Below are 55,212 nucleotides of genomic sequence, written 5' to 3'. Positions count from 1 at the left end.
TCTATGCGGCGATCGGTTATTGGGGCATCGGCCTGCCGCTCGGCGTGCTGCTCGCCTTCTATTCCGGGCTCGACGGCGTCGGCATCTGGATCGGCCTGTCGCTGGGTCTGGCGGTGGTGGCGGTGCTGCTTCTGGCGCGCTGGCTGCGGCGGGACAGGATCGCGCCACCGCTCTCCTTTGCGCATTGATGAAAGCGGCTGCCGGTTCGTCCGACGGCTGTCCAACTTTGTGTGTGTCGACCCTCACGCTTTCGTCGCGAAGGACGGCGTGACGTCTATGGATATTTCGTCTGATTTGCACTTGCGGCCGTTGGATCGCTCTGCAACTCCTCTGGCAATGGCAGACTTGAGCACCGCAAGTGCACCTCGCGGGCGAACAATTTTCGTTGTTTCTGCTGGTGCTCCTTGATGGCTGCTGCGAGCCCTAATCCGTACGGGCCAAGAAAGACGCCGGTCCCCCAACCCGGCTGCTTCTTTTCGCGTGCGTCGTAGTCCACAGCCTCCAGGCGGGCTTGCTGGCATTCCGGCGACACCCATTTCTGGTCTTGCTTCGAAAGCGACGCTCCATAGTCGACCGGAGAGGTCGCGCATCCAGCCACTGTCGCCGCCAACGCGACAAACATTGCAATTCTCATCCCGAGCCTTCCCTAAAGCATTGTGGAGAGTACACAAAACTCTTCTTACCGGATCGCTCCGACGAGGCAGCCGGAAACACGGTTATCGCTATCGATCGTTTCCACAGCGCAGAACCGGCATCCTAGTTTGTAGCCGCCCGTCGTTCAAGCGAACGTGCATATTGCGTCAGCGGGAAGCACATGATGAAGAAAATCAAAGCGACCAGCCCATAGACGGTGAACGGCTCGAAGGTTGCATTGTTGATGGCGTTGGATGTCCTGACCAGTTCCTCGAAACCGATGATTGAGGTCAGCGCGGTCGACTTGACCAGCTGCACCAGGAAACCGACGGTCGGCGCGCGGGTGATCGAAAACGCCTGCGGCAGGATGATCAGCCTGAGTTCCTGCAAATAGTGAAGGCCGAGGCTGGCGCCGGCGTCCCATTGGCCGCGCGGCAGCGCATCGACGCCGCTGCGCCAGATTTCGGCGAGATAGGCACTGGCGAAGAAGGTGAGGCCAAGTGCGGCGGCGGTCCACGGTTCGATACGCAAGCCCAGCATCGGCAGGCCAAAGAACATCAGGAAGAGCTGCATGAGCAGCGGCGTTCCCTGGAAAAGCGCGATGTAGCCCGAAGCAATTCGCCGGCTCCACTTGTTCTTGGCGATCCTGAAGAACAGAACGACCATGCCGACCACGCCGCCGCCGACAAAGGCGGCCAGTGACAGAAGCACCGTCCAGCGCGCGGCGAGCAGAAGGTTGCGCACGATATCCCAAAAGGTGAATTCGATCATGACACCCCGGCTCCCAGAGCGCGGCGGCCGCCGCTGACCAATAGCCGGCGCAGCCCCATCGACAGGACGAGGTAAACCATCGTCACCACGAAATAGGTCTCGAAAGCGCGGAAGGTCCGCGCCTGCAGCATGTCGGCCTCGTAGGTCAACTCGCGCACTGCGATCTGCGACACGACGGCGGACTCCAGCATCATGATGATGATCTGGCTGGTCAGCGCCGGATAGATCACCTTGAGTGCCTGCGGCAGCACGACCTTGACGAAGACCTGACGGGGCCGCAGCCCGAGCGCCAGTGCTGCTTCCGTCTGCCCGCGCGGCACGGCGTCGAGCCCGGCGCCGACGATCTCGATCGTGTAGGCCGCCATGTTGAGCGTCATCGCCAGCATGGCGGCCAGCACCGGATCGAGCCTTATGCCGATGCTGGGCAGCCCGAAGAAGATGAAGAACAGCTGCACCAGGAACGGTGTGTTGCGCATGACCTCGACATAGACGCCGATCGCCCGCTTGAGCAGGACAGGGCCGTTTCGCCGCCCTGCCGCGCCGAGGATGCTGAGGAACGTTCCCGCCAGCGTGGTCACGGCGATCAAGAGGATCGTCGTGGCCGCCCCTCGCGCGATCGCGCCTGTCGCATCGGCAAGCCAGCCGAAGTCGAGGCTATAGCCCACCCGCTGTCAATCCTTGAGGTTGTCGGGATTGAGCGGCGTCTTGAGCCAGGCCTTCGAGCTTTCGTCCAGCTTGCCGTCGGCCAGCATCTTGGCGACCGCGTCGTTGACGGCCTGCTTCAGGCGGTCCTCGTTCTTGTTGAGGCCGATATGCGAGGGCGAGGTGAGAAGCTGGAACTTCTGCTCCGGCTTCAGCGCCTCCTGGCGCGCGAGCACCTGAGCGCCGACGTCGTTGCCGACGACCATCAACTGGGTCTGACCCGAGATGAAGGCCTGGATGACGGAATTATAATTGTCGAAACGGCGGATATCGGCCGAGGCGGGTGCCGCCTCGGTAAGCGACGTATCTTCCAGCGTGCCGCGGTTGACGGCGATCGACTTGTCGGCGAGGTCGTCCTTGCCTTCGACCTTGAGCGCAGCCGGGCCGATCACGGCGATATAGTAGGGCGCGTAGGCGGCGGCGAAATCGATCACCTGCTCACGCTCCTTGGAATAGCCGACGCTCATCAGGATATCGACGCGCTTGTCGGTAAGATACGGGATGCGGTTCTGGCCGGTCACGCTGACCAAATTGAGCTTGACCTTGAGCTGGTCGGCGATGAACTGCGCCACGTCGATGTCATAGCCTTTGATGCTCATATCGGCACTGGCCGAGGAGAAGGGCGGAAAGTCGGAGAAAATGCCGACATTGATCGCGCCGGCCTTGGTGATGTCGTCGACCGCGTCGGCATTGGCGGCCTGGGTGGCGATACCAAAACCGGCGAGCATCAGCGCGGCGGCGATGGATGATCTGAGCTTCATGTGAAATGTCATTGTCGTTCCCCTGCTGGAAGCTTGTTTTGTTTGAATGCGGCCGCCGGCTCCAGCGCGGCGGTCGCCTTGGATTTGCTGCCTCAGGCTCCCTTGCCTGTTATTGCCGGGCTGAACACCATCAGGCTGAGAATCTCGAACAGCACCTGCGCGCCGGCATGGGCGGTGTTGGTGGTCGCGTCATATTGCGGCGCCACCTCGACGACGTCGCCGCCGACGATGTTGAGGCCCTTCAGGCCGCGCAGCAGTTCGAGCACCTCCCGCGTCGTCAGCCCGCCGACCTCAGGCGTGCCGGTACCCGGCGCGAAGGCGGGATCGACGCTGTCGATGTCGAAGGACACATAGGTCGGCCCGTCGCCAACGATCTTTCGCGCCTTCTCGATGATGGCGGGGACGCCGAGGCCGGTCACCTCTTCGGCATGCACGACGGTCATGCCGGATTCGTAGGTGAACTCCCATAGATATTCGGCCGAGCCGCGGATGCCGATCTGGATGGTGCGGGTCGGGTCGAGCACGCCGTCCAGCACCGCGTTGCGGAACGGCCCGCCGTGATGGAACTTGGTCATGTCGAACAGGCCGCTGGTGTCGCAATGGGCGTCGATGTGGATCATGCCGACCGGCGCCTTTTTGCCGACCGCCTTCAGGATCGGATGGCTGATCGAGTGATCGCCGCCGACCGAAAGCGGGATGACGCCGGCGTCGACGATCTGGTTGGTGCGGCGCTCGATGTCGTCATGGCTGGTCTCCAGCCGGTAGCGGCTCTGGAACGGCACATCGCCGATGTCGGCCACCTTCAGCTCATGTGTCGGCGCGCATTCCAGCACATGGTTGTAGGGGCCGATGCGTTCGATAGCGCGCAGTGCCCTTGGCCCGAAACGGGCACCCGGCCGGTTGGTGACGCCGAGGTCCATCGGCACACCGATCATCGCCACCTGCAGATCGCCGAAATCCGGGTTGTCGGCGGCAATTTGCCGGTACGGCGCGGCGAGGAAGGTCGGGATGCCGGAATAGGGCGCCAGCCGCGTGCCGCTCTTGGAAAAGATCTTGTCGGCGACCTTTCGGAATTTCGGGTCGAACATTTCGCCGCCATGGCTTTCGCCATATTTGCGACGCAACGCTTCGAGCTTGCCGCTGTTATAACCCATGTCGGTCCTCCATGGCTGGTGCAGTGCGGCCATCAATGACGGTCGCCATCCCGCCGGCTGCCTGCGGATTTCAGGCCTTGATACTGTTCCCGGGCAAAGTGTCTTGTAGCCGCATTGAAAAATCAATTGATATTGTTAGGGTCTTCGTTGTGAGGAAATCTCACATCATCTCGAGCACGATCTTGTCCGAAAACCGGGTTCCACTTTTCGGGATCGTGCTGCTCTGAGGCTCTGATGGCCAAGCGTCTGCCACCTTTGAATCCACTGCGGGCCTTCGAGGCGACGGCGCGTCACGCCTCGCTGACCAAGGCAGCGGCTGAGCTGAACGTCACTCATGGCGCCATCAGCCACCAGATCAAGGCGCTCGAACAGTCGCTTGGCGTCAAGCTGTTCGAGCGCGCCGGCCAGCGGGTGAAGCTGACGCCGCACGGCGCCGAATTGCTGCCGGCGGTGTCGACCGCCTTCGACGGCATAGCTGCCGCCACGCAGCGCATGACCCGGCCGGCCAGCACCGGCGCACTCTCAGTGTCCTGCGTGCCGGCGCTGCTTTTGCTGTGGATGATCCCGCGGCTCGGCAGCTTCACCTCGCAATACCCCGATATCAGGCTGACGCTGATCCCGTCCAACGACGCCAAGGACATCCGGGCACCGCATATCGACATCTGCGTGCACTATGGCGACGGCAGCTGGACCGATTGCTGGATGCGCAAATGGTCGGGTCTCGAACTGTTCCCGGTGGTCAGTCCGACGCTGATCAACAACCGTCCGATCCGCACCGTGCGCGATCTCGCCGATCATGTCTTCCTGCATGGCGACGACGGTCGTGAATGGCACACCTGGCTGGCCGCCGCCGACGCGCTGGACCTGGAGCGCGGCCGCCGCCATCATCTCGGCGACGCCCGCATGGCGAGCGAGGCTGCGGTTCATGGTCATGGCGTTGCGCTTGGCGATACGGTGACGGCAAGCGGGCTGCTTGCCAGGGGGCTGCTGGTCGCGCCGTTCAGCCTGTCGGTGCCGGCAGTCGACGATTTCTACGTCGTCTGTCGCAACGAGATGAGGTCGGCGCCGATCGTGCAGCTGTTCATCGACTGGCTGTTTGCCGAAAAGGAGCAGGCCGACGGCCGCGCCGATGCGCCGGTGGCGGGCCGTATCGGCATCCGCAGGAAGCGCCCGGCGCTGCGGGTGGTCGGCACTAAGACCGCATCCTGAGGCTGCAATTGCCGAAGCCGCATACATGCCGCAGGGTTCTCTTTTTGTCGGGCCAGCCCGCAAAGCGGCAGCACTTTCCAAAATTCAATGCTAAGAGGCATTTGGAGCAATTCCAGGAAAAGTGTGCAGCGGTTTTTCCGTCCGGAATTGCGTTAAACAAAAAAGCTAGAGCGAGCAGCGAAGGCGGCATTGAGACATGACTAAGACCGATATAGCGCGGCGCGTCTACAACCACACCTGGAAGCTCGACCCGATCGTCCGCAGCCTGCTCGACACCGATTTCTACAAGCTTTTGATGCTGCAGATGATCTGGGGCATGTATCCCAAGGTCGACACCACCTTCTCGCTGATCAACCGCACCACTTCGGTCCGTCTCGCTGAAGAGATCGACGAGGCGGAACTGCGTGATCAACTCGACCATGCGCGCACTTTGCGTTTCTCCAAGAAGGAGATGATCTGGCTCGGCGGCAATACCTTCTATGGCCGCAAGCAGATTTTCGAACCTGAATTCCTCGCCTGGCTCGAAAATTTCCGACTGCCCGAATACGAGCTTTCCAAGCGCAATGGCCAATACGAGCTGACTTTCAGCGGTCCGTGGATGTACACGACGCTGTGGGAAATCCCGGCGCTCGCCATCATCAACGAGCTGCGCTCGCGCGCGGCCATGCGGGCGTTCGGACCGTTTGCGCTCGACGTGCTCTATGCCCGCGCCAAGGCCAAGATGTGGGCCAAGACCGAGCGGTTGAAAGCGCTGCCCGGTATCCGCATTTCGGATTTCGGCACGCGTCGCCGCCATTCCTTCCTGTGGCAGCGTTGGTGCGTCGAGGCGCTTAAGGAAGGCATCGGCGAGGCATTTACCGGCACCTCCAACGTGCTGCTCGCCATGGATAACGACCTCGAAGCGCTCGGCACCAATGCGCATGAATTGCCGATGGTGCTTGCCGCACTCGCCAATTCGGAAAAGGAATTGAAGCAGTCCCCCTATAAGGTGCTGCAGGATTGGCAGCGCTACTATGGCGGCAATCTGCTGATCGTGCTGCCCGATGCTTTCGGCACCGCTTCGTTCCTGCGCGACGCGCCGGATTGGATCGCCGACTGGACCGGCTTCCGTCCCGACAGCGCACCGCCGATCGAGGGCGGCGAGAAGATCCTTTCCTGGTGGCGTGAAAAGGGCAAGGACCCGAAGCAGAAGCTGCTGATCTTCTCCGACGGGCTCGAGGTCGAGACCATCGAGGAAACCTACCGCCACTTCCGCGGCAAGGTGCGCATGTCCTTCGGCTGGGGCACCAACCTGACCAATGATTTCGAAGGCTGCGCACCGACCGAAACCAGCCGTCTCGACGCCATCTCGCTGGTCTGCAAGGTCACCGAGGCCAATGGCCGCCCGGCGGTCAAGCTCTCCGACAATCCGGCCAAGGCGACCGGCGACGAGAAAGAGATCGCGCGCTACATCAGGATCTTCGGCGAAAAAGACCGCGTGGAGCAACTGGTCAAGGTGTGAGGGTGAGGGAACTCTTGCACAGTATGAGTTCCTTCGCGCCCCCCTCTGTCCTGCCGGACATCTCCCCCTCAAGGGGGGAGATTGGCCGCTCGCTCGCTCAGCGCTTTTCTTGCCGGACCGAAAGCTGGCGAAGGCAGAAATTACAGCCAATCTCCCCCCTTGAGGGGGAGATGTCCGGCAGGACAGAGGGGGGCGCCGTAGAGCGCTGCCGCTTGGCAACAGTAATGCTCTTTGCGGCTTCGTTAATCCTCTTGTCACCCAGCCCCGCCTTCGCCCACGCCTCCGATCGCGGCCATGTCCTGCTTCTGCCGACCGGCTACTACGCCGCCGGTGGCGCGCTCGCCGTGGCCGTCAGTTTCCTCGTATTGGCCTTGCTGCCGTCAGACTTTCTCGGCCGCTTTTGGCGGCGGCGTCTGCCGCTTTTCGCATTCGGCGAGGGCGCTCGGGCAATCGTCAGTCTGGTATCTTTTGCCGGCTTTGCAATTCTTGTCGCGGCCGGCCTGTTCGGCAGCCGCGATCCGCTTTCCAACCCTCTGCCGCTGACGATCTGGACGTTGCTCTGGGTTGGGCTGGTTTTGCTGCAGGGGCTGTTCGGCAATCTCTGGTCATGGCTGAACCCCTGGTACGGGCCTTGGCGGGTCATTTTGCGCCTGTTCGGCAAGTGGCAGACATGGCGTCCGCCCCCGCGGCTCGGCTGCTGGCCGGCTTTCGTGCTGTTCTTCGCCTTCGCCTGGTTCGAGTTGATGGACCCGGCGCCCGACGATCCGGCGCGGCTCGCCTGGGCCGCCGGCCTCTATTGGCTGCTGAGTTTTGCCGCCATGCTGGTGTTCGGCTATCGCGACTGGAGCCGCAGCGGCGAGTTCCTGACCGTGTTCTTCGCCATGATTGCGCGCTTCGCCCTCCTCGAGCGCAACGAAGACCGCCGGCTCAGTCTCTGTTGGCCGGGCGCCAAGCTCAGCAATGTCGCGCCGCTGTCGTCCAGCGGCATTGCTTTCCTGCTGCTTGCGCTGTCGTCGGTTTCCTTCGACGGCTTGTCGAAAACCTTCTTCTGGCTCGGCCTGTTCGGCATCAATCCGCTAGAGTTTCCGGGCCGCACGACAGTGATCGGCATCGGCACCTTCGGACTGGTGCTGACGTTCGTGTTGCTTGCTGCGGCGTTCATCCTTGCAATTGTCGTTGGTCAGCGCCTTGCCGGTAGCCCGCATCCCCTCGGTCAGGCTGCGGGGCTGCTGGTCTGGTCGATCGTGCCGATCGCGCTCGCCTATCATGTCGCGCACTATCTGACGGCGCTGCTCGTCGACGGCCAATACGCCATTGCCGCTCTGTCCGACCCGTTCGCTTTGGGCTCGAACCTGTTCGGCACCGCCGACATGCAGATCGAAGCCGGCGTTGTTGCCGGCGCCGGCTCGGCATGGTGGCTGTGGAACGTCCAGGCCGGCGTCATCATCGCCGGCCACATGCTCGCCGTGCTCGTCGCGCATGGCCTCGCCTGGCGATTGCATACGGTTCCCGCTCAGGCGGCGCTCAGCCAATTTCCACTCACCGTGCTGATGATCGCCTACACGATCTTTGGGCTCTGGTTGCTTGCTACGCCGGCGGCCGGATGACACAGAAGCCCGGCTCGATGCCGTCGATCGATCCTTGGGGAAGCTCGCTTGCCACATCAGGGCTTTGATGATTTAGTTTGTACACATGCAATTTCGGCGCTCTCACCAGGAGCAACCAGTCTCGCTACAGCCATTGGTCAAAACTCAAAAAACAAGGGGAACTGCCGTGACCGACAAGAATGGGTTTTTCGATCTTTCCAAAACCGGTCTCACCCGCCGCACGGCGCTGAAGGGGTTGGCCGCGGGGGCCGGCCTTGCCGTCGCGCCTGGGTTCGTGCGTTACAGCCAGGCGCAAAGCTCGGCGCCGATAAAGATCGGCTTCCAGTCGCACCGCACCGGCATCGGCGCCGCCTATGGCCGCTGGTATGAGAAGACCACGGCCGCGGCGGTCAAGGCGATCAACGATGCCGGCGGCATCAACGGCCGGCCGGTCGAGGTGATCATCGAGGATGACGGCACCGATCCCGGCCGCGGCGCCGAAGTGGTCGGCAAGTTCGCCACCCAGCACAAGACCGACATCGTCTTCGGCACGCTGTTCTCGCATGTCGTCATCGGCTCGGCGCCGGCCGCCGGCGAGGCCAAGATGCCCTATTTTGTCGTCAGCGAAGGCCATCACGTCGCCTCGACCAAGCTCAACCGCTACGTCTTCCAGCCCGGCATCACCGACGTGAAGAGCCAGATCCAGTCGATGGCGCCGTGGATCGCGGCCAACGCCGGCAAGAAGGTGACGCAGATCTTCCCCGATTTCGCCTTCGGCTACGACCATCGCGACTACCTGCCGCCGGCACTGAAGGCTCAAGGTGCTGAGGTCATCGCCCAGATCGCCATCCCGCCGACGGAATCGTCCTTCACCAAATATTTTCCGCAGATCCCAGCCGAGACCGAAGTGATCTACCACGTCATGGTTGGCCCGGCTGTGCTGACCTTCGTCAAGGAACTCGGCGAATTCTACGGCTCCAACCGGCCGCAGCTGTTCGGTTTTATCGATTCGCTCGAAGCCACCGACATCAACAGCCCCGGCCTCGAATTCCTCGACGGCAGCCATTTCTGGGAAGGCTCGCCGCGCTACGCGCAACCCGATGATTCCGCCGCGCAGAAGGCCTATCGCGCCGCCGTCGGCATTGACGACAATGGTGCTGCTGTCGGCGATCCCAAGGACGTCTCCACCGCCGCGCACATGTTCGGCTGCTGGGAAACGCTTTATGTCGTCAAGAAGGCGATGGAGGATGCCGGCTACAAGGGGCCGGAAGACCGCGCCAAGCTGGTCGAGGCGACCGAGGCCTTGACCGAATTCGCCGAAGGCCCCGAGCATCCGCAAGGGCCGAAGACCTTCAACGGCAAGATCCACCAGTGCTTCGGCATCCAGAACATCTCCAAGGTCGAAGGCGGCCGGCTGAATGTCGTCCATAAGACCAAGATCGAGGACGGCCTCTACGAGCCGGAAGGGGATTACACGACGCAGGCGCTCTAGACACGGCCTTGTCTGTAAGCGTGGGAGCCAAGCCACCCCCCTCTGTCCTGCCGGACATCTCCCCCTCAAGGGGGGAGATTGGCAGTTCGCGCGAAGGCGGCTGCCTACTGACCTTGGCGATTGGCGAAATCGATGATGACAGCCGATCTCCCCCCTTGAGGGGGAGATGGCCGGCAGGCCAGAGGGGGGTGCGCCTCGCACCGGCCATGGGCATATAACCGATGCACTTCGGACCTCATCTCCTCCTCGCCGCCCTCGAAGGCCTTGTCACCTCCGCCGTGCTGGCGCTGACGGCGCTCGGCCTGTCGCTGGTGTTCGGCGTCATGCGCGTCGTCAATGTCGCCCATGGCGAGTTCTTCATGCTGGGCGCGGTGCTTGCCTGGGCGATCTCTACGGCCCTATCAGGCCATCCGGCGCTCGGCTTCGCGACCGCGCTGGTGCTGGCGCCGCTGATCGTCGGCCTGATCGCACTGGTCGCCGAACGGCTGGTGCTGCGCCGGCTGAATTACAATCCGGAAGCCACCATCGTCGCCACCATCGGCATGCTCTACATCATCCAGCAACTGGCACTGACCTTCTATGGTCCGGAGGCGCGGCCGGTGGAGCCGCCCTTCAGCTACCGCATCCTTCTGCCGTGGTTCGGCTATTCCGGTTACAAGCTTTCGATCATCGCCGCATCGGCGCTTCTGTTAGTCGCGACGTGGTTCGTGCTGACGCGCACGAAAATCGGCCTCGTCATGCGCGCCACGCAATATGACAGCGAGACGGCGCAGGCCTTCGGCATTCCGGTCGACCGCGTCTATGCCGGCGTCTTCGCGCTCGGCGCCATGCTGGCGGCGGTGGCCGCGGTGCTGATCGTTCCGATCAGCCAGGCGCATTATCTGATGGGGCAGGACCCGCTGCTGCTGTCCTTCATCGTCGTCATCATCGGCGGGCTCGGCTCGCTGCGCGGCACTGTCGTCGCCGCCGTGCTCATCGGCCTGTCGGACGGCATCATCTCGGTGTTCTTCTCGCCGACCCTGGCCAAGATCATCGCCACGCTTTTGGTTGCCATGGTGCTGGTGTTCCGGCCGCAAGGCCTGTTCGGGACGGCATCGCGATGAAGGAGGCTTCACCGGCAAAAGCCTACGCGCTGAATCTGGGCGTCATCGCCCTGCTTTTTGCCCTAAGCTTCGTCCTGCCGGAGTACCACCACGGGCTGCTCGCCCGCATCATGGTGCTGGCGGTCTTCGCCATGGGCTACAACATGCTGTTCGGCTATGTCGGGCTGCTCAGCCTCGGTCACGCCATGTTCTTTTCGGCCGGGCTCTATGGCGCCGGCCTTGCCGTCATCCATCTCGGCTGGAACGTGCCGGCCGCCTTCGCCGCCGGGCTTGCCTGCGGCGCGGCTCTTGCGCTCATCATCGGTGTGCTGGCGCTGCGAACTTCCGGCGTCGCCTTCATGATCGTCACCATGATGTTCGCGCAGGTCTTCTATCTCATAATCCTCTATTTCGCGGCCTGGACCGGCGGCGACCAGGGTCTGGTGGTGCCGCAGTCGGCGCGTGTTCTCGTTTTTGGCAGCACGTCGCTCGGCCTCACCAATCCGACCGTGCGCTACATGAGCGCGCTCGTCCTGTTCTCGATCGTACTGCTGGTGACGCTCGCCGTCGTCCGCTCCAGATATGGCCGTGTGCTGGTCGCCATCCGCGAGAACGAGGAGCGGACCAAAATGCTCGGCTACGACACGTTTTCCAACAAGCTCGTCGCCGTCGTCGTCTCCGGCACCATCTGTGCGGCTTCGGGCGCCGCCTACGCGCTGCTGTTCGGTTATGTCGGCTCGACTTTCGCCTCGGTGCAATATTCCATCTTGCCGCTGCTCTGGGTGCTGCTCGGTGGTGCCGCGACCACGCTCGGTCCGTTGATTGGCACGCTGTTCATGTACTATGTCGTCGACATCACCAGCGGCTACACCTCGGCCTATCTGCTGATCGTCGGCATCGCCCTCATCCTGCTGGTGCTGTTTTTCCCCAAGGGCATTCTCGGCACCATCCGCCAACGCTGGCTAGGATGGCTGCCATGACGCCGTTGCTGACGACCAAAGGTCTGTCTCGCAATTTCGGCGGCCTGCGCGCCGTCGACGGCGTCGACTTCGCCCTCATGCCGGGCGAGATCCGCGCCGTTATCGGTCCGAACGGCGCCGGCAAGACCACCTTCGTCAGCCTGGTCAGCGGCCGCATCCAGCCATCCCAGGGCATGATCGTCTTCGACGGCGCCGATATCACCAATCTGCCAGCCTACGCCAGGGTCCGCCTTGGCATCGCCTACACCTTCCAGATCACCAGCGTCTTTGCCAATCTCACCGCCTATGACAACGTCGCGCTGCCGGTGCAGCGCACGCTGACCGATGGCCGCTCGAAAGGCGCCGTCCATACCGGCGTCATGATGGCGCTGGAGCGCACCGGCCTTGCCGACCGCGCCCACATGCCGGCCGGGCAATTGTCCTATGGCCATCAGCGCCTGCTCGAAGTTGCCATGGGGCTGGCGCTGAAGCCGCGCCTGCTGATCCTCGACGAGCCGACGCAGGGGCTGGCCGACAGCGAGATCGACAATTTCATCGGGCTGGTGCGCGCGATCGCCAAAAGCGCCACCGTGCTTCTGATCGAACACAACATGCCTGTTGTCATGCAGTTGGCCGACCGCATCACCGTCTTCAACGGCGGCAAGATCCTGGCCGAAGGCACGCCCGAGCAGGTCCGCGCCAATTCCGAGGTACAGGACGCTTATCTCGGAGCGACGCCGTGACTGAAACCCGGTCTGAAGCACTGACCATCTCCGGGCTCGACTGCTTCTATGGCGAGGTCCAGGTGCTCTACGGCCTCGATCTCGTGCTGAACAAGGGCGAGGTGCTTTGCCTGTTCGGCCGCAACGGCGCCGGCAAGACGACGACGCTGAAGGCGATCATGGGCCTCGTTCCCTCGCGCGCCGGCTCGATCAGGCTCGAAGGGCGGGAATTGACCGGCCTGCCGGCGCACGACGTGCCGAAGGCCGGCGTCGCCTATGTGCCGCAGGGCAGGCGGCTCTTCGCCGAGATGACGGTGGCGGAAAATATCGAGATCGGCCTGATGGCGCGCGGCAAGGGCAAGACGACGCGCGAGAACGTGCTCGAGCTCTTCCCACTGCTGCGCCAGCGGCTGAGACAACGCTCCGGCACGCTGTCGGGCGGCGAGCAGCAGATGCTGGCCATGGCGCGTGCACTGTGCCTCGAACCGCAGGTGCTGCTGCTCGACGAGCCGACCGAAGGGTTGATGCCGTCGATGATCGCAAAAATCCGCGATACGGTGTCGAAGCTGCGCGACCTTGGTGTCTCGACGATCCTGGTCGAGCAGCGGGTCGATGCCGTGCTGTCCGTCGCCGACCGGGTCTCGTTCATCGAGAACGGCCGCAACCGCGAGACGGTCGATGTCGAGGAATTGCGCGCCGACCCATCGGCGGTGCGCCGTTATGTCGGAGTAGGGTAATCACCCGAAGAACAAAAAGCCGGCAAGCAAAAATATCGGAATCAGCACCACGCCCGACCACGCCATGTAGCCGAAGAAGCCCGGCATCTTGACGCCGCGATGTCTGGCAATGGCGTAGACCATGAAGTTGGGTGCATTGCCGATATAGGTGTTGGCGCCCATGAACACCGCGCCGGCCGAGATCGCCGCCAGCGTCGAGGCGAAGGTGGTCGTCAGATGCTGCGGATCGCCACCGGCGAGCTCGAAGAACACCAGATAGGTCGGCGCATTGTCGAGGAAGGATGACAGCGCTCCGGTCATCCAGAAATAGGCGAGGTCGTAGGGCTCGCCCGTGGGCGAGCTGACCAGCGAGACCAGCGGCGCCAGCGCGCCGTCGGGGCCGGCCCTGAGAATGGCGATGACCGGCACGATGCAGATGAAGATCCCGGCGAACAGTTTCGCCACTTCGGCGATTGGCTCCCAGTGGAAGTTGTTCGCCTGCCTGTGGCTCTTGTGCGAGACGCCGAGCGAAAGGAAGGCAAGCGCCAGGATGATGGCGTCGCGCACGAGGTTCTGCAATTCAAGGCTCACGCCCTGGACCGAGAAAGCCACGCCCGGCTTCCAGGTCGCCGAAAGCAGGATCGCGCCGATCACCCCGGCCAGCAGCGGGACGTTGGCCAGGCCTCGGATGCGCACCTTGGTGTCCGGTGTCGGATCCTTGATCTTCGGCGTACCAGCCTCGCGGCGATGCAGGATGATGTCCAAAGCCAGGAAGACGGCCAGCACCAGGCCGCCGACGAACAGTGTCTCCTGATAAAGATTGGTGGTGGTCCAGAAGAAATCGACGCCGCGCAGGAAGCCGACAAACAGTGGTGGATCGCCGAGCGGCGTCAGCGAGCCGCCGATGTTGGACACCAGGAAAATGAAGAAGATGACGACATGGGCGTTGAATGGCCGGTTATCGTTGGCGCGCAGGATCGGCCGGATCAGGATCATCGAGGCGCCGGTCGTCCCGATGACCGAGGCGAGCATCGCCCCGACCAACAGCAGTCCGGCATTCACCAGCGGCGTGCCGTGGATGTTGCCGGCAACGAGGATGCCGCCCGAAATGGTGAACAGCGCGAACAGGAGAATGATGAACGACATGTATTCGGTAAGCAGCGCATGCAGTACCGCCTCCGTGGCCGAAGACATGCCGAACGCAACCGCCAGCGGCGCGACCGCAAGAGCCGCCCAGAAGAAGGTGATCTTGCCGTAGTGATGCTCCCATAGATGGGGGAAGAGCAATGGTCCGGTGGCGATCGACAGAAGCAGGCCGGCAAAGGGCAGCGCCCACCATAGCGACATTGTTTCGCCGGGCAGCTCGTGGGCCTCGGCTGCCAGCGCTATTCCCGGAAACAGGGTTGCGACTGCCACCACAGCGCCCGCCGTCAAAGCCGCCGCAAAGCGCATAAAGCCCCCTCTCGAATTGTGTCGGGTGCGATTGTTCAAGCCAGCGTCACGCCGGCATCGCGCATCCGGTTCAGCATCGTCTCGACGGAGCCGTTGAGATCGATGCCGCGACAGGCGTCGAGCCGCACTGTCGTCTTGAAACCTTGCTTGACCGCATCGAGCGCTGAGAAGGCGACGCAGTAATCGGTCGCCAGGCCGGCCAGGGTCAGCGTGTCGATGCCGCGCTCCTGGAGATAGCCGGCAAGACCGGTCGGCGTCGTATGATCGTTCTCGAAGAAAGCCGAATAGCTGTCGATCTCCGGGCGAAAGCCCTTGCGGATCACCAGTTCGGCCTTGGTCCAGGCGAGGCCCGAATGGAAATCAGAACCCAGGCTGCCCTGGATACAGTGGTCGGGCCACAGCGTCTGCGGGCCGTAAGGCATGTCGATCGTCTCGAACGGCTGGTTGCCGGGATGACTGGAGGCAAAGCTCGAATGGCCGGCGGGATGCCAGTCCTGCGTCAACACGACATGTTCGGTCCGCCGGATCAGGTCGTTGACCAGCGGCACGATCTCGTCGCCGCCGGCCACCGCCAGCGCGCCGCCCGGGCAGAAATCATTCTGCAGGTCGATGATAACAAGCGCTTCGTCGGCCATGGAGCCTCCCTCTTGTCTGTCCCGGAGGCATGACCCGAACCGGAAGTCTGCCGAGACGTGGTATCCGTGTTCGAACCCAGGCTTCACCGAAAAATGCCGCTGTCGCGACCGGATGCAGAAACTTGACCAGATGGCTGGCTGCGTCAACCTCTACAGCGCCGCGCGTCTTTTGGACGCGCAAAGGACGCTGTAGCATTTTGAGTTTGCGCATGATCCTTTCCGAAAATCGGTTCCGATTTTCAGGGTCATGCGCGAGCATAACAAATACGTGCCGCCGCGCCGATGCGGATAGCGGCTCGAAACTCTGGCTTTGACAATTCCTGCCGGCTTGATATCATTTGCATACGAATGAATTTTGACCGGTCCGGATGCCGGTAGGATCCGTCGGGAGCCCCTTTCAAGGAGGTCCCTTTTTGGAAGGCAAAGCGTGATCCGTTACGCGAAACCCACCACGGTCGACGAAGCGCTCGCTTTGCTGGGCGAGGCGCCCTGGCGCATCCTTGCCGGGGGCACCGATTTCTATCCGGCGCAAGGAGATAGGCCTTTCCGCGAAAATGTCCTCGACATCAACGGCCTCGCAACGCTGCGCGGTATCGCCGAAACCGAGGATCATTGGATCATCGGCGCGCGCACGACCTGGACCGATCTTGCCCGTCATCCGCTGCCGGCGGCTTTCGACGCGCTGAAGCAGGCGGGGCGGGAAGTCGGCTCCGTGCAGATCCAGAACGTCGCCTCCATCGCCGGCAATCTCTGCAACGCCTCTCCGGCCGCCGACGGCGTGCCGGCGCTGCTCGTCCTCGACGCCGAGGTCGAACTGCGCTCGGTGGCGATGGTCCGCCACCTGCCGCTAGAAAGGTTCATCGTGGGAAACCGCCGCACGGAGTTGCAGCCGGGCGAAATGGTCACCGCCATCCGCGTGCCGAAAGACGCGGCCACCGGCACGTCGGCTTTCGTAAAACTCGGCGCACGTCGCTATCTCGTCATTTCCATCGCCATGGCAGCCGCCCGCCTGACCATCAAGGATGGCATCGTCGGCAATGCTGCCGTCGCCGTCGGCTCCTGTTCGGCGGTCGCCAAACGTCTCTCGGGCATCGAAGCAGCCTTGCGCGGCCTCCCGCTCGACCATTCTCTCGCCGCCGCGATCCAGTCTGCACCGATGGACGAGCTGTCGCCGATCGGCGATGTGCGCGGCAGTGCCGAATACCGGCTGGACGCCGCGCGTGAGATCGTCGCCCGCGCCGTGCTCGGCGCCGCGGGTCACGTGTCGGATAGCGAGGTGGTGGCGGCATGAGCGAAGCTCAGCCTGGCATGAGCATGGAGCGCGCCGACATCGCCTTCGAGGTCAACGGCGCTGCCGTTGCTGTCTGCGTGCCGCCGGTTCGCCGCCTCTCTTCGGTGCTGCGCGACGAATTGCGCCTGACCGGCACCAAGATCGGCTGCGACGCCGGCGACTGCGGCGCCTGCACGGTGCTTGTAGACGGCGAACCCGTCTGCGCCTGCCTCATGTCTGTGGCGTCTGCCGCTGGCGCTGTGGTGACCACCGTCGAAGGGCTCGCCAACGGCAGGTTGTCGGCGCTGCAGGCCTCGTTTCTCGATCATGGCGCAGCGCAATGCGGCATCTGCACGCCCGGCCTGCTAATCGCGGCAACAGCACTTCTGGACAACCAGCCCAACCCAACGGAGGCCGAAACCCAGGATGCGCTGGGCGGCATCCTCTGCCGCTGCACCGGTTACCGGAAGATCGTCGCCGCAGTGATGGATGCGTCGCGCCATGCCGATGGCCTCGACCATCGCATGCCGCAGTCCGGCCACGCCGTCGGTTCGTCCCCGATCAGGCTCGACGGCCTGCCGAAAGTCACCGGCGGCGAAAAATTCGGCGGGGATTCCTTCCCGGACGACGCGCTGGCAGTGCTGGTGGTTCGCTCGCCGCATTATCACGCCCGCTTCGTCTTCGGCGATCTCGACGCGTGGGTGAAAATCCATCCCGGCATCGTCGGCGTCTTCACCGCTGCCGACATTCCGGGAAAGAACAGCTTCGGCGTCATTGCGCCTTTCGCCGACCAGCCGGCGCTGGCCGAAGGTTTTTCGCGCTTTCGCGGCGAGGCGGTGGCGCTGGTTGCCGGCGAGCGCGAGGCCATCCTCGACCTCGATCTTGCGGATTTTCCTGTTCGTTGGACCGAACTGCCGCACCTTCTGCAACCATGCGAGGCGCAAGCCGGCGGCGCGCAGCTGATCCACGAGAACCGGCCGGCAAACCTGCTCACCCAAGGCTTTGTCGAGCGCGGCGACCCCGACGCCGCCCTTGCCGGGGCTGCCTTCACCGTTTCCGGCGCCATCGACACATCCTATGTCGAGCACGCCTATATCGAGCCGGAAGCCGGCTATGCCTACATGGATGGTGGCACTCTCGTCGTCGTCGCCTGTACGCAGGCGCCCTACATGGACCGCGACGACGTGGCAAAGGTGCTTGGCCTTGCCGTCGACAAGGTGCGCATCGTGCCGACCGCCACCGGCGGCGGCTTCGGCTCCAAGCTCGACGTTTCGTTGCAGCCGCTGATCGGTCTGGTCGCGATGAAGACCGGGCGGCCGGCGGCACTCGCCTATACCCGCAATGAATCGATGATCTCGACCACCAAGCGCCATCCCGCCGAGATGAAGGCGACGATCGGCGCCGATGCCGATGGCCGCGTCACCGGCATGGTCTTCACCGGTGATTTCAACACCGGCGCTTACGCAAGCTGGGGACCGACCGTCGCCAACCGCGTGCCGGTGCACGCCTCCGGCCCCTATGCCACGCCGAATTATCGTGCCGAGGGCCGCGCCATCCATACAAATGGGCCGATCTCGGGCGCCTTCCGCGGTTTCGGCGTGCCGCAGGCGACGATCATGCAGGAAACACTCTATGACGAGCTGGCGGAAAAGCTTGGGCTGGACCGGCTCGATTTTCGGTTGAAAAACTGCCTCCGTAACGGATCCGAAACAGTTACCGGCCAGAAGCTGGAATCGGGTGTCGGCATCGCCGATTGTCTCGAAGCATTGCGGCCGCATTGGACGCGCGCGCTAGTCGATGCGGATGTCTTCAATACTGGCAATGGCAGCAGGAAACGCGGCGTCGGTGTCGCCTCCTGCTGGTATGGTTGCGGCAACACCTCGCTGCCAAATCCGTCGACCATCAGGGTCGGCATCTCCGCCTCTGGCGATGTCGTCCTGCATCAGGGTGCGGTCGATATCGGGCAAGGTTCCAACACGGTCATTGCCCAGATCTGCGCCGACGCGCTCGGCCTGCCGCTCGAAAAATTCACGCTGAAAAGCGCCGACACCGCGATCACGCCCGATGCCGGCAAGACGTCCGCTTCGCGCCAGACCTTCGTCACCGGCAAGGCCGCCGAAAAGGCCGGCCGCGCCTTGCGCGAAGCGATCCTGCGCTTTGCCAATGTGTCGGAGAAGGGAGCGATCGCTCTGGATGGCACAAGCCTGGTCATCCGCGAGGGCGAAGCGACTCGGCATATCGATCTGTCCACACTGAAGGCCGATGCCGACGGCTTCGTCTTCCGTGCCGAGGAAAGCTACGACCCGCCGACGCTGCCGCTCGACGCCAAGGGCCAGGGCAAGCCTTACGCCGTCTACGGCTATGGCGCGCAGATCGCCGAACTGGAGGTCGACCTCAAGCTCGGCACGGTGAAGCTGATCAAGATCACTGCCGCGCATGATGTCGGCAAGGCGATCAATCCGCAGCTCGCCGAAGGCCAGATCGAGGGCGGCATCGCGCAAGGCATCGGCATGGCGCTGATGGAGGAGTACATCCCCGGCCGCACCGAAAACCTGCATGACTATCTCATCCCGACCGTCGGCGACGTGCCGCCGATCGAGACCATCCTGATCGAAGTTCCGGATCCGGAAGGACCCTTTGGCGCCAAGGGCTTGGGCGAGCATGTGCTGATCCCGACGGCGCCCGCGATCCTCAATGCCATCCGTCATGCCACCGGCGTCCTGGTCACCAAAATTCCCGCGACGCCGAGCCGCATCCGCGCCGCGATACGCGACAAGGAGGCACGCCGATGAGCGAGCTTGCCGAACGCTTCGAGACGCATGATCCCGGCGAGAAGCAGGTGGCGGAAAAGATCCGCTGCGATGCCTGCCCGGTCATGTGCTACATATCAGATGGCCGCACTGGCGCCTGTGATCGCTATGGCAATGTCGGTGGCAGGATCGTGCGGATGGACCCGCTGACCATCCTCGACCATGCGGCCGAGACCGGTGCTGCGGTCGTGCCTTTTGTCGCCGAGGGCGAAGAATGGGACGGCGAACTGGTCAACACCGGCCGCCGCTTCGTCACCGCGATCGGCGCCGGTACCACCTATCCCGACTACAAGCCGGCGCCTTTCATCGTCAGCCAGCAGGTCGAGGGCGTCGATCTCGTCACCGTAGTCACCGAGGGCATCTTCTCCTATTGCGGTGTCAAGGTGAAGATCGATACCGACCGTCACATCGGCCCCGAAACGGCGACCGTCCGCGCCGCGGGCGAGGCGATCGGCCATGTCACGACAGGCGAATATGGTTCGCAGATGCTGTCGCTGGGCGGCGTGCATCATCTGACCGGCGGCTCCAAGGCCGAAGGCCGGGCGACCTGCGACGCGTTGCTTGATCTGTGCAACCGCAAGCCGGTCGAGCTCACCATCGACGGCGGTGCCACGGTGATCGTCGAAGCCGGCAAGCCGCCGGTCATCGACGGCAAGCCCGAACATCGCATGCGGGTCGGCTGCGGCTCGGCCACCATCGGCATGTTCGCCACCCAATGGCGTGGCCTAGTCGACGAGGTGGTGGTGGTCGACGACCACATCACCGGCGTCGTCTCCGAGCACCAGGCCGGCAAGGTGCTGGGCTGGCAGGACACCGGCATCAAGATCATCGGCCGCCGTTCGACGCCGGGCCGCTATTTCAAGGTGTCGGAGCCGGGCCTCGGCTGGGGCGGCACCAGCATTTCCGATCCGCTGTCGATCCTTGGCGAATGGAATGCGAAAAAGGGCGCCCGGCCGGGCCTGTCGCTGCTGATGGTCTCGACCACCGGTGAGCAGTTCGCCTATTACGAGCTCGACGACGAATTGAAGCCGGTGCAGAAACCGTTCCCGGAGCGGCTGCAGAAATCCGTCGGCCTGATCGAGGACAATTGCGAGCCGGCGCTGTGCACCGTGCTGTTCGTCGGCGGTGCCGGCGGTTCGCTGCGCGCCGGCGTCACCGAGAACCCGGTCAATCTGACCCGCTCGGTGCAGGGCCTGACGACCTATGTGACCGTTGGCGGCGCGCCGGTCTATGTCTGGCCGGGCGGCGGCATCACGCTGATGGTCGATGTTATCAGAGTGCCGGAAGGTGCCTTTGGCTATGTGCCGACGCCGGCGCTGGTGGCGCCGATCGAGTTCACCCTGCGCCGCGACGACTATGTCAGGCTGGGAGGCTACGAAGCGGAGATCCGCAGCGTTGAGGATATCCTTGCCAAGGGCGGTGAGTATCTCAACCCGCGCCGCGGCACGGGCGCGCCGGCCAGCAATCCGTGGCCGCCGCTGGCGCAGTTGCGGCGTGCAGCGAGCGACGGGGCTGGGTGATGAACGGCCCGCAGGCACATTGGCTTGAGGGTGGCATACGGCTGCATCTCAATCATGGCCCGATCGACCTGATCATCGAGGCATTCGGCGATGCGAACGAGTGCCGCGCCGCCTACAGCCAGGCGGTGGCGCGGTTCCAAACGATCCTGCCGGAACTCGTCGACGAACTGCCGGAACTGCGCCGGCCGGCCTCCTCGCGGCCACGTGCTTTCGCTGGCCTGACGGCGCGACGCATGGAAGTGGCGGTTGTTCCGCTGGCGAAACAATTCGTCACACCGATGGCTGCCGTCGCCGGTTCGGTAGCCGACGAAATGCTTGGTGCGCTGCTGGCCGGGCGTCGGCTCGATCGCGCCTATGTCAACAATGGCGGCGACAGTGCGATCCATCTCGGCAGCGGCCAGTTTATGACCCTCGCCATTGCCGGGACAGGTCACGGACTGGCGGACCGCATCACGATCCGCGCCGAAGACGGGATTCGCGGTGTTGCGACCAGCGGCTGGCGCGGCCGGTCCTTTTCGCTAGGCATTGCCGACGCCGTCACGGTGCTGGCGCGGACGGGTGCTGAAGCCGATGCCGCCGCGACCATGATCGCCAACGCCGTCGACCTGCCCCGTCATCCTGCCATCGAGCGCGTGCCGGCGCGCGCTTTGGCACCCGATAGCGATCTAGGCGATCGTCTGGTCACAATTGCTGTTGGCCCGCTTTCACCCGCTGAAATCGCCACTGCACTGGACAGCGGGCTTGCTGTCGCCGATGGTTTTCGCCGAAATGGCCTGATTGCCGCCGCCGCGCTTTTCCTGGCCGGGCAAAGCCGCGTCAGTGGTTCCATGGCGCTCGTCGCGCCCAATAAAATCCTAGGGAAGGAAGTTGGCTATGCCTGAGTTTTCCGTCGGCGCAGAAGGCGTCAAGGCTTGGGACGGGCTGCTGTGAGCGAGGAAAACCTGCTCAAGCTGGTCGAGGCCGAGGAGCCTGAGGAAAACGACTACCATTTGCAGGAGCAGGTCGGCTTCATCCTGCGCAAGGCGCACCAGCGCCATGTCTCGATCTTCGCCGCGCACATCGCCGACCTGACGCCGCCGCAATTCGCCGCCCTGGCCAAATTGCACGACGTCGGCGAGACCTCGCAGAACCAGCTTGGCAGCCTGATCGCCATGGATGCGGCAACGGTAAAAGGCGTCATCGACCGGCTCAAGGCGCGCGGCCTGGTCGAGCTTTCCAAGCATGAAGTCGACAAGAGGCGCCTGCTGGTCAATCTGACCGCCGAGGGCCGCGATGCGATCGAACGCCTGATCCCGATCGCTCGCGACATCACGCAGGAGACGCTGGCGCCGCTTTCCGCCAAGGAAGCCGCCATTTTCATGAGGCTTTTGGCCAAGCTGGCCTGAGCGGTGCCGCCTGGCTGGCAAAACGTGAATTTTCCCTGCCGGGCGATGCCCGCCCGGCAGGGAGTTTTTAGCTCAGAGCCCGTTGTCCTTCAGGATCTGGGCCGCATTCTCCTTGGTGATCTTCTCCGTCGGCAAGGTAATGGTCTTTTCGACCTTCTCGCCGTTCAGGAACTTGATCGCCTGCCGCAGCCCTTCTGCACCCGGCGTCACATAGGTGAAGGTCGCCGTCAGTTCGCCATTGTTGACCAGCGTCACGCCTTCATTGGGCAGGCCGTCGATGCCGATGAACTTGATGTCCTTCTCGCGCCCGACATCCTTGGCGGCAAGATAGGCGCCGTAGGCCATCGGGTCGTTGTGACCATAGACGAGGTCGATCTTCTCGTTGTTGCGCAGTGCGGTGGCCATGATGTTGTAGGCCTGGTCCTGTTTCCAGTCGCCCGACTGCTGGTCGAGCAGGTACTTGATGCCCGGCTCCTTGTCGGTGAATTCATGGAAGCCGTCATGGCGGTCATGCGCCGGCTGGGTGCCCATGCCGCCCCAGATCTCGACGACATTGCCTGATGCCTTGCCCTTGCCGCCCAGAAGCTCGACGGCATATTCACCGGCAGCCCGGCCGATCAGCTTGTTGTCGCCGCCGACGAACTGTGTGTAGTCCTGGGTCTCGACATTGCGATCGAGCACGAAGACCGGGATCTTGGCGTCGACCGCCTGCTGCACGACGCCGGTCAAGCCGGCTGATTCCTTCGGTGACACCAGCAGCGCATCGACCTCCTGACGGATCAAGTTCTCGACATCGGCGACCTGCTTTTCGGTCTTGTCCTCGCCGTCGGTGACGATGAGCTCGACTTCCGGATGCTTGGCGGCCTCAGCCAGAATGTCCTTGTTGAACTGGGCGCGCCAGGGCTCGATCGTCGTCACCTGCGAGAAACCGATCTTCCACTTCTTGTCCTGCGCGTAGGCGTTGCCGCTGGTCAAAAGAGCGGTCGTGGTCAGCAGCGCCGCAGTGACGGCGGCAAGCTTCAACATGTCACGTCGTTTCATTTCTTGTTTCCTCCAAGATTTAGAGACGGGGTCTCTTGTGACGGCCGCTTTGCTGCGGTCGTTTCCTTGTGCGCCGCTTTTCCACTGGGCAGGCGCAGATAGAAGAGAAGATCAAAGGCATTGCGCTCCTGCACGAGCACGGTGCCGATGATGATCATCCCCTTCAGCACGAGCTGAAGGTTCGAATTGATGTTGTGCAATTGCAGGATGTTCGAGAGCAGTCCGAAGATCAGCACGCCGCAGAATGTGCCGATAAGGCTGCCGCGTCCGCCCATCAGGCTGGTGCCGCCGATGACCACTGCGGCGATGGCATCGAGCTCAAGTCCGGCGCCGGCATCCGGCTTGCCTTGCCTGTATTGCGCAACGTAAAGCACTGCCGCCACGCCGGCCAGCAGCCCTGACACCGCGTAGGTGGCGATCTTGACGCGGCCGGCGGCGATGCCGGACAGGCGTGCCGCCTCTTCATTCCCGCCGATGGCGTAGACATAACGGCCGAACGGCGTGAAGCGCAGCACGGCGCCGTAGATCAGGATCGCTCCGAGAAAGAACAGGCCCGGCATCGGGATCACGCCGAACACCAGCGAGCGCAGGATCTCGAAATCGGCGGTGGCGTTCGAGCCTGTGTAGACCGGCAGCACCGCATTGTTCTGACCGGCCGTCAGCCGGGCTATGCCGAGCGCCGTCACCATCATCGCTAGCGTGACGATGAAGGGCTGGAGCCGCCCGGCAACGATGATGAAGCCGTTGAGTGCGCCGAACAGCAAGCCGACGCAAGGCGCCACCAGCAACACGCCGAGTACGCCGAATTTCGAGCCTACCTGCGGCAGCAGGAACCACAGCACGAGACTGCAGAGGATCACCCCGACAATGCCTGGCGTGACCAACCCACGAAGGCTATCCAGCCTGATATCGTGCGTGGCCTGCGCGCCGGCGCGGGACTTCTCGATGTTCAGGAAGATGAAACGGGTGACCAGGATGCCGAGGCAAAGGGCGACCACGGCAACGGTCGGCACCCCCAGCACCACCGCCGGCGTGACGCCCGGAACCGTCAGCAGCATGGCGCAGACCACGGTGCAGATCGCCATCAGCGAGCCGACGGAAAGGTCGATGCCGCCGGTGATGATTACAGCCGTCATGCCGGTGGCGATCAGGCCGGTGGTCGACACCTGGCGCAGCACATCGAGCAGATTGCCGTAGGACAGGAAGATGTTGTTGCCCTTGGAGCTGATCGGCGAGCCCAGCACGCCGATCAGAAAGATGGCGATCAGGCCCCAATAGAGTTTCGTCCGGGACAGGATGTTCAAGATGCTCATGCTGCGGGTCTCGTTGTGGTCCGGCGCGGCGCCGCAAGCCGCATGATGGCCTCCTCGCTGGCTTGCGCGCGCGAGAGGATCCCCGTCTGGCGACCATCCGCCATGACCAGGATGCGGTCGGAAAGATGCAGCAGCTCCGGCAATTCCGAGCTGATGACGGCGATGGCGAGCCCATCGCGCGCCAGCTTGAAGATGAGATCGTATATCTCGCGCTTGGCGCCGACATCGATGCCGCGCGTTGGCTCGTCCAGCAACAGCACCCGCGGTCGCGTCGCCAGCCACTTGCCGATGACGACCTTCTGCTGGTTGCCGCCGGACAGCGTGCCGGCCGGCTGCTCGATGGTGCCGCAGCGAATGCCCAGCGCCTTGACGGCGTGCCGCGCCAGGCCTTGCTCGCCGGCCAGCGAGCGAAGGCCGAACCGCGCCAGCGCGCCGACCAGCGGCAGCGCGACATTGTCTGATATCGACGCCTGAAGATGCAGGCCTTGCGTCTTGCGGTCCTCTGTCACCAGCGCGATGCCGAGCCGGCGGGCGTCGCGCGGCGAACGGATTTCAACCGGCTCGCCGTCGAGCCGGATTTAGCCGCCGGCACGCCCGCCGCCGGAGCCGAAGATGGTCTCCAGGATTTCAGTGCGTCCCGAGCCCAGCAGCCCGCCTATCCCGAGAATTTCGCCTTCGGCAAGATCGAAGCCGACGCCGTCGAGTGCGGTGCGCCAGCCGTGGCGGTCGGGTTTGGACAGCGACAAGCCGCTTACGGAGAGGACGACCTTGCCGCTGGAGCCGCGCTCCTCCTGGGAAGAGGCGAGCAGGTTTCGCCCGACCATCGCCGAAATGATGGTGTCTTCGTCGAGCTTTGCCATCGCCTCGGTCAGCACGTGGCGTCCATCGCGAAACACGGTGACCCGGCTGGCCAAATGCATGACCTCGTCGATGCGGTGCGAGATGTAGACGATCGCCACGCCGCTGTCGGCGAGCTGGCGGATGATCCGGAACAGCCTTTGGCATTCGGCCGGCGAAAGCGCTGATGTCGGCTCGTCCATGATCAGGATGCGCGCCGACATCGACAGCGCCTTGGCGATCTCGACCAGCTGCTGCTCGCCGACGCGCAAGCTGCCGACCCGCGCTTCCGGATTGAGCTCGATGCCGAGCCTCTGCAGCAGCGCACTGGCGGCCTGGCTGCTTGCCTTGCGATCGACGACAAGCCCGGCGATCAGCTTTTCGCGCCCGAGGAAGATGTTATCGGCAACGCTGAGCTCAGGTACGAGGTTGAGTTCCTGGTGGATGATGGCGATGCCGGCGCGCTCGGCGTCGCGGACGCCGGCGAAACGGACCGGATTGGCATCGACGTTCACCGTTCCATCGTAATCCGTATAGACGCCGGAAAGAATTTTCATCAGCGTCGATTTGCCGGCGCCGTTTTCCCCCATCAGCGCATGGACCTCGCCGCGCCGCAGATCGAAGCCGACATCGACAAGGGCGGCGATGCCACCAAACGTCTTGGAGATGTGCTCGGCGCTCAGAACCACAGCCGAGCGGTCGGCCGTAGCCGCGTCATCTCCGGACGTGATGGAATTGCCATGCTCCATGACAGAACGGCCTCCCTTCCGTCGTTGTCTAACGTCTCAAACGCTAATCTAAACGTTTCGATCATGTCAAGCTGATATCTGGTGAGGTCGGTGAACGAATTTCAATTCTTGCGCAGAACCGCAAGATTCCGTAGGTATTGCAGCCAGAAGGCGGTGAAACGTTTCGAAAATGATGGCGTCAGGGCGAAAAAAGCAGCGGAAGTCCACGGCCCCGACCATGCTGCACGTGGCTCAAGTGGCGCGTGTTTCGGTCGCCACCGTCTCAGCGCTGATCAATGGCACCGCGACTGTCAGTCCTGAACTCAGCCAGCGCATCGAACAGGCGATCCGCGACATCGGCTACAAGCGCAACGCGATCGCCCGCAGCCTGAAAATGGGCACGACCCGTACCATCGGGCTTACCGTTCCCCACATTACCAATCCGTTCTTCACCGATGTCGTGTCGGTCATCCAGCAGGCATTCGATCGCGCCGGCTACGCGGTCATGCTGTGCTGCACGGACGAGGATCTGAACACGCAGGACGACCAGATCAGGCTGCTGCTCGACCGGATGGTCGACGGGCTGATCGTCGCGCGCGTCGGCGACGGCGCGATCCTCAAGGGAATTGTCGATGCCGCCAACGTGCCGGTGGTGCTGCTCGACCGGGTCTGCGAAGGCGTCGACACCGACACCGTCGTTCTCGACAACCAGCGAGCGGTGTTCGACGCCATCACCTATCTGATCGATCTCGGCCACCGACGGATCGGCTACATCTCCGGATCGTTCGACATCTCGCCAATGCATGACCGCATGGAAGGGTATCGCGAGGCGCTGAAGGCCGCCGGCCTGCCGGTCGAGAACGAGCTCGTTCGCTACGGCAACTTCCACGAAGTCGATGGCTACAACGCGACGATGCAACTGCTTTCGCTGCACGACCGTCCGAGCGCCATCTTCTCGGCCAACAACCCGATGGTGATCGGCACAATGAAGGCGATCCGCGATATCGGGCTGTCCTGCCCCGAGGATATTTCGATTGCCTGCTTCGATGATTTTCCGTGGTCGGACGTGTTCCAGCCGCAACTGACCACGGTCGCCCAGCCGGTGCAGGCGATCGGCGAGCAGGCCGCCAATCTCCTGCTCGACCGGCTCGCCGGAAACAGGGACGCGCCGCCACGCAAGCTGGCGCTCAAGGGTCGCCTGATGATCCGCAATTCATGCCGGCCACTAGGGGCGCCCTTGGGGGCGATCGCACAAAGCGTCAGTGCGTAACGCGCCTTCGCAGCCTCATGAAAGACTTCAGGCTGCTTCCGACAGGGATTTATGGACGTCGGCCAGGATCTCGAAGGATCGCACCCGCGCTGCGTGATCGTAGATCTGTGCCGTGACCATCAGCTCGTCGGCGCCGGTGCGTTGCACAAACGCATCGATGCCTCGCCGGACCGTTTCCGGGGCGCCGACGACGGCGCAGGACAGAGCCTGGCTAAGCATGGTTTTGGCCATCGGGTCGAGATCGCGCTCATATCCCTCGACCGGCGGCGGCAATCGGCCGGCCCGGCCGGTTCGCAGATTGACGAAGGCCTGCTGCAGCGAAGTGAACAACAGCCGGGCCTCGGCGTCGGAGGGTGCCGCAAAGACATTGAGACCGAGCATGACATAAGGTTTGTCGAGCTGTTCCGACGGCTGGAAGCGCGAGCGGTAGATCTCCAGCGCGTGATCGAGTTCGGCCGGTGCGAAATGCGAAGCGAAGGCGTAGGGCAGGCCAAGCATGGCTGCGAGTTGCGCGCCGTAGAGGCTTGAGCCGAGAATCCAGATAGGCACCTTTTCGCCCTCGCCGGGCACGGCGCGGATGCGCTGACCATCTTCGGCCGGTTGGAAATAGCCCATCAGCTCGACGACATCCTGCGGGAAACTGTCGGCGCCGGCCTCGAGGTTGCGGCGCAGCGCGCGCGCCGTGCCCATGTCCGTGCCCGGCGCCCGGCCGAGGCCGAGGTCGATGCGGCCTGGATGTAACGCGTTAAGCGTGCCGAACTGCTCGGCGATGACCAGCGGCGAATGGTTGGGCAGCATGATGCCGCCGGCGCCGACGCGTATCGTCCTGGTGCCGCCGGCGACATGGGCGATGACGACCGAGGTGGCGGCGCTGGCGATGCCCGGCATGTTGTGATGCTCGGCGAGCCAGTAACGCTTGTAGCCCAACCGCTCGGCATGACGGGCGAGATCGAGCGAATTGGCGAGTGATTGCGAAGCGTTGCTGCCTTCGACGATCGGCGACAGGTCGAGAACGGAAAGAGCGGTCATGGGCGGGATCCTGTGGACGGGAGGGATGTAGGAAGCGACCGTCACCGCCGCAAATTCAAAAAATTGAACAGACGAGCGTCCAAGAGGACACCATAGGACGCTGTCGCATTTGGGTCCGCGGTCCCTTCAGGACCTATTCCGGTTCCCGGATCACGCACCCGCCGCTTTCTCGGCATCGGAAATCTCTTCGTCCTCAACCGCTGTATGCTGCGCCGCAAGGAAATTGCCGACATGGCTGAGGCCATCGAAATGATCGCAGAACACCTTGATGACGACCAGCAGCGGCACCGCCAGCAGGGCGCCGACGAAACCCCACAGCCAAGACCAGAAGGCGATGGCGATGAGGATCGCCACCGCGTTGATCTCGAGGCGGCGGCCGACCACCGTTGGCGTCACGAACTGACCTTCGATGACGTCGCACAAAATGACGAAGGCTGGCGCCAGCAGCGCGTAGGAGATCGTCTCGAAGCTGATCAGCGCGATGATCGTAACCAACGTGATCGTGATCAGCGCCCCGATATAGGGCAGGAAGTTGAGCAGAGCCGCTGCCGCGCCCCAGACCTGCGGGTTGGGCACGCCGAGTGCCCAGAGGCCGAGCCCGATGACCAATCCTAGGCATGTATTGATGACGGCGACGGTAAGCAAATAGTGCGAGATTTCACGTTCGACGTCATAGACGACGCGCAGTGCCCGCTTCTTTTCGCTGAGGCTGGGAAAGGACTGGACGATCTTCTCATAGAACATCGTGCCGGAGGCGAGCAGGAACAAAGATAGGACGAAGACGATGGCAATGCTGGTGCCCGCCGACAGAAGATTGCCGGCGGCTTGCGATAGAATGCCGGATCGCGCCATGGCAACCCTCTGAACGCCCGGCTCCTGGGATGTCTCCGCCAGCCCCTCTATCCGACGCGAAATCTCCAGGATCCTCTCGAAAGGACGCCGCAGTTGCGCGAGTCGTTCGGTAAGTTGCTGGCCAATCGAAGAGGTGTTGTTGATGAGGTCTATGACCGGGCCGCTGAGCAGATACCCTGCGATGGCGACGACGCAGAACGACAGCAGCACCAGCAATGTCGCCGACATGACGTCGGGCATGCCATGTTTGCGCAGGAAGCGGACGATCGGCGTCAGCGTCAGCGCCAGCAGGAAAGCCAGAATGACCGGCATAAAAAAGGCACGGGCGAAGTAGAGCGCGTAGATCGCCATAAGGATGAAGATGCCGATGAGCAGCGAACGCATCAGATGGGTATCGGCGCGCGCCGCGGCGCGCGGATCCGGGCTTTCGGCAACGCCCAAAGCGGCGGGTTCGGCTTTCATTCTGACCCTCGGGGGCACACCGCAATGGTGTAGGCCATTGGGCAAAACGCCTTTGCCGCCTCAAAGTTCCGTTAGCCGGCGTGGGCGCATTGACGGCAGGCGGTTACGGCCATGCCAGTGAATCAGGTGACTGGAATCAGGCAATTGGGAAATCAGGCGATTGGGAATCAGGCGGCAGGCGCGGCCACGGCGGGAATGGCCTTCGCCGTTTCCTTGCGCACGATCGGCGCCACCTTGGTGCCGTAGAGTTCGATCGCCTTCATGATCTTGGCGTGCGGCATGGTGCCGATCGCCATTTGCAGCAGGAAGCGATCGTTGCCGAATATCCTGTGCTGGGTAACGATCTTCTCGGCCACCTGTTCGGGATTGCCGACGAACAGCGCACCGTTCGGGCCGCGTGATTGGTCGAAATGCGCCCTCGACGTCGGACCCCAGCCGCGCTCGCGGCCTATGCGGTTCATCACCTCGGCCTGCGGTCCATAAAAATCGTCGGCCGCCTGGTCGGTGGTCTCGGCGATGAAGCCGTGGACATTGAGGCTGGTGGCGAGATCAGCCGAATCGTTGCCGGCCCGCTTGGCCGCCTCCCTGTAAATATCGAACAGCGGCGCGAACCGCGCCGGCTCGCCGCCGATGATGGCCAACGCCAGCGGCAAGCCGAGTGCGCCGGCCCGCGCGGCGGATTGCGGCGTACCGCCGATCGCGATCCAGATCGGCAATCTGTCCTGGAAGGGGCGAGGATAGACCCCACGATCGTTGATCGGAGCGCGCAGCCTGCCCGACCAGGTCACCTTGACATGATCGCGAATGGCAAGCAGCAGGTCGAGCTTTTCGGCAAAGAGCTCGTCATAGTCTTCGAGATCATAGCCGAACAGCGGAAACGATTCGATGAACGAGCCGCGCCCGGCCATGATCTCGGCCCGGCCGCCGGACAAAAGATCGAGTGTCGCAAACTGCTGGAAAACGCGAACCGGATCGTCGGAGGAAAGCACGGTGACCGCGCTGGTCAGCTTTATGCGCCTGGTGCGTTCGGCCGCCGCGGCCAGGGCTACGACCGGCGCTGAAGCGGCGTAGTCGGGGCGGTGACGCTCGCCCAGCCCAAACACGTCGAGGCCGACCTGGTCGGCCAGCTCGATCTCTTCGATCAAATTGCGCAGCCGCTCATGCGCACCGATGGCGCCGGGACCCCGGTTCCGGGCTGACGTCGGCGAAGGTGTAGAGACCGAGTTCCATCATGTGTCATCCCCGTGTTTTGTTTTTCGCGCTACAGGTAGCGACCAGTCCGCCGCGCCGCCAGAGGGCCGGATGGTGAACAGTGCATGTCCGTTTCAGCCGAATTCAGCCGAAAAGGCGTCTCCCGACTGCAACAGCTCAGAATTTCATGGCTGGCATACCGTTTTGGCGCTTGAACTCTCGGCTTTCACGCGTATGTAAGCCTCGCAAATTGACTTCAGGGAAGTGGACTTGGCTATCTACAGGGAAAAAGACGTTTTCGAGCGGCGCAATGCCGCAAACGAGGCAAAGAAGGCGCTTCTCGAGCGCTTCAAAGCAAAACCGGCAGCAGACGATCCAGCGGTGCTGGCCCGACAGGCCGAACGCAAGGCGATCCTCGAAGCTCGTGCGATACGCGAGGCCGAAAAGGCCAGGCTGAAGCAGGAAAAGCTGGCGCGCGAAGCGGCCGAAAAGGCCGAGCGCGAAGCCGCTGCCGAAGCAGCGCGTATCGCTGCCGAAGAAGCTGCACAGGCGGAAGCGAAGATCCGGGAAGCCGAAGAGAACGAGCGCATCGCTCGTTTGCTCGCCGACGAGGCCGAGCGCAAGGCCAAGCGCGACGCACGCTATGCGGCGCGCAAGCAGCGCACCGGCAGGACGCCTCCGGGCTTTTCCGCGCGCTAGCGTACCTAGAGCGCGATTTACGAATCAAATTCAGGGCCGCCTTGCAGCGGCCCTGAAGGCGTTTGTGCTGCGGCCTTGCAGCAAAACTAGGCCGCTAGCTTCAGCCCAATGATGCCGCAGACGATGAGCGCGATGCAGCCCAGCCTGATCGCGGTCGCCGGCTCGCCGAGCAGCCAGATGCCAAGCAGCGCTGTGCCAACGGTGCCGATACCGGTCCACACCGCATAGGCGGTGCCGACTGGCAGCGTCTTCAGCGCCAGTCCGAGCAGGGCGAGACTGATGATCATCGAGATAACCGTCAGGACCGTCGGCAACGGCTTCGAAAAGCCGTCAGTGTATTTGAGGCCGATTGCCCAGCCGATCTCGAACAGGCCGGCGAAGAAGAGAAGAATCCACGACATCGGAACGCTCCAATGGATTGCGGGTCGTCCCGGCGGATTTCGGAGAAAGCGCGAAGTCGTCTTCGCTGCATTGATATAGAAATTTTCGGGCGCCCTATCAACAGCGACACCAGCAACATTTCAGCACCAATCGCTGATGGCGATCAGGCCTGAAATGCTGCGGGTCTCACCTTGAACCGAACGCTGAGGCTCACCTGTCCTTGAGTTTGGTCGCCTTGACGGGCGGCGCTTTCAGGGCCGGGGCAGCGGCGGGTTTTTTCGCGTCCTTCTTCGGTTTGCGGGCCTCTTTGCCCGCCTTCATCGCACCTTTAGCCATGATTCGTTTTCCTCCGGTTGTGGCAAGCGAAATGAACCAAGAGAAACGCCGAACCGCAAGAGGCATAATCTGGCGCCGGTGCCGGCCGGCGGCCATCAACCGGCTTCTAATTCGCTCGTAAACAGCGTTGGTCCGTGCAATTATCTTTTTGCACTGCAGCAACAGCCCGCGCCTTCGCCGGGCGATGATCCGGCAGGCCGGTCAGGACGACAATGCGAATCCACATCGGCTGCGAGATGAGCTTCGACTTTCCGCAGGAAACGCCGCTGATCGCGATGCTTAACGTCCACTATTCCCGCGCTTCCGATCTCGAGCGGCCGGATTTCCTGACCTCGAACCCACCAGTGCCGATCGAGAGCTACCGCGACAGTTTCGGCAATTGGTGCAACCGTCTTGTTGCCCCGCCGGGTCGCTTCACCTTCGGCACGGACGCGGTGATCCGCGATCCGGGAACTTTCGAAATGGGCGAGCTGGTTGCGTGGCAGCACGAGGTGCGCGACCTGCCGTCCGAAACATTGCTGTTCCTGCTGCCGAGCCGCTATTGCGAGAGCGACGTCCTGGCGAACGAGGCATGGCGGCTGTTCGGCCACACATCGCTCGGCATTCCACGCGTGCAGGCGGTCTGCGACTTCGTCCACAACCACATCATCTTCAATTACGGCAATGCGCGGCCGACGCGCACGGCGGCCGAAGCCTATCGTGAGCAAAGCGGCGTCTGCCGCGATTTTGCCCACCTCGCCGTCGCCTTCTGCCGCGCGCTGAACATCCCGACCCGCTACTGCACCGGCTACATCAGCGACATCGGCCTGCCGAAACCATGGTCGGACATGGATTTCGCTGCCTGGATGGAGGTCTATCTAGGCGGTCGCTGGCATGCTTTCGATCCGCGCAACAATGAGCCGCGCATAGGTCGCATCCTGATCGCCTCCGGCCGCGATGCAGCCGATGTGCCGCTGACCCATATTTTCGGGCCGGGCACGCTGGCCGGTTTCAAGGTCTGGACGGAAGAGATCATCGAATAGCGTCGGCGCATCCTTTGAACGACCGGATGGTTCGCGCGTTGTGAATGCTTATGGAGCTTCGGCGGGTGCGCCGTTAAGCTGCGAACATCGAACAGGGCAGCACACCATGGCGGCGCATGGCGGGTCGAAAAGGGTCATCTACGCGGCGCTCGCCGGCAATCTCGCGATCGCGCTGACCAAGTTCACGGCCGCCTTCTTCACCGGCAGTTCGGCGATGCTGTCGGAGGGCGTGCACTCGCTGGTCGACACCGGCAATGGCGGCCTGCTGCTCTTCGGCCTGCACCGCGCCGCCCGCCCGCCCGATCGCACACATCCGCTCGGCCACGGACGCGAGCTCTATTTCTGGAGCTTCATTGTCGCTCTTCTCGTCTTTGCACTCGGCGCCGGCGTGTCGTTCTACGAGGGCGTGATGCACATCATGGCGCCGGAGCCGGTCGTCAATGCCAAGGTGAACTACATCGTCCTCGGCCTGTCCTTCCTTTTCGAAGGCAGTTCCTGGTGGGTGGCGCTGAGGGAGTTCCGCCGAGAGAAAGGCAGGCTCGGCTGGATCGAGGCGGTGCAGCTCAGCAAGGATCCCAGCGTTTACACTGTACTGTTTGAGGACAGCGCTGCCCTTCTCGGCCTGATCGTCGCTTTCGCCGGTATATTGGCGGCGGAGGTGCTGGAGATGCCGCAACTCGACGGAGCGGCGTCGATCGGCATTGCCCTGATTCTGGCAGGGACGGCGATCTTCCTGGCGCGCGAAAGCAAGAGCCTGCTGATGGGCGAACCGGCCTCGCCCGAGACGCAGAAGCAAGTGCTGACGATCGCCCAGGAGGATCCGGCGGTGCAGCGGGCCAACGGCGTGCTGACCATCCATATGGGTCCCCGGGAGATCGTCGCCGGCTTGAGCATCGAGTTCGAGGACCATTTGTCGGCGCCCGCGATCGAGGCTTGCGTGGAACGCATTGAGGCGCGGCTGAAAGCAGAGGTGCCGGAGATCAAGCGGCTGTTCGTCAAGCCGCAGACGACCGGGATGTGGGAGCAGCGGCGCAAGGTGATCGAAGCAGCGTCTAAAGATGCGCCGGACTAGCCGGCTTGCCGTTCGCCTGGCGCACTTGCCATGCCACCGCATCGGCCCGAGAAATCGAAATTTTCGGAAGCTCGATGCGTGGATTCTAAGTATTGGCGTGTATTATGTGCGTCCAAATGCAGGGCGATCTGAGATGCTGAACGGATTTCGGGAGGAACGAAGATGAAAATCGACGGCGGGTGCCATTGCGGCGCCATCACTTACGAGGCCGAGGTCGATCCGGAAAAGACCAGTATCTGTCACTGCACCGATTGCCAGAAACTGACCGGAACGGCATTTCGAGTGACCGTGCCGGCGCCGGAGGATCACTACCGGATCATCAGGGGCACGCCGAAGATCTACATCAAGACCGCGCCGAGCGGCGCCAGGCGCGCCCAGGCCTTTTGCGGCGAGTGCGGTTCGCATCTCTACGCCACGTCGGTCGGCGACGGGCCGAAAGTCTACGGCATCAGGGTCGGCACGGCGCGGCAGCGCGATGAACTGACCCCGAGACGACAGATCTGGCATCGCTCGGCGCTGCACTGGCTGCCGGAATTCGAAGGCATGACGATCGTCGAGGAGCAGTAGCCTCTCAGTCGTCGCCTTCGACGACCCTTAATCTCAGCTGGCCGGTCTTGGAGTCGGCGATGCGTGCGCCTGCTTCGGCCCTCGCGCCGGCCCCATAGGTCGTAGCGGCCGATCCGGCATCCCCCTCCGGAGGCTGCGCGCCGAACTCCAGCGCCTCGATTTTCTGGCCGCGCTTGGTCACCTTCGACGTCGAGACGAGGATCTCGTCGATGTCCTTGGCAGACTGGCCGAAATGGCTCTGCAGCTTGCGCACCCGCTCGTCGAGACGCGAGACATCCTCCATCAGCCGGATGACTTCGCCCTGGATCAAATGCGCCTGCTCGCGCATGCGGGCGTCCTTGAGGATCGCCTGGATGACCTGGATCGACAGCATCAGCAGCGACGGCGAGACGATGACAATGCGGGCGCGGTGCGCCTTGTGGACAATCCCCTCGAAATTCTCGTGGATCTCGGCGAACACCGATTCCGACGGAACGAACATGAAGGCGGTGTCCTGCGTCTCGCCCTGGATCAGGTATTTTTCTGATATGTCGCGGACATGCACCTCGATATCCCGCCGAAACGCTTGTGCGGCGACTTTCTGCAAATCGACACCTTCGGCGGCACGGATGGCGTTCCAGGCTTCCAGCGGAAACTTTGCGTCTATGGCAAGTGCGGGCGCACCGTTCGGCATCTTCACCAGGCAGTCGGGCCGGCTGCCGTTCGACAAGGTCGCCTGGAACTCGTAAGCACCGTGCGGCAGGCCGTCGGCGACGATCGCCTCCATGCGCGACTGGCCGAAAGCACCGCGCGTCTGCTTGTTGGAGAGGATCGCCTGAAGCTGAACGACCTGGCCGGCCAGCGACTGGATGTTGCCTTGCGCGGTATCGATGACCGCCAGCCGTTCCTGCAATTTGGCCAGGCTCTCATGAGTCGATTTCGTCTGCTCGGTCATGGTCTGGCCGAGACGGCCGGTCATCGCGTCGAGGCGTTGGCCGATCGACTGTGTGAGCTCCGCCTGCCGAGCCCCGAACACTTCGGCGATGGCGCCCATGCGGCCCTGCATTTCGGCCTGACTTTGCAGGATGCCTGCCATCCGCGCCTCGGCGTCGCGGGCGTGATCGGCGGCTTCCGCGGCAGCCACCGCACGCGCCTTGGCCGACCGCCACAGCGCGATGACCAGCGCCACGAACAGGCCCAGGAGCAGGATCGCGCCGAATGCCAGTGCGTGGCCGAGCGTGATCGTGGTGGCGCCGAGCCGAGCGATCGGTTCGGATAGGATGGTGGTCAACTCGTTCATATGGACAGCATAGATGATTCGGCCTGATGGCACAGATCAAAACGTGAACGGCACTTCAAAGGCCCGGTTGACGCTTTTCGTGCGACGTCTTAGGTGAGACGCCATGTCGATCAAGCCTCTCATCATTCTTCCCGATCCCGTCCTGCGCCAGGTTTCGAAACCGGTCGAGCGCGTCGACGGCGCCTTGCGCAAACTCGCCGACGACATGCTGGAGACCATGTATGATGCGCCTGGCATCGGTCTGGCCGCGATACAGGTCGGCGAACCGTTGCGCATGCTGGTGATCGACCTCGCCAAGGAGGACGAGACGCCGGCGCCGCATGTCTTCATCAATCCCGAGGTCCTCGACAGCGCCGATCAGCGATCGGTCTATGAGGAGGGTTGCCTGTCGATCCCGGATTACTATGCCGAGGTGGAGCGGCCCGCCGCCGTGCGCGTGAAATATCTCGACCGCGACGGTAAGCTGCAAGAGATCGAGGCCGAAGGCCTGATGGCGACCTGCCTGCAGCATGAGATCGACCATCTCAACGGCGTTCTATTCATCGACCACATTTCGAAGTTGAAGCGCGACATGGTGGTGAAGAAGTTCAAGAAGCTCGCCAGGGAGAAGCCGCCGGGCAACAAGGCGCCAGGCAAGCTGGTGGGATAGGCATCATTAGGGCAATTCGCGGAAGCCCCCTCCAAGCCAAACGACGGCAAGACATACGTGCGAGAAGGATTGCCAGCCTTTGCTCTTATGGCGATATCATTCTTATGGCGATATCATAATGTCAGATGGAGACGCCGATGGCCGATATGCTGATCAGGGACATTCCCGAACCTTTGAAGCGCGAAATCGAACTGGCGGCGCGCAAATGCGGCCAGAGCTTGTCGGGCAAGGCGATCGATCTTTTGCATAAAGGCATGATCGCGGAACGAGAAGCCAAGCCAGAACCGGGTCTTTCAGCATGGGACGCGATTCGCTCGGCATTCGCCGCAGAAAATGCGATTGACGATGAGTTCGCAAAGATAACGGACGAGATCGAGGCGGAACGGAAACGCGACTTCGACGGGCTTAACCTAAAGCTCGTAAATCCGTTTGAAGCAGGTGCCTGAGCCGACTTAACGGCCAGACCAAGACCGGAACAAAAATGCCCCTGCGCGTCATCTTCATGGGTACGCCCGAATTCTCGGTGCCGACGCTGCGGGCGATCGCAGAAGCCGGGCATGAAATAGAAGCCGTCTACACCCAGCCGCCGCGCGCCGCCGGTCGCCGCGGGCTGGAGCTGACGCCGTCGCCGGTGCAGCGCGAGGCGGAGCGGTTGGGCATCGAGGTGCGGACGCCGGTGTCGCTGAAAAGCGAGGCCGAGCAGCAGGCGTTCCGAGCCTTGCGGGCCGACGTCGCCGTCGTCGTCGCCTATGGATTGCTGTTGCCCAAACCCATTCTCGAGGCGCCGCGGCTCGGCTGCCTCAATGGCCACGCATCGCTGTTGCCGCGCTGGCGCGGCGCTGCCCCCATCCAGCGCGCCGTCATGGCTGGCGATGCGGAAACCGGCATGATGGTGATGCGTATGGAAGAAGGCCTCGACACCGGCCCGGTGGCCATGGTTGAAAAATGCGCCATCGGCCCCGATATGACGGCCGGCGATCTGCACGATCGATTGATGTTCATTGCTGCTGCGCTGATGACGGAAGCGCTGGCACGGCTGGAAAGGGATGCCCTGACATTTACCACGCAAGCGACGGTGGGGGTGACCTATGCCAAAAAGATCGATAAAGCGGAGACGCGCGTGGACTGGACGCGGCCTGCTGGCGAAGTCCACGATCATGTTCGCGGCCTGTCGCCCTTTCCTGGCGCATGGTGCGAGATCGAAATCGGCGGCTGCCTGGAACGGCTGAAACTCATTCGCTCGACGCTTTCGCAAGGCGCCGGCGAGCCGGGAGGAATTCTCGACGACCGGCTGACGGTCGCCTGCGGGTCAGGCGCGATCAGGCTGGTCGAAGTTCAACGTGCGGGCGGCAGGCCCATTGCCGCGCAGGAGTTTTTGCGCGGGGCCAAGCTCAAAAAAGGAATGAAATTCTCATGAGCATGATGTCGATACGCGCGGCGACGCCGCGGGACCGTGAGGCGATCCGCCTCGTCGAGGAACATGCATTCGGCCAGCAGGCGGAGGCCGGATTGGTAGACGCGCTGGTCACCGGCGGCGATGCCGTCGTCGAACTGGTGGCGGACGAAGATGGACAGGTGGTCGGCCACATCCTGTTTTCCAGGCTTTTCGTCCAGAACGGCGGCAAGAGCTTTCCGGCGGTGGCGCTGGCGCCTTTGGCGGTCGAGCCGTCATTCCATGGCACCGGCATTGGCGGCGCGCTGGTCCGCGAGGCACATATCCGTCTGAAGGACGCTGGCGAACTGCTGGCGGTGGTGCTTGGCGACCCCGCCTATTACAGCCGTTTCGGCTACAGCCACGCACGCGCTGAAAAATTCGAAAGCGAATACCAGGGCGACGCATTGCAGGCGCTTGCCTGGGGCGAGGCGCCTGAGACCGGCAAGCTGGTCTACGCTTCGGCCTTCGGCTCTGCGCTCGCCGCCTAACCTTATCCTGCTTTAGGAATGCCGCGTTTTCGCCTCGACATCGAATATGACGGCAGCCTCTATGCAGGTTGGCAGCGTCAGGCCGACCAGCCTTCGGTGCAGCAGGCGATCGAGCAGGCGATCGAGAAATTCTGCGGCGAAGAGGTCTCGCTGCGCGGCGCCGGTCGCACCGATGCCGGCGTCCATGCCTCCGGCCAGGTGGCGCATGTCGATCTCGTCAAGGCGTGGCCGAACGACAAGGTGCGCGACGCCGTCAACGCCCATCTGCAAGTGGCCAAGGCGCGCATCGCCATCCTCCAGGCCGCCCTCGTGCCCGATAGCTTCGATGCGCGTTTCTCGGCGATCGGCCGCCACTATCTCTATCGCATCGTCAACCGTCGCGCGCCGGCCGCGCTCGACAAGGGCAAAATCTGGTGGGTGCCGAAGCGGCTCGACGCCGAGGCCATGCACGAGGCGGCAAAGGTCCTACTGGGGCGGCATGATTTCACCACTTTCCGCTCGACCCAATGCCAGGCCGACAGCCCGATCCGAACGCTCGACCGGCTGGATGTCAGCCGGCTGGGTGACGTGATCGAAGTGCGAGCCTCGGCGCGCTCGTTCCTGCACAATCAGGTGCGCTCGATGGTCGGCTCGCTGAAGCGCGTCGGTGAAGGCGGCTGGACAATTGTCGACCTGAAGGCGGCGCTCGATGCGCGCGACCGTGCCGCCTGTGGCCAGGTCGCGCCGCCCGACGGTCTTTTTCTTATCGGCGTCGACTATCCGCAGGCATCCGGATGACGAAGCTAGATGTGCCGGTCAGCCAGCGTCACCTAGGCCAGATCGTCCTGCCAATCGGCCCCGCCGTAGAACACGCGCAAAATCACCACGCGCTCGGACTCTACGATGAAGGCGATGGTGACGCGGCGTTCGAATCCGATGATGCGAAGCTCCTGCCGCACATCGTCGCGGCGTGTGCCACATTCGGAGCCGTATTCAAGGCGTTCGCAGAATGCCCGGATACGCTGATCATAGCGGTCGGCTGTGGTGGCACTGCTGGCTTCCGCAATGATGTCGTAAATCCGATCGAGATCGCCGCCTGCCTCAAGCGCGTAAAGGACAGCTCGACGCTTCACGCATTTCTCTGCAAGTGGGCCTTGTGGCGCTTGCGCGCCCGTTCGGCCATCTCCTCTGGCGAAATACCCCCAGCAGGATTTGCCTTCCAAGCGTCATAGGTCGGCGCGACTTCCTCGCGCAGCCAACGTTCCACGGCGGCATCGCGCTCTTGCAAGGCGCGAAGCCCAGCGCGGATGACTTCGCTGCTGGTTGCATAGGTCCCGGACTGAACGAGCCGATCGATAAAAGCGGCTTGCTCGGCCGGTAGGCTGAAAGTGCGTTTTTCAATGGCAGACATCATTCCCCCTATGAGGTGATCAGTATGATATTATCATACCTGCCGCGAAAAAAACAGCACCAGGAATTCGGATAAAATTCACGCGCTCGGCGCACCGATGCCGAGCAGCGTCTCCATGCCGAACCAAACCACCAGCGACGCCACGAACATGCCGGCGAAAACGGCGGTGCCGACAGCCGCCCCTCTGCCGATGGCGACGTTTGTCATCCGCCAGGTCAGGACCATCGACAGCGCAAACAAAAGCAGCGATGCCAGCACGACGAACTCGTTGGTGGACGGCAGGAAAAGCCTGATCAACGCCGCCGGCAGCATCATCCAGGCTGTGATTGCCGACGCCCAGTTGCTGGCGACGACATAGTGGACGAAGCGCCCGCCAATGCCGGCGCGCGGAGCGACCAAGGCAAGGCCGGCAAGCGGCAACACCCACGCGCCGATGTCGACCGTCGCCAGGCGGATCAGCATGCTGAAGCGCCCTGCGAATGCATTGGGATCGCCGATCTCGTTGGCAAGGCCAACCCAACCGACGATCAGCGCCGGTACCGCGACGACGATGGCGAAGAAGGAATTCCAGAAACCGTCGACCGAAAGATCGAGCAGGCGCAGCCCGTCGGCCTTGCCGAGCATCAGTCGCCAGGCGCCGTTCAGCGAAGCGTAGGTTTCATCCGACGAAAGCATGATTACGATACGCCTCGCTCGAACCAGTCTTCGATGAAGCGCTGATAGATCTGCGTCAGCGTCTCCAGATCGGCAAGCGCGACGCGTTCATCGACCATGTGCATGGTCTTGCCGACAAGCCCGAATTCGACCACCGGACAATAGTCCTTGATGAAGCGTGCGTCGGAAGTGCCGCCGGAGGTGGAAGGCACCGGCTTCCTGCCGATCACCGTTTCGACCGAACCGCTGAGCGCTTCGATCAGCCGGTCGTCACGGGTGAGGAAGACGTGGCTCGGCCGGTCGCGCCAGACGAGCTCGTAATCGACCGGCGCTGTCTTGCCGGCCCGGTACTTCTTGCGCTTCGCCGCCTGGTCGAGACGGTTGTGGATTTCCGCCTGGATGGTCTCGGCGGTCCATGTGTCGTTGAAACGGATGTTAAAGTTGGCGGTCGCCTTCGCCGCAATGACATTGGTGGCCGGATTGCCGACGTCGATCGAGGTCACCTCCAGATTGGTCGGCTGGAAGTCCTTTGTGCCCTGGTCGAAGACGGGATGCAGCAAGGCATCGACCAGCGTCATCAGACCGCGCACCGGGTTGTCGGCAAGCTGCGGATAGGCGGCGTGGCCCTGCCTGCCATTGACGACGATGCTGCCCGACAAAGAGCCGCGCCGGCCGATCTTAATCATGTCGCCCAGCGCGTCGGGATTGGTCGGCTCGCCGACGATGGAGGCATCCCATTTCTCGCCCTTGGCGGCCGCCCATTCAAGCAGCTTTGTCGTGCCGTTGATGGCCGGTCCTTCTTCGTCGCCGGTGATCAGCAGCGAGACCGAGCCCTTCAGACCACCTTTCGTTTCGAGATGGCGCGCCACCGCCGCGATAAAACAGGCGATGCCGCCCTTCATGTCGACGGCACCGCGGCCGAACATCTCGCCGTTGGCGATCTCGGCCGCGAAAGGCGGATGCGTCCATGAAGCCTCGTCGCCGACCGGAACCACGTCGGTATGTCCGGCGAACATCAGATGCGGGCCGTTGCCGGAGCGTCGGGCATAGAGGTTCTCGATATCGGGCGTGCCTCCTTCCGAAAATACCGGGCGCTCGACGGAAAAGCCGAGCGGTTTCAGCATTGTTTCCAGCGTGCTCAATGCCCCGCCCTCAGCGGGCGTCACCGAGGCGCAGCGGATGAGGGCGGCGAGATTTCTGGCGGGATCGGTCGGCAGCGTCATGGGCAAAAGCGATAGTCGAAAGCGTAGGGCCTGTCACGGCCAGACATAAGCGCCAGTCATCCCGCCGACATTATGGTTTTCATGTCGTATAGTCGCAGGCACCATCGGATGGCCAACGAGAACAAAACGATCGTCATTGCCGGCGCCGGCAGCGTCGGCTGCTATGCCGGCGGCTGCCTGGCGCTCGCCGGGCGGCAGGTGATTCTGCTGGCACGGCCACGCATTGCAGAGGCCTTGCGCAAGCGCGGCTTGCGGGTCACCGACCTTGATGGCCGCGACCGCTCCATCAAGCCGGAGGGGCTTTCGGCCACCGCCGATCCGGCGGCCGCTTTGCGCAGTGCCGAAATCATTCTTGTGACGGTCAAGAGCGGCGCGACTGAAAAAATAGCGGCGCTCATTGCCGCCCACGCCCGCCCGGACGCGGTGGTGGTCAGCCTGCAGAACGGCGTCGACAATGCCGACAGGCTGCGGGCAAGGCTTACTGGGCGACCTGTGCTCGCAGGCATGGTGCCGTTCAACGTGGTCCAGTCACCGGATGGCGAATTGCCGCTTCGCGTGCATCGCGCCAGCGAGGGCAAGGTGATGATCGAAGAAGGGATCGCCGGCCTCGATGAACTGCTCGACGTCGATGGGTTCGCAGTCGCCGCGCATGGCGACATGGCCGCGATGCTGTGGGGCAAGCTGCTGCTTAATTTGAATAACGCGCTGGTGGCGCTTTGCGGCCTGCCGCTGGCAACGCAATTGGCCGACCGCCGCTGGCGGCTGATCCTGGCCGGCCAGATCGACGAGGCGTTGGCGGCAATGCGGGCGTCGAGCATCGAGCCGGCGCGGATCGCCGGCCTGCGCCCGGCGCTGCTGCCAAAACTGCTCCGTCTGCCCGACTGGCTGTTCAAGGTCCTGGCGAGGCGCATGCTTGCGATCGATCCCGAGGCACGCTCGTCGATGTGGGACGATTTGCAGCGCGGCCGGCCGACCGAGATCGGCGAGCTGCAAGGCGCGATTCTGCGCCTGGCTGACAGAGCAGGCACGCCGGCGCCGCTGATAAAGCGTGTCACGGCACTGGTTCGCAAGGCAGAGCAGGAAAATCGTGGATCGCCCGGCCTGACACCGGAAGCGATCAGTGCCGGCCTTCGATCAGCGTGATCTTCTGCCAGATCTTTCGCGACAGGTTGGAGGCGAGGGTCTCGATGTCGTTGACACCATCGACGACCACATTGTCGTTGATCGACTGGGCGAACAGCGCGGCGATCTTGCCGGTGATCGACAGCATTTCTGAGCAGTAGTCGAGGTAGCGGGCGAGGTCGGCACGGTCGGTTATGCGCGCCGGCGAATGCGACGCCGGTTTGAAATCGGTTGAAAGCACAGCCGGGTCCTTGGTCAGCTGGTGCATGTCGATGACGTGGATCAACGATCGCAAGCCGTGAAGCTTACGAAACACCTGCTTGCGCTTGATGCGTTCCTCGGTTCGGATCAAGGCCAGGAAGCCAAGTGCCGCGAGAATGACCACATTGATCAAGGATTCGATGCCTTGCACCGACTGGATAGCATCGCGGCTTTCCGAGATACGGCCGAGCGGCAGGATGGTGCCGACGAACAGGAACGTCAGCGCACCGGCGGCAATGGCGGCGATGACGATGCCGCGCAGCCACCAGATCGGCGCTTCCAGCGCCTTCGCCGCCTCCGCCAGATCACGCGACAGCGACACAAGTTCAATGGCGACGCCACGCAGGCCTGCATCGGGAAAACGGTCCGCGACGCGTTTTTCCAGTTGCTCGGCGGTTTGGATGATCAGTTTCGAATCAAGCGTGCGGTAGCGCATGGCAAGAGGCCCGATCGACGTTCAGGATTCGGCCGGTGCATTGGTGTGTTTGCCGTAGCGGTTGGGCCCGGGATCGCTTTTGAAAAAGGCCAGAATGACAAGGAGAATGGCGCCGATGACGAGAGAGATCAATGCATAGTAGGTAGGCTTGCCGAAATCATGGAACCGCTTCGCCGTCAGCGCAAAGGTCGACCATGTCGAGACGACCACCGCGATCCACCAGGCGAGCGCCCAATACTGACTTGCGGCAGTGCCGAGCGGCGTTCGCGAGAACTGGTAGAGCAGAAAAAGCTGAACGAGGAGCGGCAAAAGACCGGCCAAAACATAGGCACTGGGGTTCACTCGCCCGGAAAGGCTGAAGAAAAGCCATAGAAATCGAGGTCTGTCGAGCAATCGGGTCAGTCCGTCTTTTTGCGAAGGATCAATCGCGAAGCAGTTCGTTGATCGAGGTTTTGGAACGGGTCCTGTCATCGACCCGCTTGACGATGACAGCGCAGTAGAGGCTCGGGCCGGGCTCGCCGCTGGGCAACGGCTTGCCGGGCAGCGAGCCGGCGACGACGACGGAATTGGCCGGCACTTCGCCGTAGAAGACCTCACCGGTGGCGCGGTCGACGATCTTGGTCGACTGGCCGATGAAGACGCCCATGCCGAGCACCGAGCCTTCGCGCACGATGCAGCCTTCGACCACCTCGGAGCGTGCGCCGATGAAGCAATTGTCCTCGATGATGGTGGGACCGGCCTGCATCGGCTCCAGCACGCCGCCGATGCCGACGCCGCCCGACAGATGCACATTCTTGCCGATCTGGGCGCAGGAGCCGACCGAGGCCCATGTGTCGACCATGGTGCCGCTGTCGACATAAGCGCCGACATTGACGAAGGACGGCATCAGCACCGCGCCCGGCGCGACATAGGCCGAGCGCCGCACGACCGACGACGGCACGGCGCGGAAGCCTGCCTTCTCGAAATCGATGGCGCTCCAGCCGTCGAATTTCGACGGCACCTTGTCCCACCAAACGGCCTGGCCGGGACCACCCTTGATGATCTCCATCTGATTGACCCGGAACGATAGCAGCACCGCTTTCTTCAGCCACTGGTTGACATGCCATTTGCCGTCGGCCTGGCGTTCGGCGACGCGGACGATACCGCGGTCGAGCAGGTCGAGCGCCGACTGGATGGCGTCGCGCGTCGCGCCGCGGGTCGCCGTCGAAATCGTGTCGCGTTCCTCGAAAGCTTCTTCGACGGTCTTTTCGAGGCTCGCCAGATCGGGCTTCGACATGAATTCGCTCCATTACCAAGCTGTTAAGGGGCCGGACCTTAACCTGTTTTGAAAGTCGCCGGACCCTATGTGAAGGCTTGATGAGGGTCAATCGCGGCTGCGCCACGGGACGGCGCCAGTGAATAATTGGGCCAGTGAATAATTGGGCAAGTGAATAATTGGACGGGTAGGTAACATGACTCCTATGGAAAAGGCGGGGTGGACGCCGCTGCCGCATTCAGATGAGGATCTGGAGCGGTCGAAAAGCGTGCCGGACACGCCGCAGACGCGCGCCGAGACCTACCGGCTGGCCTGGAACGATCCCGATTTCATGACACGGCGCGAATTGCGTGCCGTGCGGCTACAACTCGAACTGTTGAAGCCGGAAATGATCCTGGCCGAGCGTGGCATCCGTTCGACCGTCATCCTGTTCGGTGGCGCACGCATCCCCGAGCCGGGCGGTGAAGCTTGGGCGGCCAAGAACGAGACGCAGAAGAAGAACCTTGAGGAAAACAGCAAATATTACGAGGAAGCGCGAAAATTCGCCCGCCTCTGCTCGCAGCAGTCGGCCACCTCCTATTACCGGGAGTTCGTCGTGGTGACAGGCGGCGGACCCGGCGTCATGGAGGCCGGCAACCGTGGCGCTGATGATGTCGGCGCACCGTCGATCGGCCTTAACATCGTGCTGCCGCATGAGCAGGCGCCGAATGCCTATGTGACCCCGGAGCTCTGTTTCAACTTCCACTATTTCGCGGTCCGCAAGATGCATTTCGTCATGCGCGCCAAGGCTGTCGCGGTTTTTCCGGGCGGCTTCGGCACGATGGACGAATTCTTCGAGACCCTGACCCTGATCCAGACCGGCCGCATGGAGCGCGTGCCGGTGATCCTGTTTGGCAAGGCTTTCTGGAAAAGAGCAATCGACCTCGATTTCCTCGCCGAGCAAGGCACGATCACCCCGGGCGACCAGGACATCATCGATTTCGTCGACACCGCCGACGAGGCCTGGGGAATTATCAGCCGCTTTTACAAGCTGTGACGGCGCAGGCTTGATTGGAATTTAGCTCGTTTCGGTCGGAGATTGGCGGAAACGCCTCTTTCTTCGCCTTGGGATGACGACGCCGTCTATGCCGTGACCTCGACGATCGCCGTCAGAAAAGTTGCAAGATCGTCGGTGACGAAATCCACATCGTCCTCGTTGGCCGGGTCGCGTTCCCAGATTTCAGAGAAGGTCGGCTCGAAGTTGCGCGGCACGACCAGCACCGTGGTCATGCCCAGCGATTTCGGCACGGACAGGTTGCGGGCCAGATCCTCGAACATCACCGCATTGTGGCCGGTGACCGCGTGGAGTTCCGCAAACTTCTCGTAGGTCTGGCGCGCCGGCTTGGGATTCAGTCCGGCGGCGACGATATCGAAAATGTCGTCGAAATGGTCGAGGATGCCGAGTTGGCGCGCGGTGCGTTCGGCATGCCTGCGGTCGCCATTGGTGAAGATGAACTTGCGGCCGGGAAGCTGGCGGATGGCGGTACCGAGAACGGGATCGGGGACCAGCCAGGAATAGTCGATGTCATGGACCTTCTCGAGAAAGTCGTCGGGATCGATGCCGTGGCGCGCCATCAGACCGTTCAGCGTCGTGCCGTATTCTCGGTAGAGCTCCTTCTGCAGCTTACGGGCATCGTCGCGCGGCAGCGTCAGCAGTTCTCCGACATAGGCGGTCATCTTCACGTCGATCTGCGAGAACAGGTTCGAATGGTGCGGATAGAGCGTGTTGTCGAGGTCGAATACCCAGTCGGTAACATGGGCGAAGCGAGCGGGATCCGGGAGCGTGGTCATGCAGTCCTTATGGCACGAAACAATGCTTTTGGCAGAGGCTTTATCCACAACTTATGCGGGTTGCGAGTGACGAAAACGATGCCATGATTCAAATTTTAGGCATCACGGAAAGGTGGCATTCAGGGCTTGCTGGCACAGAGACGGTCCAGGGGAGCCAGCGATGAGCCGCATATTTCTGAAGTCTGCCGCCGTCGCTTTCGCCTCCCTCGCGGTCTCGCTTTTGCTGACGCTGATCATCGTTCCGGCAATGGGTTTTCCGTTCAACCGCACGATGTGGCTGACATCGACAGTGTGCCCGCTCGCCCTTGCCTGGGTCGCCAGTGCCTATACTTTCTGGCAGGGCGAGAGGTTGAAAAGCGCCCATCGCGACCTCGCCCGCGCTCATGCCCAGCTCGCCGCCGCGCATCGGCGCCTGTCGGAAAAGGCGAGCCGCGACGATATGACCGGCATGCTCAACCGCGAGAGCTTCTTTGCTACGCTCGACGCCTCCCGACGTAAATCCGATCGCGGTGCGTTGCTGATCATCGATGCCGATCACTTCAAGGTCATCAACGACAGCTACGGCCATCTGACCGGCGACGACGCACTGCTCCTCATTGCAAGCGCGATCGAGCGCGGCGTGCGCAGCGGAGACGTGATCGGCCGCATCGGTGGCGAGGAATTCGGCGCGTTCCTGATCGGTGCCACCGAACAGGAAGCCAAACGCGTCGCCGAGCGCATTCGCCGTGAAGTCGAGCTGATCCGCTTCCGTCCCGTCGATGAGCGGATCATACCCCTCACCGTCAGCATCGGCGGCGTCACCTGCGGCGAGAATGCCGCCGTATCGGATCTGATGCGTACCGCCGACCGGCGCCTTTACCAGGCCAAGCACCGCGGCCGCAATCTGACCATCCTGGACACGGACATTTCCGAAGCGGCTTGAGCGGTCCCACTCGCTAACAAAAGCGTAAGGCTTATTTCACTGAGCCGGGCCGTTTACACGGTTTAAGCAAATGTGCGGCTAGGTTTGTCACGGAATTGGCTTCTCTTGGCGAGCAAGTGCCGTTCTGGGAACGCCATGCATGGATCGAAGCCCCATCGAGAGACGTGTCATGAGGTTCTTCAGCAGGAAAATGTCGCGCCGCACGATCATGCAGGCGCTGATTGCGTTGCCGGCCTTGTCGCTGTTCCGCAAGCTGCCCGATGCCGATCCGGACGCGATCGTCGAGATCAATGGTTGGATCCTCAAAAGGAGCGACCTGGCTTGATCTTCGACAGCTACGAGGCATTTCGGGCGGCGAATTTCACCGCCAAGGTCTGCATTCTAGGCTCTGGGCCAGCCGGCACCACGATCGCCAGAAAGCTTGGCGCGGCCGGCATTCCGGTTGTGGTGCTGGAGGCCGGCTCCCGTGAGTTCAGCGATGATTCGCAGGATTTCTATCGCGGCGCCACGGTCGGCGATCCCTATTTCGACCTCGACATCACCCGGCTGCGCTTCATGGGCGGCAGCTCCAATCACTGGGCCGGCTGGTGCCGCGTGCTCGACAGCCAAGATTTCGAGCCCAAGGCCTGGGCGCCGGATACCGGCTGGCCAATCAGCCGCGCCGATATCGAACCCTATCTGCCTGAAGTCCACGATACCCTCGAACTTGCCGACTTCCGGCCGGACATATCGATCTCGGACGACATTCGCTGGGTGCAACTGATCAAAAGCCCGGCCGTGCGCTTCGGCGAAAAATTCGCCGACGAGCTCGACAAGAGCCGGAACGTCGCCGTGGTGCTCAACACCTATGCCACCGAGCTTACCGGCAATGGCAGACGAGTGACCGGCGCCAAATTGTGGTCGAACGGCCAGGATGCCGGCTCCTTCACCGCTGACTATTTCATCGTCTGTACTGGCGGCTTGGAAAACTCGCGGCTGCTTCTGTGGTCGAACCAGCGCTCGAATGGCGGCGTGGTGCCGAAGGCTACGGCACTCGGACGCTACTGGATGGAGCATCCGACCTTCGAGGGCGGCAATGCCATCCTTGCTGACTATAGCGCGTTCGAGGTCGACGCCACCAACGAGGCCTTTTTCTCGCCGACGCTTGCCGCCATGGAACGCCTTGAGATCATGAATTTCGGCATCAGGCTGATCGAGACGCCGTACCCCGGCGTCAAACGCATCATCGCCGACCTCGCCTGCACGGCGCCCGAGATGGCCGAATGGGTGTCCTACCAGCTCAGCCAGGACCTGCGCTGCGCTGCCCAGCTCTATGTCACCTGGGAACAGGCGCCGCTGGCCTCGAACCGGGTTCAGTTATCGAAGGCCGATATCGACCATGCCGGCGTGCCGCGCATCGAGCTGCATTGGAAAAAGTCGGAGCTGGAGCGCCGCACGCTCCTCGAGGGCTTGAGGCTGTTCGGGACGACGCTCGTCCAGAAGGATCTCGGCCGGGTGCGCATCGCCGACTGGCTTACCAATGGCGGGGACTATCCGACCAATGAGGAACTGGCCGGCCACCACCATATGGGCGGCACCCGTATGGGCACGGACGTGACCAAGAGCGTTGTCGACGCCAACTCAAAGGTGCATGGCATGGACAATCTTTATGTCGGCGGGTCCTCGGTGTTCTGCACGTCCGGCGAATGCAACCCGACGACGACGATCGTCGCATTGGCCTGCCGTCTGGGCGACCACCTTGGCAAGGTCATCGGCGTATAGGGCGTATAGAAGGCCGGCTCAGCCGGCCGGCCGAGGGATCGTCGTCCGCCACAACGCCCGCCGGCTGCGAGCCTCCCCTGCGTTTAAAGTTTCGCCGGGTCGAGCGCCGGCTTGCCCTTGTGGCGTCCGACGATCGCTGCCATCTCGGCGACGTTCTGGAATCCATCGCGCAAAACGTCGAAGGACGGCAGCACGAAATAGGCGCGCTGGAACTTGTCGATCTCGTAACTGGTGCGCATCACCGTTTCCAGATCGAAGGGGACATGGTGCGCCTCCTCGCTTTCAATCGCGAATTGAAGTTCCGCAAAGGACGACATCAGCCCGGCGCCGAAAGCCTTCAGCGGCTGGCCGGCTTCCTGTATCAACCCGTATTCGACGGTGTACCAGTAAAGGCGGCTGATCATCTCGTCGCCGCCAAGCGCGATCAGGTCCTCGGCCTTGTCGCCATACATCTGCATGAAATCGGCAAAGACCGGCTGCGTCAGCGCCGGCACATGGCCAAAGAAGTCGTGGAACATGTCCGGCTCGACGATGTAGTCGAGCTCTTGTTTCGTCCGCAGCCAGTTGGTCACCGGGAAGCGCCGGTTGGCGAGGTGGACGAAGAAGGCTGGTCCGGGAATGAGCCCCGGCACGGCGACGATTTCCCAACCGGTAAGCTTGCGCAGCTTTTCGCTGACCGCACCGAAATCCGGAATCTTGTCGAGCAGGCCCAGCGTGGCGACGCCGTCGAGATAGGACCGGTGCGCCAGCCTTTTGGTCAGCTTCGTCTGGCGGTCGCACAGTGTACGCCACACCGCCTGCTCGTCAGCGGTGTAGTTGTAGCTCTGCTCCACGGTGAAATCGGAACGGCAGACCGAATAGTCGCCGCGAAGGCCTTGCGCCGCGCATTCGCGGGCGTAGTCGGCAACGTTGATCGTCATGGCTGTTCTCCCTGGAAATCACGACTAACCTCATCATAAAAATCTAGCCGGATCCGGTGAGGTAAATCCGCTTTGATGATGGCTCGAACACGTGATTTGAGGTAAAAGCCACCACAGCTAAGCTGTAGGAGAGTGAAAGTGCCTCAGTTTGACGGTTTTGAGATCAAGATGCTCGACATTTTACAACGTGACGGACGCAAGCCCGTATCCGAACTGGCCCAGGAGATCGGCCTGTCGACGACGCCGTGCGCGCGCCGCTTCGAAGCCCTCCAGGGCGCCGGCATCATCAAGGGCTTTGCCGCTGTGCTCAGCCGGCGGGCCGTCGGCTTGATGGTCGAAGTGTTCATTCAAGTGCGCCTCGTAACCCACAGCGACGGTTCGCCCGAAACCTTTATCGCTGCCGTGCAGCGCATGGACGAGGTGTCGTCATGCTGGACGATGACCGGCGACTACGATTTCCTGCTGCATGTGATGGTGCCATCGGTCGACGAACTCAATGCCTTCGTCATGCACCGGCTGATGCGGCTCGACGGCGTGCGCGACGTCCACACGCAGCTCGTGCTGCAAAACATCAAGGGGCCGGGCCATGTGCCGCTCGGGCATCTCCGGCGATGAATATGCCCCGGTGGGGTGGACCTTGCGTTTTCGGCCGATAAGCGCCCGTCAGCCGCCGACGTTCACGGCACGATCAGCGTGCCGGCGCCGTGCTCGGTGAAGAGTTCGAGCAGCACCGAATGCGGCGTCTTGCCGTTGAGGATGACGACGCCCTCGACGCCGCGCTCGATCGCCTCGATGCAGGTCTCGACCTTGGGGATCATGCCGCCCGACACCGTGCCGTCCTTGATCAAGGCCTTTGCCTCGGTCACGGTCAGCTCGTCGATCAGCTTCTTGTTCTTGTCGAGCACGCCGGGCACGTCGGTGAGGAACAGAAGGCGTGTCGCCTGGCAGGCGCCGGCGATGGCGCCGGCAAAGGTATCGGCATTGATGTTGTAGGTGTGGCCGTCGCGGCCGGGCGCCACCGGCGCCAGCACCGGGATCATTTCGGAGCGCGCCAGAAGGTCGAGCAATGTGCGGTCGACCTCGACCGGCTCGCCGACGAAGCCGAGATCGAGCACGCGCTCTATGTTGGAGTCCGGGTCGATCATGGTTTTGCGCGCCTTTTCGGCGAAAACCATGTTGCCGTCCTTGCCGCACAGGCCGATCGCCCATTCGCCCTCGGCATTGATCAGCGCGACGATCTCCTTGTTGATCGAGCCGGCCAGCACCATCTCGACGATCTCGACCGTCTTCTGGTCGGTGACGCGCAGACCGCCCTCGAATTTCGATTCGATGCCCATCTTGCTCAGCATGGCGCCGATCTGCGGCCCGCCGCCATGAACGACGATCGGATTGACGCCGGATTGTTTGAGCAGCGCGATGTCGCGAGCGAAGGCCTTGCCGAGCGCAATATCGCCCATGGCGTGGCCGCCATATTTCACCACCACCGTCTTGTTCTCGTAGCGCTGCATGTAAGGCAGCGCCCGCGAAAGCAGCGCGGCCTGCATTTCGGCGGTGGCGGCGATGTCCGTCATCGGCATGGTTCCCAGCTTGAAATGATCGGCGGCGTCTTAGCGGGAATTGCGGCTGGCCGCAAACGGCTTTGCTGTCATGATTGATCAAACTCTACGCCGGCACCTGCAGCGGCGCCCGCCGCGCCTGCCACCCTGAAATCTTCTCCATCTGCGCGGCCAGCGACAGAAGCGTCTCTTCGTCGCCGGGCCGGCCGGCGGCCTGGATGCCGAGCGGCAGGCCGGCATCGGTGACATAGACAGGTAGCGTGATCGACGGCTGGCCGCTGACGTTCTGGATCGCCGGCCAGTGGGTGAACCATAGGCTCTTGTCCATCAACTGGCCGAACAGCGGCTTGAATTTCAACAGACGGGCGAGGCGCAGCCTGTCGAGCACGTCCTCTATGAACGCATCTGCGCCTTTCGGGTCCATGGCGCCGCAGGCAAGCGGCGGATGGGCGATAACAGGCATCAGTACGGCATCATATTGCGCGGTGTCGGTAATCAGCCGGCGCGACGTGGCATGCAGCCGCTGCAGGCCGGCATAGATCTCGCCGGCCGAGACGATCTCGCCGAAGCGGCTCATCAGGCGTGTGGCACGCTCGACGTCGCCCGAGATGGAGCGTCCGACGCGCAAGGCTTCAGCGCGCATCGTACCGGCCACCGCCGCGGCGACGATCTTGCAGAAATCGGCCATGAAATCGCGATCGATACAAAGCAGGTCGATCTCTTCGACCGTGTGTCCGCCGTCGCGCGTCAGCGCCACGGCCGTATCCAGCGCTGTCAGTGTCTCAGCCGATATCGGCAGGCCGAGCGGCGATTTCCGGTAGACGGCAAGTTTCAGCTTGCCGGGGTCCCGCGCTGCTGCGGCGGCAAAGCTGCCTTTGGGCGGCGCCGCCGCATAGGGCGACAGCGGATCGGGTCCATGGGTCAGGTCGAGCAGCAAGGCCGAATCCCGGACCGAGCGGGCAAGCGCGTGGTCGACGACCAGACCGTACCAGCTTTCGGTGACGAGCGGCGACAGCGGCACGCGGCCGCGCGAGGTTTTCAGCCCAACCAGCCCCGTGCAGGCTGCGGGAACGCGGATCGAGCCGCCGCCGTCCGAAGCATGCGCCACCGGCACGACGCCGGCCGCGACCAGCGCAGCCGCACCTCCAGACGAGCCGCCGCTGGTATGCGCCGTGTTCCACGGATTGCGGGTGATGCCGAAAGCGGCGGATTCGGTCATCAGCCTCAGCCCATATTCGGGCGAGGTGCTGGTGGCGATGGGGACAAGGCCGGCGGCCAGGTGGCGTTCGGTCATCACCGAATCGAAATCGGCAACGAAAGCCGGAATGCGGCTGCCGCCGTGGGATGGCACGCCTTTCATGGCGATGCCGAGATCCTTCAGTGCGAAGGGCACGCCGGCCAACGGCAGCTTGCGGTCGATGCTTTTAGCCCGCGTCCGCGCTGCCTCGTAAAGTGGCTCGACGATGGCGTTGATATCAGGGTGGGTGGCCTCGGCCCGCGCGATCGCCGCATCGACGAGCTCCTGCGCTGCGATCTCGCCCTTGCGCACCAGGCTGGCAAGCCCGGTTGCGTCGTGCTCCCACAAGACCCGTTCAACCGACATTGCCACTCTCCCCGCTATGAGAAGGCTAGCGGTTGCGGGTTTTCTTGGCAATCGAAGCGATGATGCTCTCGGTGACGCAAGATCGCTTCCGCCGTTGCAAATACATTGCAATTGCCTAATTTGGCAGCCGATGACGCCGCAGGACATCAGCAATCTGATCGTCCGGACTTCGATGAAGGACCGGGCTGCGTTCGATCTGCTCTACCGGCAGACCAGCGCGAAACTTTTCGGCGTCTGCCTTCGTGTATTGAAGGACCGGGGAGAGGCAGAAGAGGCGCTGCAGGAGGTCTTCGTCAAGATATGGACGAAGGCGGACCGTTTCGCCGTTTCGGATCTAAGCCCGATTTCCTGGCTGGTGGCCATTGCGCGCAATCACGCGATCGATCGTATCAGGGCGCGGCGAGAGCCTGCCGCCTATATCGATGCTGCGCTCGAGGTGGCCGATCCGGCGCCGGGACCAGAGGCTGCGGCTGTTGCGGGCGGTGAATCCGAGCGCATCTATCGTTGTCTCGACGAATTGGAAAAGGACCGGGCGGCGGCCGTCCGGGGCGCCTATCTGGACGGCGAAAGCTATGCCGAACTGGCGGCACGCCATGACGTGCCGCTGAACACGATGCGGACCTGGCTGCGGCGCAGCCTGCTGAAGCTCAGAGAGTGTCTGGAAAGATGACGCCGGCAGACGATAACGGACCGGAACCTGGGGGCGACGACCTGTTCGCCGCCGAGTATGTTCTTGGTGCCCTGGACGCGGACGAGCGCGAGATCGCGTCACGCCGCATCGATGCGGACGCCGCGTTCGCGCGCCTCGTCGATGCCTGGGAGGCGCATCTTTCGCCGATGGCAGGCGCCTATCCGGAGACAGAGCCTCCGATCAGGGTCAAGGAGGCGATAGATCGCCAACTGTTCGTCGCAGAGCCACGCTCCGGCCTCTGGTCGAGTCTTGCCTTCTGGCGCGGTCTTGCCGCAGCTTCCGTCGCGGCGTTGGCGATCACCATCGCCGTGCCTTACCTCAACCCGCCGGTCGAACAGCCGCGGCTTGTCGCCTCGCTGGCCGCCGACGGCAGCGACGTCAGATATCTTGCCGTCTATGACGCCGCCCATCGCGAGGTCGGCCTGTCGCATGTCTCGGGCGAGCGTGCCGCCGGCAAGGATTTCGAGCTGTGGATGATCGAGGGCAAGAACCAGCCGGTCTCGTTGGGTGTCATCCCGGCCAGTCAGACCGCGCATATGACCCTTTCGCCGGCCGTTAAGGAAAAGCTTGCGCAGGG

Annotated in this window: 57 protein-coding genes and 2 pseudogenes (2 of these 59 running past the window's edge); 32 read left to right on the top strand and 27 right to left on the bottom strand. The window is 62.9% G+C overall.

Annotated features, from left to right (window positions below; genetic code table 11):
* Positions 1–188 carry the 3' portion of an MATE family efflux transporter gene (locus AC0L26_RS13760; protein WP_352927222.1) on the top strand. It extends 1,216 nt beyond the left edge of the window, so 188 of the gene's 1,404 nt are visible here — the last part of the coding sequence; its start codon lies off the left edge, out of view; it ends in the stop codon at positions 186–188.
* A gap of 86 nt (positions 189–274) precedes the next feature.
* Here AC0L26_RS13760 and AC0L26_RS13755 read toward each other — a convergent pair whose 3' ends face one another.
* The 5 genes from AC0L26_RS13755 to speB form a co-directional block, all read right to left on the bottom strand.
* Entirely contained in the window at positions 275–634 is a 360-nt protein-coding gene (locus AC0L26_RS13755) for a hypothetical protein (RefSeq protein WP_473633002.1), read from the bottom strand.
* Between the two features lie 122 nt (positions 635–756).
* Positions 757–1,404 (bottom strand): amino acid ABC transporter permease, encoded by a 648-nt coding sequence (locus tag AC0L26_RS13750; protein ID WP_473633001.1) that lies wholly within the window; start codon positions 1,402–1,404, stop codon positions 757–759.
* A complete protein-coding gene (locus AC0L26_RS13745) occupies positions 1,401–2,069 on the bottom strand; it encodes an amino acid ABC transporter permease (RefSeq protein ID WP_473633000.1) in 669 nt (222 codons plus the stop codon). The genes AC0L26_RS13750 and AC0L26_RS13745 overlap by 4 nt, the downstream gene beginning before the upstream one ends.
* Before the next feature lie 6 nt (positions 2,070–2,075).
* Positions 2,076–2,879 (bottom strand): transporter substrate-binding domain-containing protein, encoded by an 804-nt coding sequence (locus AC0L26_RS13740; RefSeq protein ID WP_352927210.1) that lies wholly within the window; start codon positions 2,877–2,879, stop codon positions 2,076–2,078.
* Positions 2,880–2,959: 80 nt separating this feature from the next.
* Positions 2,960–4,021, bottom strand: coding sequence for an agmatinase (gene speB, locus AC0L26_RS13735; protein ID WP_127206636.1), 1,062 nt, complete (start codon positions 4,019–4,021; stop codon positions 2,960–2,962).
* 234 nt (positions 4,022–4,255) lie between these two features.
* On the opposite strand from speB, the gene gcvA reads away from it, so the two are divergent.
* The 8 genes from gcvA (at position 4,256) to AC0L26_RS13695 (ending at position 13,309) form a co-directional block, all read left to right on the top strand.
* Positions 4,256–5,230 (top strand): transcriptional regulator GcvA, encoded by a 975-nt coding sequence (gcvA, locus tag AC0L26_RS13730; protein WP_292397631.1) that lies wholly within the window; start codon positions 4,256–4,258, stop codon positions 5,228–5,230.
* Between the two features lie 196 nt (positions 5,231–5,426).
* Positions 5,427–6,731, top strand: a complete 1,305-nt coding sequence (gene pncB, locus AC0L26_RS13725) for a nicotinate phosphoribosyltransferase (RefSeq protein ID WP_473632999.1) — start codon at positions 5,427–5,429, stop codon at positions 6,729–6,731.
* A gap of 224 nt (positions 6,732–6,955) precedes the next feature.
* Positions 6,956–8,338: a hypothetical protein gene (locus AC0L26_RS13720; RefSeq protein ID WP_473632998.1), complete on the top strand. Its 1,383-nt coding sequence runs from the start codon at positions 6,956–6,958 to the stop codon at positions 8,336–8,338.
* 166 nt (positions 8,339–8,504) lie between these two features.
* Positions 8,505–9,809 (top strand): ABC transporter substrate-binding protein, encoded by a 1,305-nt coding sequence (locus AC0L26_RS13715; RefSeq protein ID WP_473632997.1) that lies wholly within the window; start codon positions 8,505–8,507, stop codon positions 9,807–9,809.
* Between the two features lie 221 nt (positions 9,810–10,030).
* Positions 10,031–10,912 (top strand): branched-chain amino acid ABC transporter permease, encoded by an 882-nt coding sequence (locus tag AC0L26_RS13710; RefSeq protein ID WP_473632996.1) that lies wholly within the window; start codon positions 10,031–10,033, stop codon positions 10,910–10,912.
* A complete protein-coding gene (locus AC0L26_RS13705; protein WP_473632995.1) occupies positions 10,909–11,871 on the top strand; it encodes a branched-chain amino acid ABC transporter permease in 963 nt (320 codons plus the stop codon). The genes AC0L26_RS13710 and AC0L26_RS13705 overlap by 4 nt, the downstream gene beginning before the upstream one ends.
* Positions 11,868–12,593 carry an ABC transporter ATP-binding protein gene (locus tag AC0L26_RS13700; RefSeq protein ID WP_473632994.1) on the top strand — a complete coding sequence of 242 codons (726 nt, stop codon included), beginning with the start codon at positions 11,868–11,870 and terminating at the stop codon, positions 12,591–12,593. Before AC0L26_RS13705 ends, AC0L26_RS13700 begins: the two co-directional genes overlap by 4 nt.
* Complete coding sequence (locus AC0L26_RS13695; RefSeq protein WP_473632993.1) at positions 12,590–13,309, top strand: ABC transporter ATP-binding protein; 720 nt, start codon at positions 12,590–12,592, stop codon at positions 13,307–13,309. The genes AC0L26_RS13700 and AC0L26_RS13695 overlap by 4 nt, the downstream gene beginning before the upstream one ends.
* Here AC0L26_RS13695 and AC0L26_RS13690 read toward each other — a convergent pair whose 3' ends face one another.
* Both AC0L26_RS13690 and pncA read right to left on the bottom strand, forming a co-directional pair.
* Positions 13,310–14,740, bottom strand: coding sequence for a sodium:proton antiporter (locus tag AC0L26_RS13690; RefSeq protein WP_473632992.1), 1,431 nt, complete (start codon positions 14,738–14,740; stop codon positions 13,310–13,312).
* Positions 14,741–14,775: 35 nt separating this feature from the next.
* Positions 14,776–15,375 carry a bifunctional nicotinamidase/pyrazinamidase gene (gene pncA / locus AC0L26_RS13685; RefSeq protein WP_473632991.1) on the bottom strand — a complete coding sequence of 200 codons (600 nt, stop codon included), beginning with the start codon at positions 15,373–15,375 and terminating at the stop codon, positions 14,776–14,778.
* 427 nt (positions 15,376–15,802) lie between these two features.
* On the opposite strand from pncA, the gene AC0L26_RS13680 reads away from it, so the two are divergent.
* From AC0L26_RS13680 to AC0L26_RS13660, 5 genes are read left to right on the top strand one after another with little or no spacing between them, the layout of a single operon-like run.
* Positions 15,803–16,666, top strand: a complete 864-nt coding sequence (locus AC0L26_RS13680; RefSeq protein WP_473632990.1) for an FAD binding domain-containing protein — start codon at positions 15,803–15,805, stop codon at positions 16,664–16,666.
* On the top strand, positions 16,663–19,437 hold the full coding sequence (locus AC0L26_RS13675) for a molybdopterin-dependent oxidoreductase (protein WP_473632989.1): 2,775 nt from the start codon (positions 16,663–16,665) through the stop codon (positions 19,435–19,437). The genes AC0L26_RS13680 and AC0L26_RS13675 overlap by 4 nt, the downstream gene beginning before the upstream one ends.
* Positions 19,434–20,975, top strand: a complete 1,542-nt coding sequence (locus AC0L26_RS13670; protein ID WP_473632988.1) for a 6-hydroxynicotinate reductase — start codon at positions 19,434–19,436, stop codon at positions 20,973–20,975. The genes AC0L26_RS13675 and AC0L26_RS13670 overlap by 4 nt, the downstream gene beginning before the upstream one ends.
* Positions 20,975–21,856, top strand: a complete 882-nt coding sequence (locus AC0L26_RS13665) for a UPF0280 family protein (protein ID WP_473632987.1) — start codon at positions 20,975–20,977, stop codon at positions 21,854–21,856. The genes AC0L26_RS13670 and AC0L26_RS13665 overlap by 1 nt, the downstream gene beginning before the upstream one ends.
* 45 nt (positions 21,857–21,901) lie before the next feature.
* The gene (locus AC0L26_RS13660) at positions 21,902–22,360 is read left to right on the top strand and encodes a MarR family winged helix-turn-helix transcriptional regulator (protein ID WP_473632986.1); all 459 of its coding nucleotides are present in this window, start codon (positions 21,902–21,904) and stop codon (positions 22,358–22,360) included.
* Between the two features lie 72 nt (positions 22,361–22,432).
* Here the strand turns inward: AC0L26_RS13660 and AC0L26_RS13655 are convergent, their stop codons facing one another.
* The 3 genes and pseudogenes from AC0L26_RS13655 to AC0L26_RS13645 all read right to left on the bottom strand — a co-directional run bounded on the left by AC0L26_RS13655 (position 22,433) and on the right by AC0L26_RS13645 (position 26,300).
* The gene (locus tag AC0L26_RS13655; RefSeq protein WP_352927160.1) at positions 22,433–23,401 is read right to left on the bottom strand and encodes a substrate-binding domain-containing protein; all 969 of its coding nucleotides are present in this window, start codon (positions 23,399–23,401) and stop codon (positions 22,433–22,435) included.
* Complete coding sequence (locus AC0L26_RS13650; protein WP_352927157.1) at positions 23,398–24,714, bottom strand: ABC transporter permease; 1,317 nt, start codon at positions 24,712–24,714, stop codon at positions 23,398–23,400. Before AC0L26_RS13650 ends, AC0L26_RS13655 begins: the two co-directional genes overlap by 4 nt.
* A pseudogene (locus AC0L26_RS13645) lies at positions 24,711–26,300 on the bottom strand (sugar ABC transporter ATP-binding protein). Before AC0L26_RS13645 ends, AC0L26_RS13650 begins: the two are co-directional and overlap by 4 nt.
* A 217-nt stretch (positions 26,301–26,517) precedes the next feature.
* On the opposite strand from AC0L26_RS13645, the gene AC0L26_RS13640 reads away from it, so the two are divergent.
* Positions 26,518–27,549 carry a LacI family DNA-binding transcriptional regulator gene (locus tag AC0L26_RS13640; RefSeq protein WP_352927151.1) on the top strand — a complete coding sequence of 344 codons (1,032 nt, stop codon included), beginning with the start codon at positions 26,518–26,520 and terminating at the stop codon, positions 27,547–27,549.
* A gap of 27 nt (positions 27,550–27,576) precedes the next feature.
* Here the strand turns inward: AC0L26_RS13640 and AC0L26_RS13635 are convergent, their stop codons facing one another.
* The 3 genes and pseudogenes from AC0L26_RS13635 to AC0L26_RS13625 all read right to left on the bottom strand — a co-directional run bounded on the left by AC0L26_RS13635 (position 27,577) and on the right by AC0L26_RS13625 (position 31,122).
* Positions 27,577–28,578, bottom strand: a complete 1,002-nt coding sequence (locus tag AC0L26_RS13635) for an LLM class flavin-dependent oxidoreductase (protein ID WP_473632985.1) — start codon at positions 28,576–28,578, stop codon at positions 27,577–27,579.
* A 150-nt stretch (positions 28,579–28,728) separates the two neighbouring features.
* Positions 28,729–29,892: an AI-2E family transporter gene (locus tag AC0L26_RS13630; RefSeq protein ID WP_473632984.1), complete on the bottom strand. Its 1,164-nt coding sequence runs from the start codon at positions 29,890–29,892 to the stop codon at positions 28,729–28,731.
* Between the two features lie 167 nt (positions 29,893–30,059).
* Positions 30,060–31,122 (bottom strand): annotated as a pseudogene (locus AC0L26_RS13625) (LLM class flavin-dependent oxidoreductase).
* A 231-nt stretch (positions 31,123–31,353) separates the two neighbouring features.
* Here AC0L26_RS13625 and AC0L26_RS13620 point away from each other — a divergent pair.
* Entirely contained in the window at positions 31,354–31,782 is a 429-nt protein-coding gene (locus tag AC0L26_RS13620; protein WP_023801556.1) for a DUF6481 family protein, read from the top strand.
* Between the two features lie 86 nt (positions 31,783–31,868).
* On the opposite strand, the gene sugE is transcribed toward AC0L26_RS13620, so the two are convergent.
* A complete protein-coding gene (sugE, locus tag AC0L26_RS13615; protein ID WP_473632983.1) occupies positions 31,869–32,183 on the bottom strand; it encodes a quaternary ammonium compound efflux SMR transporter SugE in 315 nt (104 codons plus the stop codon).
* A 190-nt stretch (positions 32,184–32,373) separates the two neighbouring features.
* The gene (locus AC0L26_RS13610; protein ID WP_352927136.1) at positions 32,374–32,499 is read right to left on the bottom strand and encodes a hypothetical protein; all 126 of its coding nucleotides are present in this window, start codon (positions 32,497–32,499) and stop codon (positions 32,374–32,376) included.
* Positions 32,500–32,711: 212 nt separating this feature from the next.
* Here AC0L26_RS13610 and AC0L26_RS13605 point away from each other — a divergent pair, with 212 nt between their 5' ends.
* The 3 genes from AC0L26_RS13605 (at position 32,712) to AC0L26_RS13595 (ending at position 35,160) form a co-directional block, all read left to right on the top strand.
* Entirely contained in the window at positions 32,712–33,521 is an 810-nt protein-coding gene (locus tag AC0L26_RS13605) for a transglutaminase-like domain-containing protein (RefSeq protein ID WP_473632982.1), read from the top strand.
* Positions 33,522–33,627: 106 nt separating this feature from the next.
* The gene (locus tag AC0L26_RS13600) at positions 33,628–34,593 is read left to right on the top strand and encodes a cation diffusion facilitator family transporter (protein ID WP_473632981.1); all 966 of its coding nucleotides are present in this window, start codon (positions 33,628–33,630) and stop codon (positions 34,591–34,593) included.
* Positions 34,594–34,755: 162 nt separating this feature from the next.
* Positions 34,756–35,160, top strand: coding sequence for a GFA family protein (locus AC0L26_RS13595; RefSeq protein WP_473632980.1), 405 nt, complete (start codon positions 34,756–34,758; stop codon positions 35,158–35,160).
* A gap of 4 nt (positions 35,161–35,164) precedes the next feature.
* Here the strand turns inward: AC0L26_RS13595 and AC0L26_RS13590 are convergent, their stop codons facing one another.
* Positions 35,165–36,439, bottom strand: coding sequence for a DNA recombination protein RmuC (locus AC0L26_RS13590; protein WP_473632979.1), 1,275 nt, complete (start codon positions 36,437–36,439; stop codon positions 35,165–35,167).
* A gap of 103 nt (positions 36,440–36,542) precedes the next feature.
* Between AC0L26_RS13590 and def the strand changes: the two genes are divergently transcribed.
* From def to truA, 5 genes are all read left to right on the top strand, one after another.
* Complete coding sequence (gene def, locus AC0L26_RS13585; protein ID WP_473632978.1) at positions 36,543–37,088, top strand: peptide deformylase; 546 nt, start codon at positions 36,543–36,545, stop codon at positions 37,086–37,088.
* Between the two features lie 137 nt (positions 37,089–37,225).
* Positions 37,226–37,534: a plasmid stabilization protein gene (locus AC0L26_RS13580; protein WP_473632977.1), complete on the top strand. Its 309-nt coding sequence runs from the start codon at positions 37,226–37,228 to the stop codon at positions 37,532–37,534.
* Between the two features lie 41 nt (positions 37,535–37,575).
* Positions 37,576–38,505: a methionyl-tRNA formyltransferase gene (gene fmt / locus AC0L26_RS13575; protein ID WP_473633209.1), complete on the top strand. Its 930-nt coding sequence runs from the start codon at positions 37,576–37,578 to the stop codon at positions 38,503–38,505.
* Complete coding sequence (locus tag AC0L26_RS13570; protein WP_473632976.1) at positions 38,502–39,011, top strand: GNAT family N-acetyltransferase; 510 nt, start codon at positions 38,502–38,504, stop codon at positions 39,009–39,011. The genes fmt and AC0L26_RS13570 overlap by 4 nt, the downstream gene beginning before the upstream one ends.
* 18 nt (positions 39,012–39,029) lie before the next feature.
* Complete coding sequence (gene truA, locus AC0L26_RS13565) at positions 39,030–39,788, top strand: tRNA pseudouridine(38-40) synthase TruA (RefSeq protein WP_473632975.1); 759 nt, start codon at positions 39,030–39,032, stop codon at positions 39,786–39,788.
* A 32-nt stretch (positions 39,789–39,820) separates the two neighbouring features.
* On the opposite strand, the gene AC0L26_RS13560 is transcribed toward truA, so the two are convergent.
* The 4 genes from AC0L26_RS13560 to dapE form a co-directional block, all read right to left on the bottom strand.
* Positions 39,821–40,123 carry a type II toxin-antitoxin system RelE/ParE family toxin gene (locus AC0L26_RS13560; RefSeq protein WP_473632974.1) on the bottom strand — a complete coding sequence of 101 codons (303 nt, stop codon included), beginning with the start codon at positions 40,121–40,123 and terminating at the stop codon, positions 39,821–39,823.
* Positions 40,120–40,401 carry a type II toxin-antitoxin system ParD family antitoxin gene (locus tag AC0L26_RS13555; protein WP_473632973.1) on the bottom strand — a complete coding sequence of 94 codons (282 nt, stop codon included), beginning with the start codon at positions 40,399–40,401 and terminating at the stop codon, positions 40,120–40,122. Before AC0L26_RS13555 ends, AC0L26_RS13560 begins: the two co-directional genes overlap by 4 nt.
* Before the next feature lie 78 nt (positions 40,402–40,479).
* Positions 40,480–41,076, bottom strand: a complete 597-nt coding sequence (locus tag AC0L26_RS13550) for a transporter (protein ID WP_473632972.1) — start codon at positions 41,074–41,076, stop codon at positions 40,480–40,482.
* Between the two features lie 2 nt (positions 41,077–41,078).
* Positions 41,079–42,278, bottom strand: a complete 1,200-nt coding sequence (dapE, locus tag AC0L26_RS13545) for a succinyl-diaminopimelate desuccinylase (protein ID WP_473632971.1) — start codon at positions 42,276–42,278, stop codon at positions 41,079–41,081.
* 108 nt (positions 42,279–42,386) lie between these two features.
* Between dapE and AC0L26_RS13540 the strand changes: the two genes are divergently transcribed.
* Positions 42,387–43,421, top strand: a complete 1,035-nt coding sequence (locus AC0L26_RS13540; protein WP_473632970.1) for a 2-dehydropantoate 2-reductase — start codon at positions 42,387–42,389, stop codon at positions 43,419–43,421.
* On the opposite strand, the gene AC0L26_RS13535 is transcribed toward AC0L26_RS13540, so the two are convergent.
* The 3 genes from AC0L26_RS13535 to dapD are packed head-to-tail and all read right to left on the bottom strand — an operon-like array spanning position 43,396 to position 45,373.
* Entirely contained in the window at positions 43,396–44,097 is a 702-nt protein-coding gene (locus AC0L26_RS13535; RefSeq protein WP_352927104.1) for a hypothetical protein, read from the bottom strand. The genes AC0L26_RS13540 and AC0L26_RS13535 overlap by 26 nt on opposite strands.
* A 21-nt stretch (positions 44,098–44,118) precedes the next feature.
* The gene (locus AC0L26_RS13530) at positions 44,119–44,490 is read right to left on the bottom strand and encodes a DUF805 domain-containing protein (protein ID WP_473632969.1); all 372 of its coding nucleotides are present in this window, start codon (positions 44,488–44,490) and stop codon (positions 44,119–44,121) included.
* A gap of 28 nt (positions 44,491–44,518) precedes the next feature.
* On the bottom strand, positions 44,519–45,373 hold the full coding sequence (gene dapD / locus AC0L26_RS13525) for a 2,3,4,5-tetrahydropyridine-2,6-dicarboxylate N-succinyltransferase (RefSeq protein ID WP_473632968.1): 855 nt from the start codon (positions 45,371–45,373) through the stop codon (positions 44,519–44,521).
* A 175-nt stretch (positions 45,374–45,548) separates the two neighbouring features.
* On the opposite strand from dapD, the gene AC0L26_RS13520 reads away from it, so the two are divergent.
* Positions 45,549–46,388 carry an LOG family protein gene (locus tag AC0L26_RS13520; RefSeq protein WP_352927095.1) on the top strand — a complete coding sequence of 280 codons (840 nt, stop codon included), beginning with the start codon at positions 45,549–45,551 and terminating at the stop codon, positions 46,386–46,388.
* 86 nt (positions 46,389–46,474) lie between these two features.
* Here AC0L26_RS13520 and AC0L26_RS13515 read toward each other — a convergent pair whose 3' ends face one another.
* Positions 46,475–47,182: a pyrimidine 5'-nucleotidase gene (locus AC0L26_RS13515; RefSeq protein WP_352927092.1), complete on the bottom strand. Its 708-nt coding sequence runs from the start codon at positions 47,180–47,182 to the stop codon at positions 46,475–46,477.
* 160 nt (positions 47,183–47,342) lie between these two features.
* Between AC0L26_RS13515 and AC0L26_RS13510 the strand changes: the two genes are divergently transcribed.
* From AC0L26_RS13510 to AC0L26_RS13500, 3 genes are all read left to right on the top strand, one after another.
* On the top strand, positions 47,343–48,104 hold the full coding sequence (locus AC0L26_RS13510) for a GGDEF domain-containing protein (RefSeq protein WP_473632967.1): 762 nt from the start codon (positions 47,343–47,345) through the stop codon (positions 48,102–48,104).
* 169 nt (positions 48,105–48,273) lie between these two features.
* On the top strand, positions 48,274–48,429 hold the full coding sequence (locus AC0L26_RS13505) for a hypothetical protein (protein WP_354489840.1): 156 nt from the start codon (positions 48,274–48,276) through the stop codon (positions 48,427–48,429).
* Positions 48,426–49,865, top strand: coding sequence for a GMC oxidoreductase (locus AC0L26_RS13500; protein ID WP_473632966.1), 1,440 nt, complete (start codon positions 48,426–48,428; stop codon positions 49,863–49,865). Before AC0L26_RS13505 ends, AC0L26_RS13500 begins: the two co-directional genes overlap by 4 nt.
* 83 nt (positions 49,866–49,948) lie before the next feature.
* Here the strand turns inward: AC0L26_RS13500 and phhA are convergent, their stop codons facing one another.
* On the bottom strand, positions 49,949–50,785 hold the full coding sequence (gene phhA / locus AC0L26_RS13495) for a phenylalanine 4-monooxygenase (protein ID WP_473632965.1): 837 nt from the start codon (positions 50,783–50,785) through the stop codon (positions 49,949–49,951).
* Positions 50,786–50,923: 138 nt separating this feature from the next.
* Between phhA and AC0L26_RS13490 the strand changes: the two genes are divergently transcribed.
* Complete coding sequence (locus AC0L26_RS13490) at positions 50,924–51,400, top strand: Lrp/AsnC family transcriptional regulator (protein ID WP_473632964.1); 477 nt, start codon at positions 50,924–50,926, stop codon at positions 51,398–51,400.
* Positions 51,401–51,462: 62 nt separating this feature from the next.
* Here the strand turns inward: AC0L26_RS13490 and argB are convergent, their stop codons facing one another.
* Together argB and AC0L26_RS13480 are read right to left on the bottom strand one after the other, a co-directional pair.
* Entirely contained in the window at positions 51,463–52,356 is an 894-nt protein-coding gene (gene argB / locus AC0L26_RS13485) for an acetylglutamate kinase (protein ID WP_354489832.1), read from the bottom strand.
* A gap of 91 nt (positions 52,357–52,447) precedes the next feature.
* A complete protein-coding gene (locus AC0L26_RS13480; RefSeq protein WP_473632963.1) occupies positions 52,448–53,944 on the bottom strand; it encodes an amidase in 1,497 nt (498 codons plus the stop codon).
* A 130-nt stretch (positions 53,945–54,074) separates the two neighbouring features.
* On the opposite strand from AC0L26_RS13480, the gene AC0L26_RS13475 reads away from it, so the two are divergent.
* Together AC0L26_RS13475 and AC0L26_RS13470 are read left to right on the top strand one after the other, a co-directional pair.
* Complete coding sequence (locus AC0L26_RS13475; protein WP_127291227.1) at positions 54,075–54,614, top strand: sigma-70 family RNA polymerase sigma factor; 540 nt, start codon at positions 54,075–54,077, stop codon at positions 54,612–54,614.
* Positions 54,611–55,212, top strand: partial view of an anti-sigma factor gene (locus tag AC0L26_RS13470; protein WP_473632962.1) — the 5' portion only. It continues 97 nt past the right edge of the window; only the first 602 of its 699 coding nucleotides appear in the window; it begins with the start codon at positions 54,611–54,613; its stop codon lies beyond the right edge, outside the window. The genes AC0L26_RS13475 and AC0L26_RS13470 overlap by 4 nt, the downstream gene beginning before the upstream one ends.

Source organism: Mesorhizobium sp. WSM4823 (assembly GCF_055811195.1).
Note: the sequence above shows the minus strand (reverse complement) of the source record. Positions and strands in the feature narration are given on the sequence as shown.

Excerpts from the sequence above, each read along its gene's own strand:
- AC0L26_RS13755 (WP_473633002.1), bottom strand. The coding sequence starts at position 634 with ATGAGAATTGCAATGTTTGTCGCGTTGGCGGCGACAGTGGCTGGATGC.
- AC0L26_RS13750 (WP_473633001.1), bottom strand. The coding sequence starts at position 1,404 with ATGATCGAATTCACCTTTTGGGATATCGTGCGCAACCTTCTGCTCGCC.
- AC0L26_RS13740 (WP_352927210.1), bottom strand. The coding sequence starts at position 2,879 with ATGACATTTCACATGAAGCTCAGATCATCCATCGCCGCCGCGCTGATG.
- speB (WP_127206636.1), bottom strand. The coding sequence starts at position 4,021 with ATGGGTTATAACAGCGGCAAGCTCGAAGCGTTGCGTCGCAAATATGGC.
- gcvA (WP_292397631.1), top strand. The coding sequence starts at position 4,256 with ATGGCCAAGCGTCTGCCACCTTTGAATCCACTGCGGGCCTTCGAGGCG.
- pncB (WP_473632999.1), top strand. The coding sequence starts at position 5,427 with ATGACTAAGACCGATATAGCGCGGCGCGTCTACAACCACACCTGGAAG.
- AC0L26_RS13720 (WP_473632998.1), top strand. The coding sequence starts at position 6,956 with ATGCTCTTTGCGGCTTCGTTAATCCTCTTGTCACCCAGCCCCGCCTTC.
- AC0L26_RS13710 (WP_473632996.1), top strand. The coding sequence starts at position 10,031 with ATGCACTTCGGACCTCATCTCCTCCTCGCCGCCCTCGAAGGCCTTGTC.
- AC0L26_RS13705 (WP_473632995.1), top strand. The coding sequence starts at position 10,909 with ATGAAGGAGGCTTCACCGGCAAAAGCCTACGCGCTGAATCTGGGCGTC.
- AC0L26_RS13700 (WP_473632994.1), top strand. The coding sequence starts at position 11,868 with ATGACGCCGTTGCTGACGACCAAAGGTCTGTCTCGCAATTTCGGCGGC.
- AC0L26_RS13690 (WP_473632992.1), bottom strand. The coding sequence starts at position 14,740 with ATGCGCTTTGCGGCGGCTTTGACGGCGGGCGCTGTGGTGGCAGTCGCA.
- pncA (WP_473632991.1), bottom strand. The coding sequence starts at position 15,375 with ATGGCCGACGAAGCGCTTGTTATCATCGACCTGCAGAATGATTTCTGC.
- AC0L26_RS13675 (WP_473632989.1), top strand. The coding sequence starts at position 16,663 with ATGAGCGAAGCTCAGCCTGGCATGAGCATGGAGCGCGCCGACATCGCC.
- AC0L26_RS13670 (WP_473632988.1), top strand. The coding sequence starts at position 19,434 with ATGAGCGAGCTTGCCGAACGCTTCGAGACGCATGATCCCGGCGAGAAG.
- AC0L26_RS13665 (WP_473632987.1), top strand. The coding sequence starts at position 20,975 with ATGAACGGCCCGCAGGCACATTGGCTTGAGGGTGGCATACGGCTGCAT.
- AC0L26_RS13655 (WP_352927160.1), bottom strand. The coding sequence starts at position 23,401 with ATGAAACGACGTGACATGTTGAAGCTTGCCGCCGTCACTGCGGCGCTG.
- AC0L26_RS13650 (WP_352927157.1), bottom strand. The coding sequence starts at position 24,714 with ATGAGCATCTTGAACATCCTGTCCCGGACGAAACTCTATTGGGGCCTG.
- AC0L26_RS13640 (WP_352927151.1), top strand. The coding sequence starts at position 26,518 with ATGCTGCACGTGGCTCAAGTGGCGCGTGTTTCGGTCGCCACCGTCTCA.
- AC0L26_RS13635 (WP_473632985.1), bottom strand. The coding sequence starts at position 28,578 with ATGACCGCTCTTTCCGTTCTCGACCTGTCGCCGATCGTCGAAGGCAGC.
- AC0L26_RS13630 (WP_473632984.1), bottom strand. The coding sequence starts at position 29,892 with ATGAAAGCCGAACCCGCCGCTTTGGGCGTTGCCGAAAGCCCGGATCCG.
- sugE (WP_473632983.1), bottom strand. The coding sequence starts at position 32,183 with ATGTCGTGGATTCTTCTCTTCTTCGCCGGCCTGTTCGAGATCGGCTGG.
- AC0L26_RS13610 (WP_352927136.1), bottom strand. The coding sequence starts at position 32,499 with ATGGCTAAAGGTGCGATGAAGGCGGGCAAAGAGGCCCGCAAACCGAAG.
- AC0L26_RS13605 (WP_473632982.1), top strand. The coding sequence starts at position 32,712 with ATGCGAATCCACATCGGCTGCGAGATGAGCTTCGACTTTCCGCAGGAA.
- AC0L26_RS13600 (WP_473632981.1), top strand. The coding sequence starts at position 33,628 with ATGGCGGCGCATGGCGGGTCGAAAAGGGTCATCTACGCGGCGCTCGCC.
- AC0L26_RS13595 (WP_473632980.1), top strand. The coding sequence starts at position 34,756 with ATGAAAATCGACGGCGGGTGCCATTGCGGCGCCATCACTTACGAGGCC.
- AC0L26_RS13590 (WP_473632979.1), bottom strand. The coding sequence starts at position 36,439 with ATGAACGAGTTGACCACCATCCTATCCGAACCGATCGCTCGGCTCGGC.
- def (WP_473632978.1), top strand. The coding sequence starts at position 36,543 with ATGTCGATCAAGCCTCTCATCATTCTTCCCGATCCCGTCCTGCGCCAG.
- AC0L26_RS13580 (WP_473632977.1), top strand. The coding sequence starts at position 37,226 with ATGGCCGATATGCTGATCAGGGACATTCCCGAACCTTTGAAGCGCGAA.
- AC0L26_RS13570 (WP_473632976.1), top strand. The coding sequence starts at position 38,502 with ATGAGCATGATGTCGATACGCGCGGCGACGCCGCGGGACCGTGAGGCG.
- truA (WP_473632975.1), top strand. The coding sequence starts at position 39,030 with ATGCCGCGTTTTCGCCTCGACATCGAATATGACGGCAGCCTCTATGCA.
- AC0L26_RS13555 (WP_473632973.1), bottom strand. The coding sequence starts at position 40,401 with ATGTCTGCCATTGAAAAACGCACTTTCAGCCTACCGGCCGAGCAAGCC.
- AC0L26_RS13550 (WP_473632972.1), bottom strand. The coding sequence starts at position 41,076 with ATGCTTTCGTCGGATGAAACCTACGCTTCGCTGAACGGCGCCTGGCGA.
- dapE (WP_473632971.1), bottom strand. The coding sequence starts at position 42,278 with ATGACGCTGCCGACCGATCCCGCCAGAAATCTCGCCGCCCTCATCCGC.
- AC0L26_RS13540 (WP_473632970.1), top strand. The coding sequence starts at position 42,387 with ATGGCCAACGAGAACAAAACGATCGTCATTGCCGGCGCCGGCAGCGTC.
- AC0L26_RS13535 (WP_352927104.1), bottom strand. The coding sequence starts at position 44,097 with ATGCGCTACCGCACGCTTGATTCGAAACTGATCATCCAAACCGCCGAG.
- dapD (WP_473632968.1), bottom strand. The coding sequence starts at position 45,373 with ATGTCGAAGCCCGATCTGGCGAGCCTCGAAAAGACCGTCGAAGAAGCT.
- AC0L26_RS13520 (WP_352927095.1), top strand. The coding sequence starts at position 45,549 with ATGACTCCTATGGAAAAGGCGGGGTGGACGCCGCTGCCGCATTCAGAT.
- AC0L26_RS13515 (WP_352927092.1), bottom strand. The coding sequence starts at position 47,182 with ATGACCACGCTCCCGGATCCCGCTCGCTTCGCCCATGTTACCGACTGG.
- AC0L26_RS13510 (WP_473632967.1), top strand. The coding sequence starts at position 47,343 with ATGAGCCGCATATTTCTGAAGTCTGCCGCCGTCGCTTTCGCCTCCCTC.
- AC0L26_RS13505 (WP_354489840.1), top strand. The coding sequence starts at position 48,274 with ATGAGGTTCTTCAGCAGGAAAATGTCGCGCCGCACGATCATGCAGGCG.
- phhA (WP_473632965.1), bottom strand. The coding sequence starts at position 50,785 with ATGACGATCAACGTTGCCGACTACGCCCGCGAATGCGCGGCGCAAGGC.
- argB (WP_354489832.1), bottom strand. The coding sequence starts at position 52,356 with ATGACGGACATCGCCGCCACCGCCGAAATGCAGGCCGCGCTGCTTTCG.
- AC0L26_RS13480 (WP_473632963.1), bottom strand. The coding sequence starts at position 53,944 with ATGTCGGTTGAACGGGTCTTGTGGGAGCACGACGCAACCGGGCTTGCC.
- AC0L26_RS13475 (WP_127291227.1), top strand. The coding sequence starts at position 54,075 with ATGACGCCGCAGGACATCAGCAATCTGATCGTCCGGACTTCGATGAAG.